The organism is Sanguibacter sp. 25GB23B1 (assembly GCF_040012415.1).
In the GTDB taxonomy this organism is placed as follows: Bacteria; Actinomycetota; Actinomycetes; order Actinomycetales; family Cellulomonadaceae; genus Sanguibacter.
This window is the reverse complement of record NZ_JBDYKL010000003.1, coordinates 113,348-166,475: the sequence shown is the minus strand read 5'-3', so window position 1 is coordinate 166,475 and position 53,128 is coordinate 113,348. Positions and strand designations below refer to the sequence as shown.

Sequence of the window (53,128 nt, the reverse complement as noted above, 5' to 3'; positions counted from 1 at the left end):
GCGCACGGCGGGGCCGTCGCTCGCACTCTCGATCCTCGTCGCCTGCGCCGCCGTGGCTCTCGTCCTTGCGCCGACAGTCCTTCTCGACGATGAGGTGCTCCGTGTCGACGCCGCCGTCACGGCTCTCGTCGGAGGGATGCTCTTCGTCATGGGCGACGTGGCCGACGCCGTCGCCCGGCGTGCCGCCGAGCCCCTGGCCTGGGGCCTCGCCCTGGCCGCCCCCGCGACCGCTGTGCTCGTGGCCGTCCTCGTCCTGCTCTGAGTCCGCCGACTACTGCGCCGGTCGTGCCCTCACGTGCGCCCGCTCGCCCTGGCGGCCGAAGAGGCTGAGGATCTCGACGGGTCGGGCGTCGGCGCTGCCGAACCAGTGGGGTACGCGCGTGTCGAACTCGGCGGCCTCGCCTGCCAGGAGGACGAGGTCCTGGTCGCCGAGGATGAGCCGGAGCTTGCCGTCGAGCACGTACATCCACTCGTAGCCCTCGTGCGTCTTCGGCGCGGGGACGGCCTTCGTCCCCGGGATGATGTGCTTGTAGGCCTGGACGCCGCCAGCCCGCCGGGTGAGCGGGATGATCGTCGCGCCCCACCCCGTCGCGATCGGCCGCATGTGCACTCGCGGGTCGCCGGTCGCCGGTGCGCCGACGAGCTCGTCGAGCGGCACCTCGTACGCCCGGGCGAGGGGCAGCAGCAGCTCGAGGTTCGGGCGCCGCTGACCGGACTCGAGGCGCGAGAGCGTGCTCACCGAGATCCCTGTCGTGGCCGACAGCTCGGACAGCGTGATCTCGCGCCGCGCGCGCAGCGCGCGGAGGCGCGGGCCGACGGCGGTGATGACGTCATCAAGGTCTTCCATGTCCCCATCCTGCTCCTGGATTGCCATAGTGGCAAACTTCTTTGCTGTTTTCGGTGCCCCGGGTGCATGGTCGTCATGGAGGTGGTCCCCCATGACCCAGAACGTCACATCACCCGCCCCGCGCACGGGCACGAGCACAGCACCTGCCACGATCCCCAGCACCGTCGACGTCCTCGTCGTCGGTGGAGGAGCCGCAGGCCTCAACGGCGCCCTCGTCCTCGCCCGCGCGCGTCGCTCCGTCCTCGTCGTCGACAGCGGCACACCGCGCAACGCCCCCGCGGCAGGCGTCCACGGCTTCCTCACCCGCGACGGCATGCCGCCCGGTGAGCTCGTCGCCGCCGGTCGCGCCGAGGTCGAGTCCTACGGTGGCACCGTCGTCGACGGCGAGGTCGTCGGAGCCCGCCGTCAGGGCGACCGCTTCGTCGTCACCCTCGCCGACGGTCGCCGGGTCGGAGCGCGCCGACTCCTCGTGACGACCGGCCTCGTCGACGAGCTCCCCGACATCCCCGGGGTAGCCGAGCGGTGGGGTCGCGACGTGCTGCACTGCCCCTACTGCCACGGGTGGGAGGTGCGCGACCAGCCCGTCGGCATCGTCGCGTCGAGCCCGATGGCGATGCACCAGGTGCTGCTCTTTCGCCAGATCACCCCGGACCTCACGCTGTTCCTCAACGACGCGTTCGAGCCCTCCGACGAGGACTGGGAGAAGCTCGCTGCGCGCGGCGTCGCGGTCATCGACGGCGCGGTCGCCGGGCTCGAGGTGGCCGACGACCACCTCGCAGGGGTGCGGCTCGCCTCCGGGACGGTCATCCCGCTCCGGGCGGCCGTGGTCGCCCCGCGTTTCCGCGCCCGGTCGACGATCCTCGTCCAGCTCGGTCTGACCCCCACGCCTCACCCGATGGGCATGGGCGAGTACATCGCGTCCGGTGCGATGGGCGTGACCGACGTCGCCGGCGTGTGGGTCGCCGGGAACGTCACCGACCTCTCCGCGCAGGTCATCGTCTCGGCCGCCGGCGGCCTGGCTGCTGGCGCGTCGATCAACGCCGACCTCGTCGCGGAGGACACTGAACGTGCCGTGGAGAACCGCCGAGAACCCTTCTCGGCCGCGGCAGAAGCACGCAACGCCGAGCTCGTGCTCGGGAACAGGAGGCACGGACTGTGAGCGACGTGTTCGACGCAGCATTCTGGGACGAGCGCTACAGCTCGTCCCCCGCGATCTGGAGCGGGAGGCCCAACCCCCACCTCGTGACCGAGGCCGTCGACCTCACGCCTGGCCGGGCGCTCGACGTCGGCAGCGGCGAGGGAGCCGACGCGATCTGGCTCGCTGAGCGCGGCTGGACGGTCACGGCGGTCGACCACTCCCAGGTCGCCCTGACCCGTAGTGCCGAGCGCGCCGTGCAGGAGGGTGCCGACGTCGCGGCGCGCATCAGCTGGGAGCGGGCCGACGTCATGGACTGGGAGCCGGGAGACGGGATCTACGACCTCGTGTCCGCGCAGTTCATGCACCTGCCCAGTGCTGACCGGATCCCGCTCTTCGCTCGGCTCGCGGCTGCTGTCGCGCCGGGCGGGAGCCTCTTGATCGTCGGCCACAACCTGTCCGATCGCGAGACCGCGCTGCGCAGCCACTTCGACGAGGACTTCTTCTGGGCGGGCGAGGCCGTCATCGAGTCGCTCGACCCGGACGCGTGGGAGATCGTCACCAACGCGTCGCCCAGCCGCACCCACGTCCACGAGGGGGAGGAGATCACGATCAACGACACGGTGGTCAGGGCGCGCCGCACAGCCTGACCCCGAAGAGAGGCACGCAGCCTGCGTTCGCCCTGCGCTCTCTCAGGCTGGAACGCTCGCACGGTTCTATTAGCCGAGGAGACATCGAGGGGGCCACTTTGGCCGGCAACTTCACAGGTTGCACGTACACCCGTAGGAGCGGATGTCACTCCAACACTGGGAACGGTGTCCATCGTTAAGACGTCCCTTGGCGACGCGCATCGCGCCGCTGAGCCATAGCAACGAGTTGGCTCAGTGGTCCCAGGCATCGGCTATCCTCTGTGGCATGGCTGAGGAGCGATACCAAGTGTTTGTGAGTTCCACCTACACCGACTTGGTGGAGGAGCGGCAGGCCGTAATCTCAGCGCTGCTGCAGCTTGGAGCGATGCCAGCCGGAATGGAGCTCTTCCCAGCGGCCGACGATGAAGCCTGGACCTTGATTCAACGGGTGATTGACGAGTCTGACTACTACCTTCTAATTGTTGGTGGCCGCTACGGCTCGGTCACAGAGGAGGGCGTCAGTTTCACGGAGAAGGAATACGACTACGCACAGGACACCGGAAAGCCAGTAATGGCTTTTCTGCATGGCGCGCCCGACACTATACCCGTGGGGAAAAGCGATCTCGACAGTACCGCTAGATCGAGACTCGAACTCTTCGCGGCTAAGGTAAAACGGGCAAAGCACGTGAAATACTGGACGAGCGCGGAAGACCTCGCAGGCAAAATTGCCCTATCGTTCGCCATCTTTACCAAGTCGTATCCTGCGATCGGATGGGTTCGCGGGGACGCGGGCGACTCCCCAGAGACGTTGCGGATGCTCTCGGCCGCGCAAGCGAAGGCAGCCGAGTTGGAAGCTCAATTGGCCCGCCAAGCGGTGGCGCCACCAGCGGGAGTCGCCGGACTCGCAGATCACGACGAAACCTTTGATCTCGCCTTCCGGGTGCAAGCGAGGATTTCCAACCTTACGGCACAAGCGAATGTAGCCTCTTATCAAACCTACGAAGTCGACGTCTCCATTACGTGGAACGATCTTCTAGCAGAGCTCGGCACGAGCATGCTCAATGAAGCACCGCAGGCCGCGCTCCTGAAGCGCTTCCGGGCAGCGGTAAACACGTTGTGCCACGATGAAATGGTGGAGCAAGTACGGAAGTGGCTCACTCGTCAGCTCAAGCCGGCAGAAATTGAAGGGAGTGTTGGTAAGAAGAAGGGCATCATCGGCGTTCAAATCGATTCCGCGACTCCAAGCGAGAGCGACTTCGAGGTCGTTCTTGTGCAACTGGACGCGCTCGGGCTGATCACACAGAGCGTGAAGAAGCGCGCGGTCGCCGACCGCAACACCTACTGGACGCTGACGCCTTGGGGTCGGACCCGACTTACGCGCTTGCGCGCAGTCCGCGCCGGTCGGACCCGCCCCTCATACGAGGAACCAGAGGACGGTCTCGAAGGTGCGCTGGCGGCCGCGAAGACGTCCTCAGAGCCCAGTGCTTGACTTGATATGGCAACGTAACGCGGGGAGCCTCGGCCGCACAGACCGTGATGACCGTGCCGCCATGTGGCAAGGGATGCGGCGCCCGCAGGCCGCGGAGCAGCCAGACGGCGGTGCGTTCGGCGTCGATCTCACGCTGGGGGCGAAAGCCCAGGCGGCGAAGGACCGGGAGGAGAGGGCACCAGCCCTGCAGACCGTGCTGCAGCAGGAACGCTGCGACGAGCGCCGGGGGGAGGAACCGGCAGCTCCGGGTCTTCACCCCGGCGACCACGGATGAAGCAGGATCAGGCTGGAGGCGTTGACCTCGAGCGCCCGTTTGACTTCCCACTCCCGGTCGAGCTTGTTCAGGTGGGCGGTCAGCTCGTCGCAGGGTGCCGCAGTCTGGTGCTGCACGCGGCGGCGTGCTTCGCGGTCGACCTGGTCCTGGACCGCTCCGGAGGCGGGCGCGCGGACACGGTCGTCGCTCACGAGGGTCTCATCCCCGTGAGCTACTCCTGCCCAGGATGCACCGGGGTACCTGCTGCAAGAGCGCAGGGCCCTCGGTGCGGGCGGTCTGACCATCGTCACCGATCGACCTTCGCCGCGCGCCCCTCTCGCCGCCCGAGCAGCACGTCGATGACGAGGAACGCGACGAGGCTCACGCCGACGAGCGGGAGGAAGAGCCCGACCCCCGCGGCGACCGCGAGCACGGCGAGCTGTCCCCACCACGGGGTGCGCAGGAACGTCCCGCGGGCGGGGGCCTTCCCGACCGGTCGGCCGGGCCGGCGCGTCGGGCGGCGCTGCCACCACATCCGGTAGCCCCACACGACCATGAGCGCGATCGCCCCGGCGACGGCGACGAGGACGAGCTGGTTGACGAGGCCGAAGAGCGTGCCCTGGTGCATGTCGATGCCCCAGCGGGCCAGCTTGGCGGCGAAGGGGTAGTCGTCGAAGTCGACGCGGTCCGTCACCGCGAGCGTCTCGCCGTCCACGGCCACGGCGTCCACCTCGGTGGGGTAGCTGCGCTGGATCTCGGTCACGGTCCACGCCTCGCCCGCGGCGGCCGGTGGCGTGATCTCCACGAGGCCGACGTTCACGTTCTCGCCCCGGGCGACCTCAAGGACGTCGTCGAAGAGCCCGGGCTCGGCGGTCGCGGCCGGCTCGATCGCCGTCGCGCCGGAGTGCTCGGCGTGCTCGGTACCCGAGTGCTCTGTGTGCTCGCCGGGAGCGCTGCCGCCGGCCAGGTCGGCGGTCACGGACGGTGTCGACCACGAGAGCGCCGAGCGCAGCTCGCCGACGTTCCCGCCGGCATGCTGCGACCACGTGATGCCGGTGGCCGAGAGGAAGAGCGCCCCACCGAGCACCCAGATGCCCGTCGTCGCGTGCAGGCTCCGAGTCCTTCGGTAGCCCGACGCACGTCCCGGCGCCCCGGCGGTCTCAGTCCCAGCGGCGGCGGCGCGCTCGGCCCTCTTCCCGGCCCGCTGCCGCCGCGACCGGGCGATCCACAGCCCGAGCCCGGCGAGCGACACGACACCGAGCCATGACGCCGCGAGCTCGGAGTACAGCCGGCCGGTCTCGCCGAGGTGGAGGTTGCGGTGCAGGTCGTCGATCCACGTCCGCAGCGGCAGGGCGCCACTCGTCCCGTAGGTCACGAGGTCACCCCGGATCTCCCCGTTGCCCGGGTCGACGAAGATCGTGCGGGCCTCGCTCGCACCGAGGCCCTCGGCCGCGTAGAGCACCCGGGTGGTGTCGCCGATCTCGGGAGCGGGGCGGACGGCGAGGATCGTCTCCTCGCCCCCGGTCGCCTCCTGCGCGGCCGCGACCTGCATCTCGAGGCTCAGCGGCGGGAGGCTCTGCGGTGCCTCGACCGACGGTGCAGAGAGCTCGTCCGCATAGACGACGCGCTCGAGCTGCGGGCTCAGGGCATAGAGCGCGCCGCTCGTCGCGGCGACGACGATGAACGGTCCCACGAGGATCCCGGCGTAGAAGTGCAGGCGCCGCAGGAGCGGACCCACCCAGCCGCGGGCCGGTACCGAGCGCGACGGCGGGACAGTGGACGCGGCCGGCTCGGTGGGCGGCGGTCCGGCCGGGGGCGAGGTGTGCTCGATCGTCGTCACGGGGATTCCGTCTCTGGGGTGGTGTGCCGGTCGCGGGGGAGCCGGGCACGACGAACGGACCCTGTCGCGGGCGCGCAGGGAGAAGTGAGGGGTGGAACGGGTCGACCGGACCGGTCAGGTGGCGCGGGTCGCAGGCGGCTCAGCCGGCGGCGAGCACGACTACGGGCTCGGTCGTCGGCTGCTCCGAGCCGCCGACGGGCTCGACCGTCAGCGCCAGCGCGGCGCCGTCGGGCACGGTCGAGACGCTGGCGGTCGCGGCGCCGTCGGACAGGTCGAGCACCCCGGCGGAGACCGGTGCGCCCTCGGCGACGACCCACAGCTGGTAGTCGCCGTCGTCGAGTTCTGGCAGGTCCGCCGCGGTGAAGACGGCGTCGTTCCCGGCCACGACGGCGACAGCTCGACCGCCGCCGGTCACGTCGGACTGGATGACCTGTGCGCCAGGCCGGGCGAGGATGTCGGCGACGGCCTCGGCCTGCTCCTGCACCCGGTCGGCACGCTGCGACTGCTGGACGGCGATCCCTGCCGGGATACCGACGGACACGAGGAACGCGGCAGCGACCGCGAGCCAGCGGCCCACCGGCCGACGACGCGAGCTCCGAGCCGTGCCTGCCCCGGACGTGCTGGTCAGGACCGGTCCGGACGGAACCGTCCCGACCTGTGCTGTCGTGCCGATCCGGTCGAGGACCGACCCGCGCACGTGCGCCGGCGCCGGTGCGGAGCCGGACGCGGCGAGCAGCGCCGTCGTCTCCCTCAGGGACCGCGCCTCGGCCGCGAGGGCCGGGTCGTCCCGCAGGGCACGTTCGACGGTGGCGCGCTCGACGTCGTCGACCGCGTCGAGGGCCCATGCTGCGAGGAGGTCACGGACCTCGTCGCGGCGGTCGTCGTTCTGGTCGTCGTTCACAGGTCCACCCCCAAGCAGTCGCGGAGCCGGTTGAGCCCGTCCCGGATGCGGGACTTCACGGTCGGCAGGGCCACGCCGGCGTCCTGGGCGACCTCACGGTAGGTGAGTCCTCCGTAGTACGCGCTCATGACTGCCTCCCGCTGGAGATCGGTGAGCGATCCCAGGCAGTCGGTCACCCGGTCCCGCTCCTCGTTGTGCTCGGCCGTCTCGGCGACGTCGTCGTACGGCCGGCTGTAGTCCCGGACCCCGACGAGGTCGTCACGGGTCCGTTGCGACTGGACCGACCGCACGCGGTCGACCGCCCGACGGTGCGCCATCGTCGCGATCCAGGCGACGACGCTGCCGAGCTCGGGGTCGAAGCGGGGCGCGGTGCGCCACACCTCGACCATGACGTCCTGGGTCAGCTCGGCAGCGAGGTCAGGGTCCCGCAGGACCCTCAGCGCCGTGCCGTGGACCAGGGGCGACGTCTCGTCGTACAAGGCTTCGAAGGCGTCGCGGTCGCCGGTCGCGACCCGGGCCACGAGACCGGCGAGCCGTCGGGACCGCTCGTCACGGTCCGACGGCGCGCTGGAGCCACGCGGGCCGGTCGAGGTCATCCGGCCATTGTGCCGTGCCGAGCGACCTGTCACGAGCCGAAGGGTGGCGGGACGGTCGTTCCACGTCCCGCCACCCGGTCACCAGGTGTCAGCCCTGGACGAGTGCTGTGTTGAGCGAGTCGATCGCTCCACCCAGCGTCTGGACGTGCATGGCGAGCCCGTCGGCGATGGCCTCGGACGGCAGCTCACCGTTCGAGATGCCCTCGAAGAAGTCGCCGGCCACGCCGCGGTACGCGTCGAGGTCCATGAGCGCCTGCTCGGTCGCCGCGGTGTCACCCGTGGCTACCGCGTTGGCGTACGCGACGAAGAAGCCGATGTGCTCGCGCCACAGCTCGAGGAACGCGGTGCCGTTCTCCGCACCCGCGAGGGAACCGATGCCCTCGGACAGGGCGACAGAGTTCGCGTCGAGCACGCCTGCCGCGGCGGAGAACGCCTCGGACTCCGTGCCACCCTCGGTCGTGTACGCCGTGAACACGGCGATCCCGGCGAGGTAGACGTGCTCCTGGAGGCCCGCCGTGAGCGTGGCTCGCAGCGAGGACGCCTCGTCGTTGGGGTCGCCCTCGAGGTCGGCGGCCGTGTCGAGGCCGGTCGAGATGACCGCCGCTGCCTCACCGACGTGGCTCGCTGCAGTCTGCAGCAGGGCGTACGCGTCCGGGGTGCCGGCGGCGAAGCCGTCGATCGCGGCCGAGAGGGTCGTGATGTGCATCTCGAGGCTCATCGCGATGTCGGCGGCCGGGAGAGCCCCGCCGCTGACGTCCTCGAAGAACGCACCGGCGCTCACCGTGTAGCCCTGGAGGCTGGCGAGCGCTGCGTCCTTGCCGGCCATGTCGCCACCCTTGACGGCGACGGCGTAGTCGACGAAGTAGCCGACGTGCTCACGCCACAGCGCGAGGAAGGCCTCTTCCTGCTCGGGGGTGGAGAGCTCGCCGACAGCCTCGGAGAGGGCGACGGAGTTCATGTCGAGGGTGTCCGCGGCCAGGCCGAACTCTGCCGAGTCGGCACCGGCCGTGTAGGCGGTGGCGACGGCCATGCCGGCGAGGTAGACGTGCTCCTGGAGGAGCGAGGTCAGACCGGAGCGCAGGTCTGCCGCGGGGGACATCGCGTCGCCCGGCAGGTCGAGCGCGGTGACGAAGCCGCCGGCGAGCGTGGCGGCCGTCTCGGGCATGTGCTGCGCGGCGGTCCGCGCGTCGGCGAACGGGTCGCCCGTGCTCACGGGAGCCATGGAGTCCATGTCCATGTCGGCCATGTCGTCCGTGCCCTCGGACTCTTCGGCGCTCTGCGTGGTCTCGCTGGAGGTCGAGGCGTCGTCCGTGTCGGCGCTGCAGGCCGCGAGCCCGATCGAGAGGGCGATCGCCGCTGCGAACGCCGCGGTCGGGCGGATGAGGGGAAGTGACGTCTTCATGAGGTGTCCTCCGTCGTGCCAGGTGGTGTGCGTCTGTCACGGGAGGTTCGGAGCGGGTCGGGGTCCGGATGGGTGCGAGATCTTCTTCACCCGGTGTGCTGCCGGACGGGGGCGGTCGCGCGACATCCGTCACAGTCGCCCGACTCTCCGTGCGAGGTGGTCTATCGTCCCCGCATGACAGTCGCACCCCGCCCCGCGACCGTGCTCCGTGTCGCGACGCCCGAGGACGTCCCCGCGATGGCCCGCATCTACGACCACCACGTCCGCACGACGACGGCGACGTTCGAGACCGAGCCGCCGGGCGAGACCCTGTGGGCGGCGAAGCTCGAGTCGATCACGGCTGCGGGCTGGCCCTTCCTCGTGGCCGAGATCGACGAGATCGGGGTCGCCGGCTTCGCGTACGTCGGCCCGTGGCGCGTACGCCCGGCCTACCGATACACGGTGGAGGACACCATCTACCTCGACCCCGCCGCGACGGGCCGCGGCGTGGGCACCCGGCTCCTCGCGGAGGTCCTCGACCTCGCGCGCGCGGCGGGCGCCCGCGAGGTTGTGTCCGTGGTGGCCGACGCGGAGAGCACCGCGTCCCTCGCCCTGCACACCCGGCTCGGCTTCCGTACGGTCGGGCGCCTCGAGAACGTCGGGCTCAAGTTCGACCGTTGGTTGGGGACGACGCTCCTGCAGCTCAGCCTCGTCGACGCTGCGGTCGACGAGGCTGAGCCGGACGTGCCGGGGACCGGTCAGCGCACCGACCTCCGCTCGTAGATCGTCATCGACCAGACGTACCCGGCGACGGTGATGACGACGCACCAGCCGATCGCGAGCGCCGGGTTCCAGCCGAGCGGTGTGCCGAGGAGCAGCCCGCGGATGGTCTCGATGATCGGTGTGAAGGGCTGGTACTCGGCGAACCACCGCATCCCGGCCGGCATCGAGTCCGTGGGGACGAACCCGCTGCCGAGGAACGGCAGGAGGGTGAGCAGGAGCGGGTAGTTGCTCGCGGTCTCGACCGACTTCGCCTGCATCCCCATCCCGACCGCGAGCCAGGTGATCGCGAACGCGACGAGCGTGAGGATGCCGAGCGTCGCGAGCCACTCGACCGGTCCGGCAGTCGGTCGGAAGCCGACGAGCAGCCCCACCCCGAGGACGAGCACGAGGGCGATGAGCCCCTGGATGGTGTTGCCGAGCACGTGCCCGGCGAGCACGGCGGCGCGCGAGATCGCCATCGTGCGGAACCGTGCGGTGATGCCTTCGGTCATGTCCATCGCGACGGTCGTCGCGGTGCCGCCTGCCGTGCCCGCGATCGTGATGGCGAGGATGCCGGGGACGACGTACGCGAGGTACTCGGCCCGGCCGGCGCCCGGGCCGACGCCGGGCAGCCCGGCCCCGAGCGTCCCGCCGAAGACGTAGACGAACAGGAGCAGGAAGACGACCGGTCCGCCGATGGTGAAGATCGACAGCCCGGGGTAGCGCACGACGTGCAGGAGGTTGCGGCGCAGCATCGTGACGGCGTCGGCGACGACGTACGTCTGGCTCGTGCGTGGGGCCGTCGGCCCTGTCGCCGAGGAGCCGTGGGCGGTGATGGTGGTCATGACTGCTCTCCCTTGGCGTCGACCCGGCCGGTGAGCGCGAAGAACACGTCGTCGAGGTCGGGGGTGTGGATGCTGAGGTCGTCGACCTCGATGTCGGCCGCGGCGAGGCGGTCGAGCACGGTGCGCAGGGTGCGGACGCCGCCGTCGCTCGGCACGGTGAGCGTGAGCGCGGCGTCGTCGCGGGAGGACTCGTCGAGCAGGCGGACGGCCGACTCGAGGGCCGGGGCGTCGGTGAACCGGAGGCGGATGTGGCCGCCCGGGACGAGGCGCTTGAGCTCGTCGGGCGTGCCGTCGGCGACGATGCGACCTCCGTCGAGCACGGCGATGCGGTCCGCGAGCTGGTCCGCCTCGTCGAGATGCTGCGTCGTGAGGAGCACGGTGGTGCCCTCGGCGACGAGGCTGCGCACGATGCCCCACATGGTGTGGCGGCTGCGCGGGTCGAGGCCCGTGGTGGGCTCGTCGAGGAAGAGGACGTCCGGTCTCGTGACGAGAGTCATCGCGAGGTCGAGGCGTCGTCGCATCCCGCCGGAGTAGGTGGCGAGGGGCTGGCGTGCGGCGTCGACGAGGTCGAACTGCTCGAGCAGCTCGGCCGCACGCGATCTCGACCGCTTGGTGCCGAGGTGGCGCAGCCGGGCCATGAGGAGGAGGTTCTCCTCGCCGGTGAGGAGTCCGTCGACGGCGGAGAACTGTCCGGTGAGGCCGATCGCGGCGCGGACCCCGTCGGGGTCGCGGACCACGTCGCAGCCCGCGACCGTCGCGGTCCCGCCGTCCGGGTGCACGAGCGTCGCCAGGATGTGCACGGTGGTGGTCTTCCCTGCGCCGTTCGGCCCGAGCAGTGCAGTGACGGTGCCCGCGCTCACGGTGAGGTCCACGTCGTCGAGAACCGTCTTGTCGCCGTAGGACTTGCGCAGCCCGCGGACGTCGATCGCTGTGCTGGTCATCTGTTCGTCCTTCCTCTCTGTCACCCGAGCCGGCAGGTGCCGGGCTGTCAGCGGGCGCGCTGGATGGTGATGTCGCCGTACTGGGTGCGTGCGCGGACCGCGACGGCCTCCTCCGAGGCGGTCGGGCCGGTGTCGGCCGCGAGCTGGTTGCGGACGTGGCCGCCCTTCGACGCGGCGTCGAGCCATGCGGGGACGCCTTCGCGGACGCCGATGGTGATGGCTCCGTAGCCGCTCTCGACCTGGATGGAGCCGGCGGAGATCTCGTGCAGCTGGATGCTCCCGTAGGCGGTCTTCGCCGTGACGGAGCCGAGCGCCGTCGTGATATCGAGGTCGCCGTAGGAGAGCTTCGCGTCGAGGTCGCCGCCCGACTCCCCGATGAGGACGGTGCCGTGCGAGGCCTTGAGGATCGCGTCGCCGGTGATGGTGCCGGCGCGGATCTGGCCGTGGTCGGCGATGATCTCGACCCCGCCGTCGGCGACGCCGACCGTCGCGTTGCCGTGCATGGCGCGCAACCACAGGTCTCCCGTCGACTCGATGTCGACCGGTCCCATCGCGCTCTTGATGCGCGTCGCACCGAGCCGACCGGTGGTCCGGACGCCGCCCGTCGCGGTCTCCGCGGTGAGCCGGGACCCTGCGGGGAGCTCGACGAGCACGTCGACCGACTCGCTGGGGCCGATCCAGCTGAAGCGCGGCTTGGGGCTGACGACGGTGAGGCGGGTGCCGTCGAACGTCACCGTGGTCTCTTCGGCAGCCCGGCGGTCGACCGCCTTGGTCGGGTTGGTCGGGCTCACGGTCACGACCGTGTCGGAGCGGTCGCCGGCGACGATCTCGATCGCGCCGACCTGCAGGTTGATGGCCAGGTCGATCGGTGTGGGCGTGTCGTAGGTGGGCATGGCGCTTCCTGGATGTGGGTGTGCTCGTCCCGCCCCGCGGGTCCGCGTGGCTGGTGGGTGGGGCTGTGGAGGTGGTGGTGTGGCAGGCTGGCTAGCGGGCCCAGCCTGCGAAGCTGTCGCCGGTGCGCAGGGTGCGCTGAGCGGACCGCCGCTGCTTGGGCTGGAGCGCGGACGCGACCGCGCGGACCAGCCAGGCGTTGACGGACAGACCGTCGGTCGCCGCTGCCTCGTCGACCCGCACCTTGAGGGCGTCGGGCAGACGGAGCGTGGTGCGGGACGTGCTGACGTCGTCGAGGTCGACGTGTGCGGGCCGCTCGTCGGCGTCGGTGTCCGGTTCGTTGCTCGTCTGGGTGACGACGAACTCGACCTCGCGTCCTCGGAGCCGGACGTCGACCGAGCCGGGGGCGAGGTCGCGGGTGATCTCGCCGGCGGCGGCCGAGAGGACGTCGAGCAGCACGAGGCGGGTCGCGGCGTCGAGTCCGGCGGCGAGCCGCTCGGCGGCGGCGCGGGTGTCGTCCCCGCCGTTCTCTGCGGCCTGGACCAGCTGCCGCTGGAGGTCGTTGACGTATTGTCCGAGTTCCATGTCACCACTGTGACACCATCGTGGTGTCATGTCTAGTGGTTGTGGTGTCAGGTGGTGGTCAGGGGCCCGGCGCCGCCCGACGCGCCCGACATCGTGACGGTCGCGATCCCTTTCGTCATCATGCGATTCGCCGGCGCGCGCATCCGGCGGTGGGACGAAGACGACGAGCCGCTGATCCTCGATCCCGCCTGGAGCGACGATCCGTCAGGACAGGTCTGTGCTTTCGACTGGGACGGAGCATCGCGGTTCGACCTCACGACCCTAAGGTGCCAGATCACCTTGAGCGCTGAGTCAGTGAACATCGAGGCTCTGGCCGCGTTCTGAGGTGCATGGCATCGTCTGCGACGTCGTCACCCTCAGGCGCGCAGCGCGTCTGCTACCGGTAGCCGGCACGCTTTGACGGCCGGGGCGATCGAGCCCGCTACCCCCGTCAGCAGTGCAGCGAGCACCCCGTTCACTACCGCGGCCCAGGGCATCGTGACCGGGTCGGCGATGATCGCGTCGGGCGACACACGGGGCAGAACGACGAACACCGCGGCGAGCACCACTCCGATCGAGACGAGCGCAACCGTGAGCGAGACAGCGAGGGCAGATCCCAGCACCTGAGCGAGCAGGTCGCGGCGTCGAGCGCCGAGCGCTCGTCGGATGACGAGCTCTCTCGCACGTTCGGTCACGGACGCCAGGCCGACGTTGAGGATACCTACCACCGCCACGGACAGGGCAACCAGGGCGCACACGAGGAAGGCTGCTCCCACGAGCGATACGGTCGCACGTGTCTGGGCCACGGTGTCGATCCGATGAAGCTCCGAGCTTGTCGTGATGTTCGCGTAGACGGCGGCATCCGTGAGCACCGTCTGCAAGAGCACCTCGGGCACCGAGGCCGTCGTGATGAGGAGGCGGACGTCGGTCGGCACCGAGCTCGCCACGCGAAAGCTGAGAGCGTCTTCGAGGTTTCCGTATGCCTGTGGCTCGCTCTTGCCGTCAGCGAGTATCCCTGTCACGACGATCGTCTGCATAGTTCCCGGCGACGCTGGCCACTGCAGCGTCGTCGGCACGCGATCGATGCCCAGCTGGCTCGCAGCGCGGTCGTTCAGCGCGACAGCCGGAGCCGTAGCAGACGGCGCCGAGATCCACGCGCCGATCCTGACGGGGCGCCGGTAGATGCTCTGGAGGTCGCCCTCGATCCAGCTCATCGCGACGGAACCGCTCCGACCGTCTGCGGTGTGGAGCATCACCAGCTCGTTCACCACGAGAGCCGACGCCGCACTGGTCTCGGACAACCGGTCCCGGACGCCGTCGAGCAGACGGTCTGCGCTCTCGAATGTCGACGAGGTGACCGGCACGACGACCTCGTAGGTTGCTTCCCGGCCGTCAGCCTGCTCGTGCTGTGCGATCACCGCGCTGACCACGAGCTGGTCCGCAGCGGAGATGCTGGCGATCGCGAGGACGCCGAGCAGCATGCTCACGGCCGTGAGGAGGTTGCGCAGCGGGAGCGCACCGACATCCTTCGAAGCTATCGTGACCGTGCGGATCACCGGTGGCTCGCCTGGAGAGAGTGCGCAGTGGTCAGGTCAAGGCGTCTGTCGAGCGTGCTTGCCAGCTCGGCGTCATGTGTCACTACGACAAGGCAGCTCCCAGCTTCTGTGGTCGCGTCGCGCAAGTGCTGCATGACGGTTGTGGCGGTGCTCGTGTCGAGCGCGCCAGTCGGTTCGTCGGCCAGCACGATGCGCGGGGAGCGGACGAGTGATCGTGCAATTGCCACGCGTTGCTGCTCGCCTCCGGACAGGCTTCGCGGGTGCCGAGCGCCGAAGGCCTCGAGGCCCACCGCCGCGAGCTGGTCGAGCACGCGTCGGCGCGTCTCCGCCCGTGTGGTGCGCTCTCCGTACTGCAGCGGCATCGCGACGTTGTCGAAGACGGACAGGTGCTCGACGAGCGAGTAGCTCTGGAAGACGAAGCCGAGCAGCCGGTTGCGAGCTCCGGCGGCGGCGGACTGGCTCAGTCGGCTGACGTCCTGACCTCCGACCCAGAGTCCGCCTCCCGAGGGCGGGCGCATGAGCCCGAGGACAGAGAGCAGGGTGGTCTTCCCGCTCCCCGATCGGCCGACGATCGCTAGGCTCGTGCCGGCTTCCACGTCGAGGTCGAGGCCGGAGACCAAGCGGAGCGGCGGCGCTCCGCGGCGCTCGACGCTGACGTCGAGGCGCTCTGCCCGCAGGGCTGAGCTTTCTCCTGTCACGGCATGCGGTCCATGAGTCCGGGTGCGGTGGCAGCGATGATGTCACCTTCCGCGAGGCCGGCCGTGATCTCCACCATCGCACCGTCGCTGATGCCCAATGAGACATCCACGATCTTGAGCTGCTCACCGATGACCCGCGTGACAGTGCCGGTCGAGGCCGAACCGAGGACCGCCTCGACAGGGACCACGAGGGCGGCCGGAGCCGCGCCGGTCTGCAGACCCACCTTGGCCGGGAGTCCAGCCATCGTCCTCGTATCGGCTGGGAGAAGACAGACGAAGATCGGTTGAAGATCCCCACCGTCGGTGCCGTCTACGCCAGCCGGGATCTGGTTGCTCGGTACCACAGGGCAGCTCAGTCCGGCGGGGCCCCCCTCGATGCTCACGGCCCCAGCCGTCGGAGAGCTGTAGATGCGGTAGGCGACGGTCGCTGGGACCTGGGCCTGCACCCCGAAACCGTCATAGCGGATCGAGACGATCGGGACGTCGATCATTGCTCTCGCCCCCTCGCTCGCAGACCACGAGATGACCTCCCCCGACGCCGGTGCGACGATCGACATGTCTCCGACGGTCCCGACAACTTGCCCCTCGACGAACCGCGCACCGTCGCTCAACTCGATGTGCACGGCGCCGTCAGCGGGTGCGCGTAGAGCCACCACAGGCTGCGACACTGTCTGACCCGATACGACGAGCACCGACGTCAGATCGCGTCGACCGACCGTGATCGTCGCCGACGGCTGCGCCGACGAAGGTCCGGGTGTGACGTCCGCCGGCATGACGGAGCAGCCGGTCAGGGGGAGAAACGCGAGGATGAACGATGCGCCGAGGGTCACGCTCCTCACAATGGGGCGCTCGGTCATCATCATCGTTGTCCTCATGTCGCCGGGCAGTTCGCTGCGACATCCTGCTGTACCCCGCTCGGGTCACCGAGCTGTGCCTTCTCGATGATCCCTCGGACCACCGGTTTTGCGCTCTGATCGTCGAAGGCTCGTTCGAACGCCGCCGTCTCGAGGATGCTCGCGTACATCTCCAGTGCGTGCGCAGCCTCCGGCTCAGACGTGCCGCGCACGGCCAACCACTCCTGCCCCCAGGCGCAGTTCCAGGCGATGACGGCATCAACTTCTCCGTACCCGACCTGATAGCTACCGGACGGGTCGCTGACCGAGGGGGTCGCTTCGATCGAGGCCCCCTCGGGCAGCTCCAGTCCTTCAAGCGTCGTCCGGTACTCCTCGATCATGTCCGCGTACCCGAAGAAGCTCTCCATCTCCGACGGTGAGCTTTGTGCCGGTTCCGCGGCGCGACCACAGCTGGCAGTCAGGAGAAGGGCAGCCAGGGAGAGTGTCGCCCGAAGGCCGTGACGCCGGAAGTGCATTGAGTTCCTTCTCGATCAGAGTGGTCGCGATCCAAGAGCAGGTCAGTAGTGGAGCGTTCCCGACCACGAGTTCGAGCATGTGCCCGATGACGGTGAAACCATCATGGCGTTCATCTTAAAGCGGGTGTTCGACACGTAGCCAACATTCTGTTGGATCGTTCCCCAGCGGTTTGCGCTCTGGAACCATGCCTCATGGAAGGCGCCGTTCGCGACGACGTTTATGCCGATCCGCATCTGATATCCACTGTGGACGCCGCCTGCCGCCTGGGATAGAAATGCCTGCGTGAGCGACGGTTGCTGCATGTAGCGCACCGTCTGGTAATAGGCTCGAGTGCCGGAACAGTTGACCGTTCCGGATACGGGCGTACTTGCGGCCTGGGCGGCAAGCGAGCCGCTCACCGCGAGGCTCGTCGAGAGAAGCAAGACTGCACCAGCACGGAAGATCCTCGTACGCATGAGACTCCTTATTGATGTTGATGAGCACTTCTTCGGGACAGCAGGCGCGACGGTCGTCGGAGTTCCTTTCCGCATGGCACATCAACGCTTGGACCAACCGCATCGTCGGCCCTGTGACCTGCAGAGATCCTTCCGATCGGCGCGCCGTCGCGGCTTGACTGGAAACTTAGTCCAGGATCCGCAACGAGTAAACACCGTACGGAACATTGACCGAAGGTATGTGAATGGGCGTGCGCTTGAGGGTTGATAGCAGGCGCGGACTCATGGTTCGACGCGGGTGGAGGAGGTTCGCGTCGAGGTCCCTCCGTCGCGCGATCGAAAGACCTCGACGCGCACCAGGCTCCACCTCTCCCCCTCATGCCGCTGATCTCGTCTGCTGGTACAACGATCTGCCGATAATGAAACCAACGTAGAAGACGGTGCTTGCGACTCGGCTGGGCCGAAGCTGCGTTTGGAATCATCCCGCGAACGGTCCCCCTGTCGGCAATGCACGGGGCGAGAGTCGAGGTGCGCCACCACGATCGCTCGGAGCCATCTGCTTCGAGCTTCGTCGGGCGCCATGCCGCTGCCCTCGTGCGGGCGGGTAGGGTGCGCGCGTGACCAACGACCTCGTCCTCCCCCAGCTCTGACGGAGCTGCTCACGCACGGAGAACGACCTCGACACGCGCGGCGTCCCGAGTCGCTACCGGTCCCGGAGGTTTCGGGTGCCCGGGATCATAGGGAATCGGGGCACTCTCTGTTATCGGACGACTCCGCACCCGTCTCCTCTCATGTGGCCGCCCGCCGGGCAGTCGAGTCTCACGAGCCGAAACCTACGGAGAGGTCCGCACTCATGGTGAACCACACTGATACCGCGACGGTGGTGGCCGCCGTCGACGGTGACCCGCAGGCCGTCGACCGCCTGGTCGCCGAGTACCTGCCGCTCGTCTATACGATCGTCGGCCGCGCCCTGGAGGGGCATGCCGACGTCGACGACGTCGTGCAGGACACGATGCTGCGAGTGGTCCGCAACCTGGGCGACCTGCGGCAGCCCGAGTCCTTCCGCTCCTGGTTGGTCGCGATCACCGTGCGCCAGGTGCGCGAGCGGTTCCGGACCCGCAGGGAGCTCCCGCACGCGATCGTGCCGGACGACGTCCGTCACCCGGGCGCGGACTTCACCGACGTGGCGATCACCCGGCTGGAGCTGACGGGCCAACGCAGAGAGACCGCTGAGGCCACCCGCTGGCTCGACGAGGACACCCGCGAGCTGCTCGCGCTGTGGTGGCTGGAGGCCTCGGGGCAGCTGACCCGTGACGAGATCGTCTCCGCGACCGCCGTCAGCCGCCAGCACACCGCCGTCCGGATCCAGCGGATGAAAGGGCAGCTGGAGACGGCGCGGATCGTCGTGCGCGCCCTCGCGAGCACCCCGCGCTGCCCCGGCCTCGCCCGGGCGACGACGCGCTGGGACGGGCGCCCCGGTCCGCTGTGGCGCAAGCGCATCGCTCGGCACGCACGCGAGTGCCAGCGCTGCGCCCCGGCCTCGGCCGGCCTCGTCCCCGCCGAGCGGTTGCTCGGCGGGATGGCGCTGGTGCCTCCGCCGCTTGCCGTGGGGGCGGCGCTCGCACACCCGGGCGGTGACCTCGTCGCAGCGCACGCTGCGCACGCGACGACCGGCACCGCGACGACCGGCACCGCGACGTCGACCAAGGTGCTGGCCGCAGCGGGGCTCTCGTCGGGCCGTCGGGTCCTCACCGCCCTGGTCGTCGCAGGCCTGGTCCTCGGTGGCGGTGCGGTCGCGGCGGGCTACCCGGGCGACGAGGCGCCGAGCGCTCCGGCCGCCGGCGCGGCGGAAGTGTCCACCACCGACAGCTCCGCGGAGTCGCGGCTCCCGCAGCCTGCAGCCCCATCGGCGCCACCGGCGGCACCGGTCGTCCCACCGCCCAGCCCTCCCGCCGAGCCGCTCGCACCGCCGGCGCCCGCCCCAGCTGCTCCGGCGCCGGTGCCTGTCGAGCCCGTCGTCCCGGCGACCCTGTCGGTGAAGAAGGGCGTCTCCACCTGGCAGTTCGACGGCATCGAGGGCGCGCTCGACGACGTCGGCGCCGGCTGGTACTACAACTGGTCGCCGACCGACGCGACCATGCCTGGTCCGGCCGACGTCGAGTTCGTCCCCATGATCTGGGGCCGGGACAACGTCGACGACGCGACGCTCGCCCAGGTGAAGAGCCAGGGAACGGTGCTGCTCGGCTTCAACGAGCCCGACCTGGGTGAGCAGTCGAGCATGAGCGTCGAGGAGGCGCTCGGGCTGTGGCCGCAGCTGGAGAGCACCGGCATGCGCCTCGGAAGCCCGGTCGTCGCCTACGGCGCCGACACGCCCGGTGGCTGGCTGGACCGGTTCATGACCGGTGCCGCGGAGCGCAACCTGCGCGTCGACTTCATCACCCTGCACTGGTACGGCTCGGACTTCAGCGACGCCTCGGTCGACCACTTCCTCGGCTACGTCGACGCGGTGCACCAGCGCTACGGGCTGCCCATCTGGGTCACCGAGTACGGCCTGATGAACTTCTCCGGCAGCCCTCGGTACCCGTCCGGCGCCCAGGCCGCAGCATTCATCCGCGGCACGACGGCGGGCATGGAGTCGCGCCCCTACGTCGAGCGCTACGCATGGTTCGGCCTGCCCGCCGTCGGGGACAGCGTCGAGTTCGGTCTCTACACGGACGGGTCGACGCCGACCGAGGCCGGTCAGGCGTACAAGGACGCCGGCTGATCTCAGGAGGCCGCCCGTGCGGCACCGCGATCAGCCGGCAGGCTCACGGGCCTGACCGTCTCAGCGATACGTGTGCTTCGCCAGGAACTCCAGGCTCCGGTCCAGCGCGACCTGACCGGCCTCGGTGGAGAGGTCGAACTGGTACTCGTGGCCCAGCCCGGGCTCCTCGCCCTCGGGCTGGAAGATCGCATCGACCTCGACGCCGACCTCCGTGAGCCGGGCCGCCATGGCCCTGCCCTGAGGTGTGAGCGGGTCGGCGTTCCCGCCCGTGAGGAACGCGGGCGGGAACTCCTCGGTCACGTGGTTGGCGACCGAGGCCGGGGCGAAGCGCGGGTCGGCGGCGAAGTCCTTGGTCCCCGAGTACGACCACAGGACCGTCTCGAGGAACCACGACGACGCGCCACCCTTCGAGGTGTCCACGAGCGACATGTCGTACGCGCCACAGTGCAGCAGCACGGCGACGAGCTCATCGGGGCTGATCGCGGGCTCGATGCCCAGCTCCTCGGCGTAGACCGGGCTGGTCACCGCGTTGGCGACCTGTGCGCTGATCTGGGACCCCGCGGAGTCGCCCGCGAGCACGATCCGCCCGGGGTCCACGCCCAGCTCGTCAGCGTGCTCGATGACGTAGGCGAGTGCGTCGTTGAGCTCGATGACCGGTGTCGGATAGGTGGCCCCAGGTGCGATCGAGTAGTCGATCGCGACCACCGTGTACCCGTGGCCGGCGACGATCTTCGCGTAGTTCGCGACCTGCTCCTTGCTCCCGGAGACCCATCCACCGCCGTGCGTCCACACGACGGTGGGCAGCGAGCCGCTGGCGCTCGCGGGTCTGTGGACGTCGAGCAGGGCAGCGGGGTTGTCGGTGCGGTAGGGGACGTCCGTCATGCTCGTGACGTCGGACGGCACGAGCGGCGCGAGCTTCTCGTTGGTCTCGACGCCTCCCTTGTCGAACGCATACCGGATGAGCAGCGCGGACGGCCACGGGCTGACCTGGAACACGACGAACGTCCCGAGCGCGAGGAGCCCGAGGGAGGCACCCACCCAGCCCAGGATGCGCGGCCAGCGGCGCCGAGTGGGCGGCCTGGTGAGCGAGGGCGCGCCCGGGGCCGCCATCCCCGGAGTCTCGAGCGTGGCGAACGACTGTCGACGGTCGGGGCGGCGGAACGGTCGCGAGACCTGAACGGAAGACAAAGGTCTCATGGCCCCTCGACTGGCTTCGTACAGGCAACGTCATGGAGCAACGCGTGGATCTCGGTAGCGCTGCGATCTCGCGGGGCATCAAGAGGATGCTCAGCGACTCCTCATCGAGTCCCTCCGTCCAGGACGACCGATCGGGCTGTCATCTTCATCTCCAACCTAGTCCCGGTGGTCCGGCCGCACGCAACCGCTGGGCATACCCTCGGACCATGTCTACCCGCACGAGCGGGTAGCAGCTCTCCGACGAGGCCGTCGAGAAGGCCACTGGTGCCCCGCGCGACCACTGGATCACGATCCTCGACACGCAGCCCGCGACCGGGTGAGCGAGAGCGTGCGGCAGACGGTCGCGCACCAGAGGAGGCTGAGAAGTGTCGGATGACGTCAAGACGACGATCGCCGCGGTCCTCGATGCAGCCGAGGCGTCTTTCGACGCGCGGGCTGTCGAACCGCCACTGTTGAAGCTGCGGAGCCTGCTCAAGTCCTCGAGCGAGCCGCGATGGGAGTTCCTGGACGCGATCCGCGCGCTGACAACACCCGGTCCGGGGGAGCTCCCGCTCGCGCGACCAGGAGTTGTGGAGATCCTCGAGTTCTGCATGCGCGAGCTTCGCTGGCCCGAGATCCGCGAGGCCATGGTTGCGATGGATTCACCAGCGCACGACTGGCGCGTCCAACGGGCCGCGCAGCGGGTTCTCGAGGTGTATGACGACGAGTGGCCGGGTGGCGACATCTACGACACCTACCGTGAACCGTAGGCTCGCAAGCCTTGCCGCGTAGCCCGTCCAACCTCCCCGGCAGTGGTCTGTACCTGCTCCCCGCCACCGGCCGGGGCGCAAGCGTCGTGCCGAATGCTGTCGCTGCTGGCGGGAAGATCCTTGGGTTCGAGGGTTTTGAGCTCGACGTCTCCGATGTGTGCCCGCAGCTCGATCTGGTCGTGGACTTCGAACGCCGAAGGTCAGGACCAGATCCGCTCGAGGCGATCTCAGGCTGGCCCGAGAATACCTGGGTTGATGTGGCGATGGCGTGAGAGGCGGATCTCGCTGACGTCGCGGGGACCTTCGGTAGAGGACGAACCCTCGCGGGGCGCTCCTGGGTCGATGCGCGTCAGCCGTCACCGACGACGCCGACCGCGAACGTGCGTCGCGAGCGTGGTGGCCACGTGCGCGGCATCGCGGCCCACGCCCCGCAGCGTGTTCGACGAGAACGAGCGTTGCAGCTCGAGGCCGACGTACCCGAGGCCCGCATGGGTGGTCGAGATCCCGCCACGGTGCACGGGGGAGCCCTGGCCGTCGAGGGCTCCCAACGTGTCCAGGTAGTCCAGCGCGGGTCGGAATCCGGTCGCGAAGATCACGGCGTCCACCTGCTCGCGGCTCCCGTTGCTCCAGACGACCTCGTTGCCGGTGAGCTCGGTGAACATGTCTCGACGGTCCAGAGCCCCAGACGCGATGGCCGTCCGGTAGGTGCCGGTGTCCAGGACCAGTGGCTTGGTCATGAGGCGCCGTATCCATGGTGTGGGGAGGACGTCGAAGCCGGTGACCTTGAACCAGTGGTGCAGGTCGCGCCCGGCACGGCGCTGGGCGGCGAAGGTGATCGGCGACCGTGACGCCAGCCGCACTCGAGCGACAGTGGTGAGCTCGTGCGCGATCTGCACCGCGGAGTTCCCGCCGCCGACCACGATGACCTGCTTGTCGACGAAGTCGAGGTGGCTACGGTAAGCGGCTGAGTGCAGCACCTGGCCGGTGAACGACTCGAGCCCGCGCACAGCCGGCAGGACGGGGGAGCCGAACGACCCGCTCGCCGCGATCAGCCCCGTCGCTGGCAGCTCTTGGCCGTCCGTCGTTCGCACCGTGAACTCGGGGCCGTCCTGCTCGACCGACTCGACCCGGGTTCCGGTGCGGATCTGCGCGCCCACGTGCTCGGCGTAGCGCTCGAGGTACTCCACGACCTCGTCGCGGGTGGGGTACCGGTCCGGGTCGCCACCGAACGGCAGTCCGGGCAGGGCGCTGTACCGAGCGGGGGAGAACAGCCGCAGGGTGTCGTAGTAGCCGGGCCATGACCCGGTCGGCGAGGCGCCGGCCTCCAGGACGAGCGGGTCCAGTCCGGCTGAGCGCACGGCAGCGGCCGCGGCGAGGCCGGACTGACCGGCGCCCACGATGATCACAGGAGAAGAGGAAGTCATGTCGCAAACATATCGTCACTTCGCGATATCTCAATATCGCGAAGTGGGCGAGTATGGTCGAGACATGACCCAGCCTCCGACGCTCCAGCCCGAGGGGGCTCGACCTACCGAGCTGAGCCAGGGGACGCAGGACTTCCTCACTGCGCTGGCCAGCCCTACGCGCCAGGCCATCTTGCTGCTCTTCGCCCGTGGTGCCGAGCTCTCCGTCGGGCAGGTCGCGGAACAGGCGAACATCGCACAGTCGACGGCCTCGGAGCAGCTCAAGACCCTGCGCCGCGCGAGCATCGTCACGGCGCGACGGGACGGCAAGGTGGTGCTCTACAGCGCCGACCGCGACGGCATGACCGCCGCGCTGACCGACCTGCAGGCCTACCTCCAGACCTGCTGCTGACGCCCCGGCCGTGGTCTTCGCGGGGGTCGGTGGTCCCTCGCCACTGGGAGTAGCACTCCCTGCTCTCCGCGCGTGAGCCGCGCATATGCTCGATCCATGAAAGCGATCGAGGACTGGGAGAGCGCGCTGCAGGGCCTCGAGCGACCGGACTGGGTCCGCTTCGTGAGCGATCACTCCGGCCTCCCGGGCCCTCGGGCGAACCTCGCACTGCTCGACGCCCTGGTCCGGGTCGCCGACTCGGCGATCGTCTCGGACCTCGTCGCCGACGGCGGCGAGTACCCGATGATGTGCGCCGCCGCGTTCTTCGGCAGCCGCGCGGGCGACGCCGGTTGTGAGACCTCGGCTCACGAGTGCGCGGGCGACGAGCGGTGGCGGGTGCGGGAGGGCGTGGTGATCGGTCTGCAGCACCTGGGCGACCGGTCCGTCGATGCGTTCGCGTCGATCACCCGGCGGTGGGTGGACGACCCCGACCCCCTGGTGCAGCGGGCAGCGGTCGCGGCGGTGTGCGAGCCGCGGCTGCTGCGCTCTCCCGACAGGGCGGCGGCCGCGATCGACATCTGTCGCAGGGCCACGATGCATCTCGTCGCCCTGCCGTCGGAGCGGCGTCGACAGCCCGACGCCCGGACGCTGCGTCAGGCGCTCGGCTACGGCTGGAGCGTGGCCGTCGCGGCAGAGCCGAGCGCGGGGCTTCCCGCCTTCCTCGCCCTCGACACCGCCGATCCGGACGTGGCATGGATCGTCTCGCAGAACCGGCGGAAGAAGCGGCTGGCAGTTCTGCTGGAGACGGAGCGGCATCGGTAGTCAGAGGTCGTCGCGCAAGCGGTGGATCATCCCCTGCAGTGTCCTGTACGCGCCGGCCTGCTCGTCCGCAGTCATGCCACCCAGCATCCTGACCTCGACGGACCGGACCGCAGCGGTCGCCTCGTCGAGGCTCTGTCGGCCGCGCTCCGTGAGCTGCGCAGGGAGGACCTTTCCCACCCGCGCCTCCGCAGGTCGGGTCACGTATCCGTCCCGTTCCAGGGTGTGCAGCAGGACGTTCATCGACTGTCGGGTGACGAACGCTCCGCGCGCGAGCTCGGAGCTGGACAGGCCGGGGCGCTGAGCGAGCAGCTCGAGGCAGGAGTAGTGCGTCACGGTCATCCCGAGCGGGCGCAGGACCGCCTCCATGGCGACGCGGAGGGCGCTCGAGGCTTCTTTCAGCAGGTAGCCCAGGGATGTCTCGAGGTCGATGCCGTCTTGACTCATGTCAGTATCTTGACATACGTTCGGCCATGTCAGACAACTGACACGAACGAAGGAAGCTCACATGCCTGTCACCGGCCCCGACTTCATCTCCCTCCGGGTCCGCGACCTCGCCATGTCGCAGGCGTTCTACGAGCAGCACCTCGGCCTCGTCCGCTCGCAGGCCGGCCCGCCCCACGCCGTCGTCTTCGAGACCGCCCCGATCGCGTTCGCTCTCCGAGACATCGCCCCGGGTGCCGATCTCACGTCCGTCACCCAGCCCGGCATCGGGGTCGCGATCTGGCTCCACGCCACCGACGTCCAGGCCATCCACGACAGCCTCCTCGCCGACGGTCGGACGATCGTCGCCGCACCGGTCGACGGCCCGTTCGGTCGCACCTTCACGTTCGCGGACCCCGACGGGTACCACGTCACCCTGCACGACCGGGCCTGACGGTCGATGCGGAACGCTGCATTCCGGTATGGTGGTCCAAGAGGCGGAATGCAATGTTCCGCTTAGTGCCCGAGGAGTGACAGTGAGAGTTCTGGTGTACGGCGCAGGGGTGCTCGGCAGCATCCTCGCCGTCCGGATGCACGAGGCCGGGCTCGACGTCACGCTCGTCGCCCGCGGCGCCCGGTTGGCGACGATCCGTGACCGCGGGGTGCTGATCGCCGAGGGCGACCACGGCGCCGTGCGGTCCGTGCCGGTCCCGGTGGTCGACAGCCCCGCCGGCGACTGGAACCTGATCCTGGTGCTCGTGCGCACCCATCAGGTGGACGAGGTCCTCCCGTCCCTCGCGGGGACGACCGGCGACGTCCTCTTCCTGCTGAACTGGGCGGCAGGCCCCGGACCGCTGGTGGAGATCCTCGGCAAGGACCGCGTGCTCCTCGGTTTCCCCGTGCTGGGCGGCGTGATGGATGGCGACGTGGTCCGCTACCGGGCCGCGTCGCGACTGACGCGCCTGCTCCCGATGCCGATCAGCGAACCGGACGGCCGGACGACACCTCGGCTCGAACGGATCATCGAGATGTTCGGTGCCGCCGGTCTCGATGCCAAGGCCGAGCCCCGGATCGACGCATGGCTGCGCACGCACGCCGCCTTCGAGGTGCCCCTCGGCCTCGCGGTCCACGCTGCGGGTGGGCCGGAAGCGCTGGCCGACGACCGAGCGGCCGTCCGTGCGATGGTCCGCGAGATCAGGCGGAGCCTGGGGGGCATGCCGAACCCCACCGTGCCAGGGCCGTTCCGGCTCCTCCGCATCCTGCCCGAGTCGCTGCTCGGAGCCGTCCTCCGCAGGTTCCTGCGCAGCGATGCGGCCGGACCGCTCCGGACGGACTCGCCCGCGGTCTCCCACGAGCTCGACCGGTTGGCCGAGCAGCTGCGCGAGTCCGCGTTCGACCGTCCTGAGGAGCCGGCCCGATGAGCGTCGACGAGGAACCGACCCCGCGCAGACGATCTGATGCCGTCCGCAACACCGAGCGTCTCGTCCGGGCGGCTCGCGAGGTGTTTGCGCAGCGGGGCCTCTCGGCGACGCTCCAGGACATCGCCGCGCACGCCGGGGTCGGGGTCGGCACGGTCTACCGGAACTTCGCCAGCAAGCAGCAGATCGTCGAGACGCTCTACGACGCGGCCGTCGAGTCGGCGCTGGAGGACGTGCGCGAGGCGCTCGCGACAGACGACCCCTGGCAGGCGCTCGTCTCCTTCTTCGAGGTGACTGCGGCGACCCAGGCGCGCGATCGGGGCCTGACCGAGACGCTCCTGAGCCACGAGGGACTGAGCCCCCACGATCGCACCGCCGGCAGGATCCTCGACGCGGTCTCCCCGCTCTTCGAGAGGGCGCACGCGGCCGGCGTCCTGCGTGAGGGAGTCAGCGTGACCGACATCCTGCCGATCTTCGCCATGCTCCAACCCCTCTATCGCCTGAGCGACGAGAGTCCCGACCTCTGGCGGCGCTACCTCGCCATCCTGCTCGACGGTCTCCGCGCAGCTGATCGGGCACCGTTGCCCGTCGCCGCCCTGGACGCGGTGGCGTTCCGTGCATCGCTCGGCGGGCCGCACTAGCCGCTCGCACCACGGCACCAGCTCCCGGGGCGCTGTCGCGGCAGAAGGTCATCCTCCGGGGGATGGGCCGTCGCGCCCGTCGTTCGTAGTCCTCTGCCTGTCGCCGTCTTGCGATACCCCCGGATCGGCGTCCTCGTGCAGGTCGCCAGTGCGCGAAGGGCTCGTCTGCCATGAAGCACCCGGGCCGGTACCGGCCTCGACGAGACGATCCGCATCCTCCGCGCCGTCTGGCCGGACGCACCTGCACCCGAGACGACGAGGCGCCGCCAGGTCGACTCGTAGGCATCGCGCCGGGCCTTTGGGGGACGGTGACGGACGGCTGGCGATCCTGACGCTAGGGCCCGGGGCTCCCTGGGCCGGCACGCTAGGCAACAACCCCACTGGACCTGCGCGTCGAGATCCTTCGTCCGGCCCATGTGTGGTCGCTACGCCGTCGCCGACAGAGTGAGCATTATTGCGGCTGATGCAACGACGGCGCACAGGTGCCCCTGCTCACGGCCAGATCGCCTGTCACGGTGACCGCCCAGGAGCGGACATGTCGGGCGCGTGATGGTCGGAGCTGACCCGTAGTCATCATGGAACTGAGGGTCGACTCGTGCTCCACGACTGCGCTGTGGTCGGTCCCGCTAGAGTCGGGACGTGGGGGCCTTGGGCGCCGAGCGCCCGTCCGGGGGAAGCTGAGGACAGCGGATGACCAGCACTGCAATGAAGCGATCGTCGGAGCGTCGAAGTCGGCGCCGTGGAGTCTCGCTGATCCTGACCGCTGCCTTGGTGCCAGCGATGGCCGGATGCGCGAACGGAGACGCGGGCTCACAGGCTGGCACCGAACCCAGCGGGTCCGTGACACAGGAGGAATCGCAGACTTCTGTTGCGTCGGCATCCGAGATGTGGGCTGAGTTCTACGGGGTCTCCGATCCGCCCGAGGTGGAGATGATCGCTGAGGTGATGCCCGAGGAGCGGCAACGCTATATCGATGACTGTCTCGGGGAGGCTGGGGTCATCGTTCTTGGCCCGGGCCTCATCCATGTTCCTGTCGCCCGGAGCGATGAAGTCGCTCTCGCCCAGTACACGTGCGCGATGCAGTACGGGTCGCCTGCGCGTTACACCCAGGAGTGGGGAGTCGACCAGAAGCACATCCAGTACACGTGGACCCTTGTTGACGTCATTCCGTGCCTGGAGGCCCAAGGGCATTCGACCGTCGGCATGCCGGGCCAGCTGGAGTTCGTCGGCTCGTACGACACGAAGCCCTTCTTCCCGTTCGCCCAGGTGAGACTGGATGTCTTGCCGAAGGAGGAGAACGCCGAGTGGGCGCGCCTGGAGGCTGAGTGCCCCCAGATGGCTCCGTCCGAGGTGCTGTGGGACGGGATGAGCATCGAGGAGTGGCGTGCAAAGCACTGAACCCACCGGCGAACCTCAGGAGCGTGAGGTCATCGCTGTCGAACCCGTGCCACGGCCCCGCGTGCAGCGGTGGCGTGCCTTGCACATCGTGTGGAAGTGGATGATCGTCGTCGCGACCGCGCCGAGCGCCGTGTGGGCGGTGGTCGTCGTCGTCGGCTCGTTCGCCTACGGACCGGAGGCGCTCCTCCAAGGGATCGATTCACTGATGTTCTTCGTCGTGATGATCGCGGTGCCCGGGGCATTGCTCGGGCTCGTCATCGGGCTGGTGGACCTGCGCCTCGGGCGGTACGTCGAGCGGAGACCGGGCAGCGTGGCGAGCATCGCCGCCGCGGCGGCCGGGATGTTCCTGCTCCTCACCGCGGCGGCGCGGGGTCTCTTTGCATTCACCTCGACGTCCGGTGTCGGGGTGCTGGCCATGACGTTGACCTGCATGGCTTGGGCTCTCGTGCCCGCGCTGATCACGCTCCGCAGATACCGCAGGATCTCGCTCGGCACGCGCTCAGCACGGGTGTGAGTTCCACGCGCCACGGGTGTTGAGACCAACGGCAACGACCACATCCACCTGGCCGTGAACCTCGTCCGCGAGGACGGCACCCGGGCTTCGGTCCACCACGACTTCCACCGCGCGCAGAAGGCCGCACAGGCCCTGGGGATCGAGCACGGCCTTGTCGCAGCTGGAGTCTGAGGGCAAGGAGAGGCCGACCGTCGGCTACCACCCTGCCGAGCGTGAGGCTCAGGCGCGAGCGCGCGCGAGCCCGCGCGCGCCCAGCAGGACCGCACCCAGCGGGTTCGATTCCTCGGCTGGGGGATCTGACCGGACCCGAACGCCACGCCCGCGTCGCGGCCGAGCTGCAGCGCGACCAGCCGTGCCACAACCTGGCACGCACCGTGCGCGGGTGCCCGACCGCGAGCGATCCATCTGTTACGGCGGCGCACACCTCGCCTGCGCCCTGACCTTCCCCCGCCTGCCCTCGTCGTGGCCCGAGACGCCCGTGGGCGCGACGAGCGCTGCCAACGAGTGGATTCCCCGTCGCGTGATGATCGTTGCACTCGGGCCGACTCGTTCGGACGTGGGTCGACCCCAAAGAGCCCGACCCCGCCGAAGCTGACGGCGGGGTCGGGCTGCGGGCTCCCCCGCGGGTGCCCGTTCAGACGCAGGCGTCAGCCGACGCGCACGACCATCTTCCCGGTGTTCTCGCCCCGCATGAGGCCGAGGAACGCGTCGACGGAGTTCTCGATCCCGTCGACGACGGTCTCGTCGAAGACGACGTCGCCGGAGGCGATCCACGGGCCCATGTCGCCCATGAACTCGGCCATGTGCTGGGTGTAGAACCCGACGATGAAGCCCTGGAGTTTGAGGCGGCGCGTGACGATGTTCGCCATGTTGCGCGGGCCGGGGGTCGCCTCGGTCGAGTTGTACTGCGAGATCGCTCCGCAGAGGGCGGCGCGGCCGTCGTCGTTGAACGCGGAGAGCGCGGCCTCGAGGTGGTCGCCGCCGACGTTGTCGAAGTAGACGTCGATCCCGTCCGGTGCGGCGGCGCGCAGCTGCTCGCGGACGGGTGCGGTCTTGTAGTTGAACGCGGCGTCGTAGCCGTACTTCTCGGTGAGGAGGGCGACCTTCTCGTCGGACCCTGCGCTGCCGATGACACGACCGGCGCCCTTGAGGCGGGCGATCTGGCCGACAGCGGTGCCGACGGCGCCTGCGGCCCCGGAGACGAAGACCGTCTCGCCAGGCTGCATCTTCGCCACCTTGAGCAGGCCCGCGTAGGCGGTGAGGCCGGTCATGCCGAGCGTGCCGAGGTACGCGGACGGCGAGACGCCGTCGAGCGGCTGGACGGCGCGGAACTGGGCCGCATCGGCCTGGGCGACGTCGCGCCAGCCGAGCTGGTGGAGGACGAGCTGGCCCACGGCGAGCGCGTCGGAGCGGCTCTCGACGACGCGACCCACGGCGGCGCCCGTCATCGTCTCTCCGAGGGGGAACGGCGGGGTGTAGGAGCGGCCCTCGTTCATGCGGCCACGCATGTACGGGTCGACGGACACGAACTCGTTGGCGACGCGGACCTCGCCGTCGGCGAGCTCGGGGAGGTCGACGTGGACGGTGCGGAAGTTCTCGTCCGTGGGCCATCCGGTCGGCCGGGAGACGAGCTGGACCTGGGTGCTGGTGGGCACGAGAGACTCCTTCGATCGGGGTTGTGAACTGAACGGTTCAGAACTACTGTGGACCACGAACCGGCGCGACGCAACCACGAGCGCTGCGCCGACGAGCGGAGAGGATCGCCCCATGGCCCGGCCGCAGGCCTTCGACACGGCGCACGCCGTCCGCGCCGCTCGTGACCTCTTCTGGGAGCGCGGCTACGACGCCACCTCCGTCTCCGACCTCGAGCGCGCCACCGGCATCAACCGGTCGAGCCTCTACAACGCGTTCGGCAGCAAGCGCGGGCTCTTCGACCATGCGGTGCGTGACTACCTCGACGTCGTCGTCGGCCCACGCATCGCCACGCTCCGCACGCCCGGCGCCGGCCCGGCGGACGTCATCGGGTACCTCGAACGCCTGGCCGCCCTCCTCGCGGACGACGAGGCACGGTGGTCGCGTCTCGGCTGTCTCCTCGTCAACGCCTCCACCGGCCTCGCGGCTCGCGACGACGATCTCGCGCTCGTCGTGGAGAGCTATCGCGCGGACCTCGTCGCTGCGTTCACGGCCGCCCTCGATCCCGCCTTCCCCGACGCTGCGCGCCGCGCCCGCATCGCTGCCGGTCTGACGATCTCCGCCCTCTCGATCGCCCGCACCAACCCTGCGGCCGCCGCTGAGCTGCTGCACGACGCCGTCGACGACCTGCGTTCCGCAGCATCGACCACCGCTGTCAGCCCGACCGCGGCTCACCCCATCCCCGAGGAGTCCCGATGATCGCCCTGAGTCTCGTGCTGGCAGGGGTGGCTGCCGCCGTCCACGTCTATATCTTCGTCCTGGAGTCGCTGCTCTGGACCGCCCCGCGCGGCCGCGCGACCTTCGGCACGACGCCCGAGGAAGCTGCTGCGACGAAGGACCTCGCCTTCAACCAGGGCTTCTACAACCTCTTCCTCGCGATCGTCACGGCGGTCGGCATCGGCTTCGTCGCAGCGGGCGAGACCGGCATCGGTGCCGCGCTCGTGGTCGCGGGCGCAGGCTCGATGGTGCTCGCGGGACTCGTGCTCCTCGTGTCCTCGCCGAGCAAGGCCCGCGCGGCTCTGGTCCAGCTGTCGGTGCCTGCCGTCGCTCTCGTCACGTTGGGCATCGGTCTGGCCGCGTAGCAGCTGGCGCGCCGTCGGTCAGTTTCCGGGCCAGTCGCCCGTCACCCGCTGGAAGGCGCGCGCGCCACCACGGTCGATGAGCGCCTTGACCGCTGCGTAGATCGCGCCCTGGACGAGGGAGGCGAGGAGGAGCTCCTTCATCCCGTACTCGGACTGCAGGGGGCCGGGCGCGTCCTTGTGGTCGCCGGGTGCCACGCGCTTGTAGACCTGCTTGAAGATCTGACCGGCGACGAGGCCGCCGACCATCGAGCTGACGATCCCGACCGGGCGGTACAGGATCTTCGCGGACGTCGAGCCCTGCTCCTGGGGGCGTGGTGAGTTCATGCTCCCGACGCTAGTTCAGGTCCGGGGGATCCGCCGGGCGAGGCGAGCGACGATGACCAGGAGCACCACGATGAACGGTGCCCACCCGTACCGTTCCCACGGGCTCGACGACGCGGCGTTCATGACCGCGCCCACGCCGAGGATCCCGAGGATGACCCGCGTCCCGCCGAGTGCCGCGCGGGGCGGCAGGGGGACGCCCATCCCGCCCCGCGCGAGGACGACGACGGCCGCCAGCAGCCACACGACCGCAGAGACCGAGCTGGCGACCCGGAGCTCGTCCGGCAGGACGCCGCTGTGTGCGCCGCTCCAGGCCGCATCGCCGAGAGGGGCGCCGGCCGCGACGGCGACCTGGAAGGCGACGACGATCCCGAAGCCGGCGGCTGCCGCCTGCGCGAGGCCGCGTGGAGCCGTAGCGATGGCCGCAGCGGTCGTGAGGTCAGGGGAGGCGGGCTGCACGGTCATGACGTCTCCTCGGAGAGGGCGACGAGCGTCGCCTCGGCTTCGGTGGCCCACGCGAGCGCTGCCCGGGCGGAGTGCTCGCCCGCGGAGATCGTCAGGAGCCAGTAGGGGCTGTTGCGGCGGTCGGGGTCGGCCTCGGCCTCGGTGCGTGCCGTGGCCATGGCGTCGAGCTGCTGCTCGGCGTCCTCGCGGGCGGCACGGACGATCTCGGCGCACGCCTCTGGTCCGAGGTGCTGACCGAAGAACAGTCGGAGGAGGTGGCCGTTGCGCGGGGCGGTCGCGCGGGGCGGCTCGGCGAGCGCTGCGCGCAGGCGGTCGAGGCCGGCAGGAGTGATGGTGAAGGTCGAGGAGCCGGCCCGCTGCGCGTCCGAGCGCTCGACGAGGCCGTCGCTCTCGAGCCGCGCGAGGGCGGGGTAGATCTGCCCGAAGCTCTCGCTCCAGAAGTGGCCGAGCGTCTCGCGGATCGCGGCGCGGACGGCGTACCCGGTCATGGGGGTGATGCTCAGCGCGCCGAGCACGGCCGTCTCGGTGTGGTTCTCCCGGGGCATCGCGAACCTCTCTGCTAGATATGTATCTGGCAGAGAGTGTGACACGCTGCGACGAGGGCTGTCACGCATCGGGACCCGACCGTGTCGCGGGACCTTCGCACCCGACCGTCTCGCATCCCGGTGCTAGGCTCGCGGCGCTTCGCCCGAGGGGGCAGGCTCAGACCTGAGCAGGTGAGCAACCGGGGAGACGACCATGGCGAGCGGCAAGAACATCTTCCGGCGCAAGAGCGCCGAGCAGACGCTGGCCACGACCGACGATCCGGAGCGCTCCCTCAAGCGGGACCTCACCGCGTGGGACCTCGCCGTGCTCGGCGTCGCGGTCGCCGTCGGTGCAGGCATCTTCTCCGTCGGTGCGACAGCCGCCGCCAACTACGCCGGACCAGGCGTCATCGTCTCGTTCATCATCGCCTCGGTCGTGTGCGGCATGGCCATCATGTGCTACGCCGAGTTCGCCTCGACCCTCCCGATCGCCGGGTCCGCGTACACGTTCTCCTACGTGACGATGGGCGAGTTCGTCGCCTGGATCATCGGCTGGGACCTCATCCTCGAGATGCTCCTCGCCGCGGCCGTCATCGCGAAGTTCTGGGGCATCTACCTCTCCGACGCGTTCGGGCTCTTCGGCATCGACATCCCGACGACGGTCGACCTCGGCCCCGTCGACCTCGACTGGGGACCCGTCGCCATCGTCGCCGTGTTCACGGTCCTCCTCGTCATCGGGACCAAGCTCAGCACCCGCGTCAACGGCGTCCTGACCATCCTCAAGGTGGGGATCACGCTCTTCGTCATCGTCGCCGGGTTCTTCTACGTCAAGGCCGAGAACTACACGCCCTTCATCCCACCGTCGCAGCCCGCCGAGAGCGCGTCCGGTCTCCACCAGCCGCTCTTCGCGTTCCTCTTCGGTCTCGAGCCCAGCACGTACGGCGTCGTCGGCCTGCTCTCCGGTGCGGCTCTCGTGTTCTTCGCGTTCATCGGCTTCGACGTCGTCGCCACCACCGCGGAGGAGACCAAGGACCCGCAGCGCGCACTCCCGCGCGGCATCCTCGGCGGGCTCGCCGTCGTCACCGTCCTCTACATCCTCGTCACCGTCGTCGTCACCGGGATGGTCTCCTACACCGAGCTCGCCGCGAGCGACAGCCCGTCGCTCACCACGGCGTTCGTCCTCGTCGGGGCCGACTGGGCCGGCAAGGTCATCTCCATCGGCATCCTCCTCGGCCTGACCTCGGTCATCATGGTGCTGCTGCTCGGCCTCACGCGCATCGTCTTCTCGATGAGCCGCGACGGCCTGCTGCCACGCAGCCTCTCCCGGACATCGGGCCGTTTCCACACGCCCGCACGTCTCCAGATCGGTGCCGGCGTCATCGTCGCGGCGATCGCCGGGTTCTCCGAGGTCGAGCTGCTCGAGGAGATGATCAACATCGGGACGCTCTCCGCGTTCGTCCTCGTGAGCTTCGGCATCCCGCTCCTGCGCCGCTCGCGCCCCGACCTCAAGCGCGGGTTCCGCGTCCCGTGGTCGCCGGCCCTGCCCATCATCTCGGGTGTCGCGTGCCTCTGGCTCATGTCGAACCTCACCACCCTCACGTGGTTGCGCTTCGGGGCGTGGCTGCTCGCCGGGACGGCCATCTACTTCGCGTTCTCCTACCGCAACAGCCAGCTCGGCCGGGAGGGTGACGTGAACGACGCGGTCGTCCCCAAGACGGCGGACGGGCCGCCCGCCTAGCCTCGGTTCGCCGCTGTCTGGTCCAGCAGAGATCTCACGCCAGCCGCCGCCGACGAGAGGTCTTCACCGGCATCCAGAGCGAGGTCGAGGAGCGCGGTCCACTCGCCGCCGCCGCCATAAGACGTCATGTGCTGCAGCTCGACCCGCAGCACGACGTGACTGCCGGTGTGGTGGGCGGTGATCGCGAGCTCTCCCGCCAACGAGGACCACGACCGGTGCCCGTCCCACCCACGCCACGACCGCTCGAGATCGTCGAAGAACTCGACGAGGTCGCCGTACCCGTGGTCGGCATAGTGCGCCTCGACAGAATGGAACGCCTTGATGTCATGCCCGACGAGGGTCGCGACCAGGCCTCCGTATCGATCGCCACTGAGGGCGAGGCCGAGATGTTCGTGACGTGAGCCGATGGTCACCATGTCGCGCACCCTACCCGTCGACGTCGACCGCCCCGCCTCAGGCCAGCTGCGCGAACGCTCGCACCGGGAACGTGCCGAAACCCTCGACCTTCGGCGGCACCGCAGTGAAGTGCGCGCCCTGCTCGGGCAGCTCGCCCAGCTGCGTGAGGTGCTCGACGACGTGGATGCCCGCGTCGAGGAGGATCGAGTGCGCCGGTCGCTCGCCGCCGCTCTGCGTGTCGTCGATGTTCAGCGAGTCGATCCCGACGAGCGCCACCCCGGCGTCGGCAAGATGTCGTGCGCCCGCCTCGGAGAGGAAGGGGGCATCGGTCGCGTACGCGGGCGCACCGAAGTGACGGTCCCAGCCGGTGTGCAGCAGGACGGCGGACCCGGCGAGATCGCGAGCGGCACCCTCCGTGTCCACGAGGTCGTCGACCGTGATGCCCCGCGAGGTCGCGTCTGCGAGGTGGAACACCTCGGCGCGCAGACCCACGAGCGTCGCAAGGTCGAGAGACGCGAGGTCGCCGCCGTCCGCGTACCGGTGGAAGGGGCTGTCGAGGTACGTCCCCGTGTTCCCGATCATCGTGATGACGTCCATCGCGAACTCGGTCCCCGGCGCGTAGATCGTGCGCGAGGTCTCCCGGGTGAGGTGCGGCGTGATCGTCGGCGCGGGGAGGCCGGGATAGGTGACGAGACCGGCCCGGATGGTGTGGCTGAGGTCGACGACCCGTCGTGCGGGCGGGGTCACGGGGGAGCTGCTGCTGACGGTCATGCCGCCAGTATGCCGACCCGGCGGGCCGCCGAGAAGCGCACCAGGTGCAGATCCTTCGCGCGGTGCTAGGTTTTTTCAGATGACGACCGAACCGCGTCCCCCTGCGTCCACGCCCCCGCACCCGACAGCGCCTCAGTCCACCGCGCGGACCCTCGGCCGGTGGGGCCTCGCGGCGGCTCTGCTCACCGCCGGCGTGGGCCACCTGCAGAACACGGACGAGTTCCTCGCCCAGGTGCCACCGTGGTTCCCGGCCCGCGACTCCGTCGTCTACGTCTCGGGCGCCGTCGAGCTGAGCTTCGGTGCCGCGCTCCTGCTCGCCCGCAAGCACCGGGTCCACGTCGGCTGGATGGTCGCCGCGTTCTTCGTCATCATCTTCCCGGGCAACATCTCGCAGCTCGTCACGCGCACCGACGCGTTCGGCCTCGACTCCGACCTCGCCCGCACGGTGCGCCTCTTCTTCCAGCCGCTGCTCGTGGTGTGGGCGCTCTGGTCGACGGGCGCGTGGCGCGCCTGGCGTGACCGTGACCAGACGTCGGCACGGTGAGGGGACAGCGATGAGGGCCTACGACCTGTGGTTCGAGAGCGGTACCGGTCTGGCGACCTTCCCGGGACGCACGGCCACGCGAGAGAAGCCGGCCACGCCGCCCGACGGCTGGATCGGCAGCGCCGGTCCCGGTATCGCTCCCGCGACCTGGCCGCGCGGGACGCAGACGGGCCTACCCATGTTCCACGCCCTCACGCTCCGGCTCCCCGCGGAGTACCGGCGCCGCGGTGCGCACCTGACCTCCGTCGCGTTCTTCCAGGGCGAGGGTCAGTTCGCCGAGGCGCGCACCCCGGCTCCGAGCCCCGATCCCTTCGAGTCCGACGTCCGTGCCGCGACGGACCACCCCCACCTGGCGCGGCGCACCGACATCATCGATGGACAGTTCGCCCTCCTCTGGCTGACCGACGACGAGGTCGGGGCGGGCCCCGTCGCGCCGCCGCCGGACTCCCGTCGTCCCGGAGAGCACATCGCCGAGGACGAAGGGCCGAACGCGTGGGACACCGACGCTCCGACGTGCGCGGTCTGGCTGCTCGAGCGGCCAGACCCGAACGCCGGCGCAGCGCCTGTCGACCCGATGGCCGCCGCGCGGACCCCCGAGTACGCGTCGCCGTACACGAGCGACTTCAACCTCCACCCCTGGGCGGCGCAGCTCGCGCCCTGTCACCTCGGCGGGACGAGCTTTCCCGTGCAGAGCCTGCCCCACGGCCTCACGCCGTTCTACCTCGAGCTCGACGAGCTCCCAGGGCTGAACTTCGGTGGCGGGAGCGCGCAGCTGGACCTCGAGTCGGACGTCTTCGACTGGGCGTGCGGCTAGCGCGGCCTGAGGTTCACAGGTGCCGCAGGTACTGCTCGGGAGCGGCGAGGAAGCGCTGCCAGCTCGACACGAGGTCGAGGTCCGCCCACTCGCGCCGGCGCAGCCCCCAGTCGCCGAGCTCGTAGATCGTCGCGCCCGGCATCGCGGCGAGGAGCGGCGAGTGCGTCGAGAGGACCACCTGGGAGTCGCCCTCCGCGACGAGCGCCTTGAGCACGCTGAGCAGCGACAGGCACCCGGCGAACGAGAGGGCTGACTCGGGCTCGTCGAGCACCCACAGGCCGGACTTCTTGAAGCGGTCGACGATGAGCTCGAGGAACGACTCCCCGTGGGACATCTCGTGGAAGGGAGCCTCGGGGTTGCCCCACGTCGGGTTCGACTCGAGGTACGTGAAGAAGCCGTGCATCGTCTCCGCGCGCAGGAAGTAGCCGCGCCGCGACGCCCCGGGGTGGCGGACCAGGCGCAGGTGCTCTCCGAGCCCCGACTCCGTCGCCCGTGTGGAGTATCGTGCTCCGGTCGAGCCTCCCTCGGGTGACATGCCGTAGGCGTGCGCGACCGCCTCGACGAGCGTCGACTTCCCCGAGCCGTTCTCGCCGACGAGCACGGTGACCGGACCGAGGTCGAGTCCGTGGTCGAGGAGCTGGGCGACCGGCGCGAGCGTGCCGGGCCAGGACCGCCGGTCGAGCGGAGCGACGGGGGACTCCTCCAGCCGGCGCACGGGGTACCGCTCGAATGCCATACCGCCATCGTCGCAGGAGGGACCGACGCTCCGCCCGGTCGAGGCCGCCCCGGCTCCAGCGTGGCTCAGCGTCCTTGACCGCGTCAGACGCCGAGGATCTTGCGGATGCGTTTCTCGCTGACGGGCCCGTCGGTGCCGAGCTGCTGCGCGAAGAGCGACACGCGGAACTCCTCGATCATCCAGCGCACCTCGGCGAGCTCGGCCGCGCGGGCGGGGTCGGGCGAGCCGGCCACGGAGGCGGCGCGCGCCTTGGCGTACGCCTCCTCGACGTCGTGCACCCGCCACGCGAGCTCGGCGTCGCGGTTCGGGTTGGTCATCGCCTTCTCCAGCCGGTACGACGCGGCGCGCACGTACCGGGTGAGGTGCGGCAGCCGGTGCCCGGGGGTCGCGGCGACGAAGCCGTCGTAGACGAGGCCTCCGACGTGGTCGCGGATGTCGGCGAGCGTGTTGAGGAGCGCGAGGCTGTTGCCGCTGCGGATCTCGGAGTCGAGCGTCCGGGCGGCGGTGAGGACCGCGACGACGTGCCCGACGACCGTGTGGACCTGGTCCTCGATCCGTCCCTTCACGCTCTTGACGGCTGCGGCGTACGCGGCAGCGTCTCGGACGAGGGCGGCCTCCGGGGTGAGGATCCGGACGGCCGCGAGCTGGAGGTCCGCCACGAGTGCAGCCGTGTTCTTGTAGGGGCTGGCGGCGAGGGTGAGCGACTGGCTGCTCGACCACCGGGACGTGATCCGCGCCTGCTGCAGCGCGGTCTCCCCGAGGACGAGGCGCCTGACGCCCCGCTCGTGCTCGCCGGCCTGCCGCGACGCGTCGGCGAGGACCCGCAGAGCAACGGTCCACGACGCGCCGGCACGCTCCTCGACGAGCGCCGGGTACCCCCGCACGACGAGCCCGCCCGGCCCGGGGGTCTCGACCTGCGCGGGCATGACCCCGTCGGGCAGTGTGCTGGGCCAGGTGCTCAACCCGACGACCTCGGCGACGGAGCCCCCTGAGCCCCCGCTGGGTTCGGCACTCTGAGGCGGCGTCGGCAGTCCGGACTGCCGGTCTCGACCCGAAGCGCCGAGCTCAGCGCCCGCAGCCTGACCAGCGGCAGACCCCGCAGCGGCAGACCGGGCGGCTGCTCCGGCCGCCGCCTGGGCCTCGCGGAGCGCGGTGCCGACCGCGCTCTTCACCGCGGAGCGGACCGCGTCCTGGGACTGCGCCGCGAGGCGACGCTGCAGCGCGACGAGATCCTTGCTCTCGTCGAGCACCACCTGGCTGCGCGTCGACCCGGAGCCGCGCTCCTCGAAGACACGGAACGTCATGCGCAGGTGGGCGGGCAGCCGCTCGCGGTCCCAGGCGTCGGCGGGGATGTCGACGTCGCGCAGAGCACGGACGGCGCGGGAGAAGGCGCTCTCGAAGGACTCGGCCATGTCGCCGGCCCGCGTGATGTCGCCCCACTGCGGGCAGTGCTCCTGGAGCCACGCGACGACGCTGCGGGCGACGTCGGGCGCCGGGACGAGCTGGACGCGCACCGGCTTGGGGAGCGACTTGATCGCCGCGACGGTGAGCTCGGCGAGGAGCCCGGGAACCATCCAGTCGAAGCCGTCGGGGACCACGCGGTTGAGCACCGAGATGGGGATGTGGACGGTGACGCCGTCGGCCTCGGTCCCCGGCTGGAACTGGTAGGTCAGGGGCAGCGTGAGGTCGCCCTGCACCCACTCGTGCGGGAAGTCCTCCGCGGAGACGGACGTGGACCCCTCGGGCACGAGCAGCTCGCGCGTGAACGTGAGCAGCTCGGGGTCGTCGCGTCGGGCGCCCTTCCACCACTGGTCGAAGTGCCGCGCGGAGACGACCGACTCCGGGACCCGCTCGTCGTAGAACGCGAAGAGGGCGTCGTCGTCGACCATGAGGCCGCGCTGGCGGGAGCGGGCCTCGAGCTCTGCGGCCTCGTCGAGCAGGCGCCGGTTCTCCGCGAAGAAGGCGTGATGCGTGGTCCACTCGCCCTGCACGAGCGCGTGCCGGACGAACAGCTCGCGGGCGATCTCGGGGTTGACCTTGGAGTAGAGGACCTTGCGGTCGGTGACGATCGGGACGCCGTAGAGCAGCACCTTCTCGATCGCCTGGGCGGCGCCCTGCTTCGTCGACCAGTGCGGCTCGGAGTACGTCCGCTTGACGAGGTGCGACGCGAGGTCCTCGGCCCACTCGGGCTGGATGCGCGCGACGTCCCGCGCCCACAGCCGTGAGGTCTCGACGAGCTCGCCCGCCATGATCCAGGCCGGCGGCTTCTTCGCGAGGCCCGAGCCGGGGAAGATCGCGAACCGCGCACCACGCGCCCCGAGGTACTCGTTGCGTGCGAACTTCTTCGCCCGACGGTCGCTCGCGCTCTCTTTGCCCTTGGCGGTCGACGCCTTGACCTCGGTGGCCTCCTGCATGCCGATCTGCGAGAGCAGCCCGGAGAGCAGGGACCGGTGGATGGTGTCCGTGTCCCACGTGAGGCGCAGGTCGTCGTCCGCGCTCTCGGAGTGGGTGCTGGGCGGGTTGACGACGATCCCGAGCGGCTTGGCCATCTCGCGCAGCTGCGCCACGACGTCCTGCCACTCCCGCACGCGCAGGAAGTTGATGTACTCCGCCTTGCACATGCGCCGGAATGCTGACGAACCCATGTCCCGTTGCTGGGCCCGGACGTACTCCCAGAGGTTGAGGTAGGAGAGGAAGTCGGAGGTGCGGTCGGTGAAGCGCGCGTGCGACTGGTCGGCCTGCGGCCGGAAGTCGGCAGGCCGCTCACGTGGGTCCTGGATGGACAGCGCGGCCGCGACGATCATCACCTCGCGGGCGGAACCACGACGGCCGCCCTCGACGATCATCCGCGCCAGCCGCGGGTCCATCGGCAGCTGGGCGAGCGCACGCCCGACGTCGGTGAGGCGCGTGCCGCCACCCTTGCCGAGCGAACCGTCGAGGCTCGCGGCGTCCGACGCCCGCGCCTCGGGGCCCCGCCGGTCGGGCGCGTGCGTCTCGAGCGCGCCGAGCTCGGTGAGGAGCTGGACCCCGTCGCGGATGGCACGGGTGTCGGGAGGCTCGACGAACGGGAACCGTGCCACGTCGTCGGGCGTGCGCACCACGCCCACCGAGATCATCTGGAGCAGCACCGATGCGAGGGACGTCCGGAGGATCTCGGGCTCGGTGAACTCGGGGCGGGACTCGAAGTCCTCCTCGGAGTACAGGCGGATCGCGATGCCGTCGGCCACGCGGCCGCAGCGCCCGGAGCGCTGGTTCGCGCTCGCCTGCGACACGGGCTCGATCGGCAGCCGCTGCACCTTGGTCGCCTTGGAGTACCGCGAGATGCGGGCGGTCCCGGGGTCGATGACGTAGCGGATGCCGGGCACGGTGAGGGACGTCTCGGCGACGTTCGTCGAGAGCACCACGCGCCGGCCGGGGTGGGACTGGAACACCCGGTGCTGCTCGGCCGCGGACAGCCGGGAGTACAGCGGCATGACCTCGATGTGGTCCGGCCGGCGCGGGTCGCTCACCCGCGCGCCGAAGTGGCCGGCGAGGGCGTCGGCCGCGTCGTGGATCTCGCGCTCACCGGAGAAGAACACGAGGAGGTCCCCCGGACCCGCGGCGCTCAGCTCGTCGACCGCCTCGCAGACCGCGGTCATGAGGTCGCGCTCCTCGCCCTTCTTCGCGTCCTCCGGTGTGAGCGGCCGGTAGCGGACCTCCACCGGGAACGTGCGGCCGGTGACCTCGATGACCGGGGCGAGCGGGACGGCGGGCAGCTCCTCACCCTCCCCGGGAGCGGGAACCGGCCCGCCCGGGGCGAAGTGCCGCGCGAACCGCTCCGAGTCGATCGTCGCCGACGTGATGATCACCTTGAGGTCGGGGCGCTGCGGCAGCAGCCGCGTGAGGTACCCGAGGATGAAGTCGATGTTCAGGGAGCGCTCGTGCGCCTCGTCGATGATGAGCGTGTCGTAGGCGAGGAGCTGCGGGTCGCGCTGGATCTGCGCGAGGAGGATGCCGTCGGTCATGACCTTGACGAGCGTGTCCTCCGACGAGGTGTCCGTGAACCGGACCTGGTACCCGACGATCTCGCCGAGAGTCGTCCCCACCTCCTCGGCGATGCGCTCCGCGACGGTGCGTGCCGCGATGCGGCGCGGCTGGGTGTGGCCGATCTGACCGGCCCGCCCGCGGCCGAGCTCGAGCGCGATCTTGGGGATCTGGGTCGTCTTCCCGGAACCGGTCTCGCCCGCGACGATGACCACCTGGTGGTCGCGGATCGCGGCCGCGATGTCCTCCCGACGCGCCGAGACGGGCAGCTGCTCGGGATACGTGATCGGCGGCACGACGACGGCCGCGCGGGCCTCGGCCGCCCGAGCGAGCCGGGCAGGGTTCACGCGGGGGACGCGGACGCCACCGCCGGACGTCCGAGGCGCCCTCGCGCCGCCGGCCGGAGCCGCGGTGGGTTGGGGAGCCTGCGTGCGCTGCGCGCCGCCACGTGAGCCGCTACGAGAGCCGCCGCGACGGTTCCGGCGAGGCTGCCGACGCTCGGTGCCTGAGCGCTCGGTGCCTGAGGGTTCCGTGCCGGGCTGCTCGGCGCGGGCGCGCTCGGGATCCGTGCCCTGACGGTTCACGTCGTCCTGTTGGTTCTCGTCAGCCGTGCTCACAACGAACTATTCTCCCAGCCGACGCAACGCATTTCTCCGGTGGGAAGGCTCCCCACGGCTCCCGGGCTGTGACCCGTGCGCGTCAGTCCTTGACCATCTGGATGGGGATGAGGAACGCGAGGGTCGAGAGGAGCATGCCGCCGACGAAGACGTACGCCTCCGCACCCGTGTACTGGTTGGCCACGCCCATGACGTACAGGCCGAGGACGAACACGGCGATCATGGCAAAGGCAAAGAGGTGACGCATGGGGGATCCTCCGGAGTCGATTTCTGCCCTCAAGGTATCAGCGCGGGTCCGGCGTCGCCGTCTCGAGGGGTGCGCCCTGGGCGTCGAGAGCGACGGTCGCGGCCTCGGTCCACCCGAGGTCGAGCTCGTAGGGGGCGTCACCACCGGTGAGGATCCCGGCTGCCCCGTCCTGCCACGAGCCGAGCGCGAACGTCGCGTCCTGCGCGATCTGGTCCGACCACTCGTAGGCGACGTCGAGGGTCACCGAGAAGGTTCCGTCGTCCAGCCGGCTGACCGTGGTCGAGCCGTGGTGGCGGAGCATGCCCGACGTCCCGTCGCCGGCACCCACCGGGTCGGCGCCCGCAGGTGGCAGCACCCCCAGCCGGTCGGAGAGCGACGCAGAGGACGTCACGGTCGGTGCCGAGACGTCGCCGGCGTCGAGGAGCGCGGGCTCGCCCGAGACGACGTCGAACGTCCCGTCGGTGGCTCCCGTCTCGAGGAACCGACGGACGGCCTCGGCCGCGACCTCGGCGTTGCGTGCCGCGAGGTCAGCCTGGAGCCCGGCGTCCGCGCGCACGAGGGCCGACCAGCCGGCGTCGTCCCGGATGGTCCACGGTGCCGCACCCAGCGCGTCACGCACGGCCACCTGCTCGGCCGCCCAGGCGGGGTCGGGGACGGGCGAGGTCACGTCCGGTGCATCCGGCGCGACAGCGGGGGAATCGATCGGTGCGACGTCGGGGACTGCGTGGCCGGAGGGCCCGTCGACCGTGGCCCCCTCGACGGAACCGTCCACCGTGGCCTCGCCGGAGGCCCCTGGTGCGAGGTCGCCGATCTCCGGGACGTCACCGACCTCGAGCGGGGGGATCGAGGGAACGCTCGGCGCTCCCGGCCTACCACCGCCACCGCCGCCACCACCGGTTCCGCCGTCTCGGGCACCGTCGACCGGCTGGGGCGCGGACGGCACGGGGACGCTCGGCGACGTGACCGTCGGGTCGGGCATGACCGGCGGCTCCGCCGGCGTGGGTGGCCCGTCGACGAGGGCCCACGTCGGGTCGACGACGTCGCACGCGGCCTGCGCGCTGATGAGCGCCGCGTAGAAGTCGCGTCGTCCTCCTGCGGCAGACCTCTTGATCGCCTCGATCTCGGCCCTCAGCCACGTGACGTCCTCGACGTCCTGCTGGAGCGTGCCGTCCGGATCACCCGTGACGAAGGGCTTGTCGCGGATGTTCTTCTCCTCGGCGCCGCTCATCCACTGCGCCCCGGAGTACTGCGGGAGGTGGTTCGTCGAGGCCGAGTGCCAGTAGTCCTCGACGCGTCCCTGATAGATCTCCAGCTTGTCCGCGAGCGTGGTGTGCGCGGTGGCGACGTCGCGGAGCGGCTGGACGAGCGCGTGGATGCGCGCGCTCGTGTCGCGGACCGCCGCCCGCGCGACCGGTGCCGTGTCGCCGTCCCACACGTCACGGGAGCGGTTGGCTGCGGCTCGGACGTCGCTCGCGAGCGTCTCGAGGGCGGCGGCCGTGTCGGAGTAGCGCAGCGCGGCCGCCCGCAGCGCGGGCGGGTTGCCCTCCACGACGTCGCTCACGTGGGTGGGGTACGTCGAGGTGTCGGGTGCGTGGCCGACGAAGTACGGCTCGGTGCTGTCCGTGGTCGTCACGCGAAGCACTGCTCCGGGGGCGTGCCCGGCACCGTGGGGGCCGGGGGCGTGAACGTCACGGTCGCGGAGGTGTCGGACGAGTTGTACGCCGTGACGCACTCGCTGACGAACGTCGCGTGGGAGGCGAGCTCCGTGACGAGGGTGCTCACGAGAGCGCTCACGTGGTCCTGGAACGGCGTCGTCATGGCCGTGGAGCTGGCCAGCGCGGTGTGGGGCCCGGCCCACCTGCCGGTGCTGGGCTTCGGCCACGTGAAGGTCTCGGACTGGCCGGACAACGTGTCCGAGAAGGTGGCGAGCTCCTTCCCGAACGTGTCGAGCCCGGTGATGTCTACGACGAACTCGCCCATGGACCTGTTCTCCTCGTGCCGGACGGGGATCGTGGCGTGACCTGCTCGGATGCCCCCGGGGACACGTGGTGTCACCGCTCCAGAGGGTGCCGGGTCGGGTGACGTTCTTCAATGGGGAGCACTGCCCATCGCCGCCGCGTGCGCCGGCGCGACGGCGCCGTGCGATGCTCGGCACATGAGTGAGGAACGCGCCCTCGGCGCTCTCGAGGCGTCCGGGCTGACCTACACGATCGCGCGCCACGGCCCGGTGGGCTCCCTGGCGGAGGCTGCGGCAGCACGTGGCGTGAGCCCGTCGGGCATCGTCAAGACGCTCGTGGTGCGCAGGGCCGACGACGACTACCTCTTCGTCCTCGTCCCGGGCGACCGGAGCATCTCGTGGCCCAAGCTCCGCACGCTGCTGGGCGTCCAGCGGCTGTCGATGCCCGACGCGACCGTCGCACGCGACGTCACCGGGTACGAGCGGGGCACCATCACACCGTTCGGGTCGCTGAGCCCCTGGCCCGTCGTCGCCGACGAGCGGGTGCTGGGCGGGCCGGTCTCGATCGGGGCCGGCGCCCACGGGGTGAGCGCGAGCGTCGACGGCGACGCGCTCGTCGCGTTCCTCGACGCCCGGGTGGCAGACGTCACCGACCCTGCGTGAGGACATCGACCTGAGATCGACCTGAGATCGACCTGCGACGGTGCTGCGCGCAGCGCTCGCCCAGGGATGCGGCGCTCGCCCAGGGATGCAGCGCTCGCCTAGGGGTACAGCGCGTTGCTCGGTCCGCTCTCGGCCTCGGCGAGCTCGGCGGCGAGGCGTTGCGCGATGCGGTCGAGCAGCACGAGGTTGACGTTCGGCTCGGTGAGGACGCCGAGCAGGTGGCGGGCGTCGATGGGGTAGACGACGACGCACCCGTCGGGCCCGCGCACGGTCGCGACCTGCAGAGGACCGAGGGTGAACGCACCGGACGCCTGGTTCCCGACGGCGAGGACCGTCGCCGTCGCGACCGCTGCCGGCCCTTCGTCCGCCTCAGGGGCGTCGTCGTGGAACGACAGACCGTCCGTGCGCGCCACGAGCACGCGACGGATCCCCGGGATGTCCCTCCGGAGGGTCTTCGCGACGTTCATGGCGTGGTGCTTGACGAGCATGGGACCTCTCCGACCTGGGCGTCGTGCGCTGACGCGGGTGCAGGCACCCGTGCGGGTGCCGGCGGCGGTGCTCCTCGGTCGTGTCAGATCTCGAGCTCGCGCTCGAGGTTGAGGAGCTGGCGACGAGCCATCGCGAGGTTCGCGCGACCCTTGTCGAGGACGAGGTAGAGGAAGAGGCCCTTGCCCGACGGGCTCTGGATGAGGCGGATGAGGTGGATCTGCGTCGAGAGCGTGATGAGGATGTCCTCGATCGCCTCCTGCAGGTTGAGGCGCTGCATCGTGCGGAGCTTGGCGCGCACCACGTCGGTGTTGCCCGCGGCGGCGACGTCGAGGTCGATGCCGGAGCCGGCCTGGCCGAGGGACATGCCGCTGTCGTAGTCGACGAGCGCGACGGCCAGGGCACCGTCGATGAGGAGGGCAGCGGCGAGGGTGTTGTCGACTGTCGTCACGTTCGAGTCCTAGGGGTCTGCGGAGCCGCGGCGGTTCCGAGGCGCGTCCAGACCTCCTATCGGACGGACGGACGCACTCCTGAGGGAGGCGCCCGTCACTCACCCGGGGCGGTGCTCAGGACGCGTCGACGAGCTTCTGCTTGAGGGCGTCGACATCGGCCTGCAGGGCGTCGATCGAGGCGATGACGTCGGGTGGGGTCGCTGCGTCGAGCGTCTCCTCGAGCGAGGCGAGCTGGGCGCCTGCGTCGTCGAGCGCGGCCCGCGCGTCGGCTGCCGCCTGGTCGGCGTTCTCACCGGTCACGCCGGCGTCCTCGAGGGCGGCCTGGGCCTTCGCCGAGCCGTCCTTCGCCGCAGCGGCGGCGTCCTCGGCCCGCGTCCGGACCTCTGCCGGAAGGGTGCCGAGCTGGTCCGTGAGCGACTGGGCGTCGGCGGCGATCGCGTCGACCTGGGCCCGGGCGTCGTCCGCCAGCTGCTGGAGGTCCGCGGTGATGGCGTCCTCGGTGGCGTCCGAGCACGCCGTCAGAGCGAGGAGGGCGGCGATCCCGACGGCCGCGACCCGCGCGCGCGTCCTGCGCGACGACGGTCCCTGAGGTGACGGTGCGTGAGGTGACGGTGCGTGGAGGGGCATGGCTCCATTCTGGCCGACGGCACCGTGTCTCTCACCCGCTCGGGGCGTCCGGGGCGTGTGGATCCGGAAAACGTTGTGCGTGGGGCCGGGCCCGTGGTCCACACTGGACGCATGTGGATCTGATCGCGCCCCGGACCTGTCCGTTCGACTCGAGGTGAGGGCCCATCGCCTGCGGCCCCCTCGACGGTTGGAGCACCATGACCCACGCACGCCCTGTCCTTCCCCTGCTCGTCCCTGTGGCCGACGACCTCCTCGTCGGACCTGACCCGCTCGCTGCGGAGTCCCTCACCCGCTACTTCGACGGACGCGCCGTGCTCGACGCCGTGTCCCTCACCGTCGCGCCCGGCCACCGGGTCGGTGTCGTCGGCGAGAACGGGGCCGGCAAGTCGACCCTGCTCCGGATCCTCGCTGGGCTCGACGACCAGGACTCCGGTACCGTCCGGCGTCCCGACGACCTCGGGTTCCTCCACCAGGAGACGCCGTACGGTCCGTCGGCGACCGTCGAGCAGGTCGTCGCTGACGCCCTGGCCGAGGTCCGCGCGCTCGAGGCGCAGGTCCTCGCTGCGAGCGAGGCGCTCGCAGCGCTCGACGCCGACGCCGACGCCGACGCCGACGCCGACGCCGGGTCGGACGTCGCGGACGACCGGCGCGCGACGGCGACCGCGACGTACACCCGCGCCCTCGCGCGCGCCGAGGCCGCCGAGGTCTGGGACGCCGACCGGCGTGCCGAGGTGACGCTCGCCGGCCTGGGGATCGAGCACGTCCGGGGGCGCACCGTCGGCCAGATGTCCGGTGGTGAGCGCACCCGCCTCGGCCTGGCTGCGCTCCTCGTCCGCCAGCCGGCCGCGCTCCTGCTCGACGAGCCCACCAACCACCTCGACGACGAGGCCGCCGGCTTCCTCGCCGCGGCGGTGCGGGCCATGCCGGGCGTCGTGGTCCTCGCGAGCCACGACCGTGACTTCCTCGACGACGTCTGCACCGAGATCTTCGACCTCGACCCCTCGCCGACCGGGGAGTCCGGCACGCTCCACCACGGCGCGTACCGCGACTACCGGGTCGCGAAGAAGAAGGAGCGCGCCGAGTGGCAGCGCCGCTACGACGAGGAGCAGATCGAGCTCGCGGACCTGCGCCGCGCCGTGGCGACGACCGCACGCGCCGTCGGCCACGACCGGCCGATGCGCGACCGCAACAAGATGAGCTTCGACGCTCACGGGGGCCGCGTCGAGTCGAGCGTCTCGCGCCGGGTGCGCAACGCCCAGCAGCGCTACGAGGTCCTCGAGCGCGCGCAGGTCCGCCGTCCGCCCCTCCCGCTGACCTTCGCCCCGAGCCCGCAGGGCCTCGCCGTCGCAGCCGCCAAGGGCAAGGTCCTCTCGGTGCGCGACGTGACCGTCCCAGGGCGCCTGACCCTCGACCGGCTCGACGTCGCCGCCGGCACCAAGCTCCTCGTCACGGGCGCCAACGGGTCAGGCAAGTCGACGCTCCTGCACGTCCTCGCCGGCGACATCGTCCCTGCCCGCGGCTCGGTGCGGACCGCACCGGGCGTCCGCGTGGCCCTGCTCGAGCAGGACGTCTATCTCCAGGACGACGTCCGCTCCCCGCGCCAGCTCTTCGACCTGCTCGGCGCAGCGAAGGCCCTCGAGGGCTTCGGGCTCGTCGAGGGCAAGGACATGGACCGACCGTTGCGCGAGCTGAGCACCGGGCAGCGACGGCGTGTGGTGCTCGGCATGCTCGTCGCCCAGGCGCCCGAGGTGCTGCTGCTCGACGAGCCGACCAACCACATCTCGCTCGCGCTCGCGGAGGAGCTCGGTGAGGCGATCGGCTCCGCTCCCGGGACGGTGGTCGCGGCCTCGCACGACAGGTGGTTGCGCCGGACGTGGCGCGGCAAGGTCCTCGCGCTGCGCTGATCGGGTGCTCTGGCCGCGCAGGCCGGTCACGCAGGTGCGTCGGACGAGCCGGTGCCGCGCAGGAGGTCGATGTCGTTCTGGAGCGCGGTCAGCGCAGCGGTCGTGGCCGTGTCGATCCCGTCGACGAGCGCGGTGACGGAGCGGAGCTCGGCGGAGGCGGCGTCGAGCGCCGTGCGTGCGTCCTGGAGGGCGACCTCGGCGTTCCAGCGGGTGTGGCTGTCCGGGCTGCTCGCCTGGGAGAGCGCGGTGCGGGCGTCGGCGGTCGCGGCCTCGGCGGAGGCGACGGCGTCTCGGACCACGGCGGCGAGGTCGTCGGGCAATGACGTGGTGCTCGTGGTGGCGACGAGGATGTCCTGGTCGACGACCTCCGTCTGGCTGAGGACGGGAGACAAGGTGGACTGCCGATCCATCGAGGTGGCGGTCGCAGGCCCGGCCTGGGCCCAGGGCATGGCCAGGGCGAGGAGGCCGGCTGCTGCGATCTGAGTCGTCTTTGACGTCATGTAACAATTCTGCAACGGAAATCTGGGAAACCCCTGGAAGTCCAGCAGATCTCACCCTGGAGGTCACCCTCGGAGCGTGGCGACGAGGTCTCCCACCCGCTGCCGGACGGCCCTCCGGCTGGAAGTCTCCGCGGCGGACGGTTATCGTCGGGCGACAATCCTTCGCGGCCCGACGGCCGCTGCGCGCCCTCCCGGCGCGCCCGGACCGCCTGCACGACGCAGTGCAGCGCCAGCACACGCCAGCACATGGCAGCACAGGAAGAAGACGATGAGCTCCCTCCCCACCGACCGCGGCGACGCGAACGGGATCGACTGCTCTGCCCGCGCGGGCGAGACGGTGATCGCCCTCCGCGGCGACATCGACGCTGCGCTGCGGGAGCAGGCGAGCGCAGCGATGGTCTTCCTCGTGAGCCAGGACCAGCCCGTCGTCCTCGACACAGGGGCCGTGACCTTCATCGACTCCTCGGGCCTCGCGTTCCTCGTCCAGGTCTACAAGGTGTGCGAGGAGAGCTCCCTCGGGCTCGTCCTCCTCGACCCCCCGGAGAACCTCCTCGACCTGCTCGAGATGCTCGGCATGGGCGACCGCTTCACCATCGAACGGTCCGGCTCGCAGGAGTCGGTCACCACCGGCGCGTGACCGGCGTGTGACCGGCAGACATGTCGGTGGCGGCGGATACCGTCGCAGCATGCGGATCCTGCACACCTCCGACTGGCACCTCGGGCGAACGCTCCACGGTGTCGACCTCGTCGAGCACCAGGCCGCCTACCTCGACCACCTCGTCGAGCTGACCCGCTCCGAGGGGGTCGGCGCCGTCGTCGTCTCCGGTGACGTGTACGACCGCGCGATCCCACCCGTCGAGGCCGTCACGCTCCTGTCCCAGACGGTGGCACGGCTCGCCGAGCACGCCCAGGTCGTCATCACCCCGGGCAACCACGACTCCGCCGTCCGCCTCGGCTTCGGCGCCGACGTCATGCAGCCCGGCATCCACCTGCGCGCGAAGGTCGCCGACGTGGGACGGCCCATCGAGCTCCCCGACCCGCAGGGCGGCTCGCCCGTCCTCGTCTACGCCCTGCCCTATCTCGACCCCGACGTGGCGCGCACAGCGCTCCGGGACGACGCCCCCGAGCCGCTCGGCCGCTCGCACGAGGCCGTCATGGGGGCCGCGATGCGCCGTGTGCGCGCTGACCTGGCACGGCGCGAGAGCGCGGCAGGTGGTCCGCTCCGGTCGGTCGTCATGGCGCACGCCTTCGTCGTGGGCGGCGAAGCCTCCGAGTCCGAGCGCGACATCCGGGTGGGTGGCGTCGACAACGTGCCCGCCGGCGTCTTCGCCGGTGTCGACTACGTCGCCCTCGGGCACCTCCACGGACCGCAGAGCGTCCCCTTCCCAGCCGGGACGGTCGGCCGGTACTCGGGCTCGCCTCTCGCGTACTCGTTCTCCGAGATGCGCCACACGAAGTCGACCGTCCTCGTCGAGGTCGGCAGCGGTCAGGGCGACGGATCGTCGGGAGTCGTCGGCGAGCCGGAGCTCCACCTCGCCCCGGTCCCACGGCGGCTCAGCGAGGTGGTCGGCACCCTCGAGGAGCTTCTCGGCCCTGCAGGCGAGGCGTCCCGGGACGACTGGGTGCGCGTCGTCGTCACCGACACCGCGCGCCCGCGCGAGATGAACTCCCGGCTCAAGGAGCGCTTCCCGCACGCCCTCGTCATGCAGCACCGCCCGGAGTCGCGCGAGCCCCGACAGACCCTCAGCCTCGCGGTCACCGCCGCGAGCGACCCGGTCGACGTCGCGAGCGGCTTCGTCGAGCACATCACCGGGGACGAGCCCGACCCGGCAGAGATCACCGTGCTCCGGACCGCGTTCGAGCGCGCCGCCGCCGCCGAGCGGAGCGCCTGATGTACCTCCACCAGCTGCGCCTCCAGGCGATCGGACCGTTCGCCGGCGAGCACGTCGTCGACTTCGCGTCCCTGGCCGCGTCGGGGATCTTCCTCCTCGAGGGCCCCACCGGCGCGGGCAAGTCGACGCTCATCGACGCGGTCGTCTTCGCGCTCTACGGCAAGGTCGCCTCCGCGTCGTCGAGCGACGACCGGCTGCGGTCGGCGTACGCACCGGACGAGGTCGACTCCTTCGTCGACCTGACCTTCGAGACCGGCGCCGGCGTCTTCCGCGTGGTGCGCACCCCCGAGCGGATGCGCCGCAAGAAGCGCGGTGACGGCACGACGAAGCAGCAGGCCGGGATCCGGTTGTGGCGCCTGCCCGCCGACGCGATCGAGCCCGGCGCGCAGCTCGGTGAGCCCGGTGACGTCGGCGAGCTCGTCAGCTCCCGGCTCGACGAGGCCGGTCTCGAGCTGCAACGGATCATCGGGCTCGACCGCACCCAGTTCGTCCAGACGATCGTGCTCCCGCAGGGCGAGTTCGCCAACTTCCTCAAGGCCAACCCCGAAGACCGTCGAGGGCTGCTCCAGAAGGTCTTCGGCACCGAGATCTACGAGCGCGCCCAGGCCCAGCTCGCCACCATGCGGGTCGACGCCCAGCGAGACATCGACGCCGCCCGCGCCCGCGCGGCCGGCACCGTGGAGCGTTTCCTCGACGTCGCCGGGCTCGACGCAGCCGACGGCGAGGCGCTGCGGGAAGCCCGCCCGGAGCACGCGTACAAGCTGGCGGCCGAGCACGTCGCGGGTCTCGAGGCGACCGTCGGTGCGCTCCGGCTCGCCGACGATGCCGCGGGTGGCGCGCTGGCCACCGCACGGACGTCGCTGGACGACGCACGGTCGCTCGCCGACGCGCTGGCGCGCCGCGCCCGGCTCCGTGCCGAGGAGGCGGCCCTCAGCGAGCAGGAGCCCGTCGTCGCGCAGCAGACACGTGCCCTCGACGCCGCGCGCCGTGCGTCCGTGGTGCAGCCGCTCGTCGTCGGCGAGCAGCACGCGGAGGCCGAGGCCGCCGAGGCGCTCGGTGCGCTCCGCACCGCTCTCCTCGAGGCGGCTCCCGTGCTCGGACTGCCGGAGACGGCCACGGCCGACGGTGCGCCCTCGGACGAGGACCTAGGACGGCGTCGCGACGAGTCAGCACGGCGCTCGGCGTCCCTCGCCCGCCTCGTCGGCATCGAGGCCGGGCTGCCGGCCCGTCGAGAAGCCCTCGTGGCCGCGACCGACGCTCTCGCTCGCCTGCGCGAGGACGCGGCGCGACGGGCCGACGCCCTCGCGCTCCGACCGGCCGAGAGGCACCGGCTCGAATCCCGCCGGGACGCCCTGCGGACCGAGGCAGCCGAGCTGAGCGCGCGCACCGGTGCAGTGGGTCGTGCTGAGGTCGTGGTCCGGACTCTCGACCAGGTCACCGCGCTCCAGGCGACCCTCGGCGAGGCGCGCACCTCCCTCGCGCACGCAGGATCGGTCGCCCGCGACGCCTGCGAGGACGAGGCAGCGCTGCGGTTGCGGCGGATCGCCGGCATGGCAGGCGAGATCGCTGCGACGCTCGGCGACGACGACCCGTGCCCCGTCTGCGGCGGCCGCGAGCATCCCGAGCCTGCACCGCTGCGCGCGGACCACGTGACCCAGGACCAGGTCGATGCGGCCGAGGCCGTGCGGCGCGACGCCGAGAAGCGTCTCGCGGACGCGGACCTCCGCGTCGCCCAGATCACCGAACGCCTCGCGGGCGCCGTCGAGGCAGCAGGCGACGCCGACCCCGAGACCGCCGCGGCAGACCTCGACCGCGCTCGGCTCGCCGT

The 53,128-nt window shown here is 70.7% G+C and carries 57 protein-coding genes and 1 pseudogene (2 of these 58 cut by a window edge); 25 read left to right on the top strand and 33 right to left on the bottom strand.

From position 1 onward, the window contains the following. Nucleotides 1–262 carry the final stretch of a hypothetical protein gene (locus ABKW26_RS03325; protein WP_348591011.1) on the top strand. It extends 359 nt beyond the left edge of the window, so only the last 262 of its 621 coding nucleotides appear in the window; the start codon falls outside the window, past its left edge; the stop codon is at nt 260–262. Nucleotides 263–271: 9 nt separating this feature from the next. On the opposite strand, the gene ABKW26_RS03320 is transcribed toward ABKW26_RS03325, so the two are convergent. Continuing rightward, nucleotides 272–847 carry an XRE family transcriptional regulator gene (locus ABKW26_RS03320; protein WP_348591010.1) on the bottom strand — a complete coding sequence of 192 codons (576 nt, stop codon included), beginning with the start codon at nt 845–847 and terminating at the stop codon, nt 272–274. 91 nt (nt 848–938) lie between these two features. Here ABKW26_RS03320 and ABKW26_RS03315 point away from each other — a divergent pair, with 91 nt between their 5' ends. The 3 genes from ABKW26_RS03315 to ABKW26_RS03305 all read left to right on the top strand — a co-directional run bounded on the left by ABKW26_RS03315 (nt 939) and on the right by ABKW26_RS03305 (nt 4,100). Then, on the top strand, nt 939–2,006 hold the full coding sequence (locus ABKW26_RS03315; RefSeq protein WP_348591009.1) for an NAD(P)/FAD-dependent oxidoreductase: 1,068 nt from the start codon (nt 939–941) through the stop codon (nt 2,004–2,006). Between the two features lie 5 nt (nt 2,007–2,011). Next, complete coding sequence (locus tag ABKW26_RS03310; RefSeq protein ID WP_348591008.1) at nt 2,012–2,632, top strand: class I SAM-dependent methyltransferase; 621 nt, start codon at nt 2,012–2,014, stop codon at nt 2,630–2,632. Nucleotides 2,633–2,897: 265 nt separating this feature from the next. Next, nucleotides 2,898–4,100, top strand: a complete 1,203-nt coding sequence (locus tag ABKW26_RS03305; protein ID WP_348591007.1) for a DUF4062 domain-containing protein — start codon at nt 2,898–2,900, stop codon at nt 4,098–4,100. A 252-nt stretch (nt 4,101–4,352) separates the two neighbouring features. On the opposite strand, the gene ABKW26_RS03300 is transcribed toward ABKW26_RS03305, so the two are convergent. The 5 genes from ABKW26_RS03300 to ABKW26_RS03280 form a co-directional block, all read right to left on the bottom strand. Next, the gene (locus ABKW26_RS03300) at nt 4,353–4,565 is read right to left on the bottom strand and encodes a hypothetical protein (protein WP_348591006.1); all 213 of its coding nucleotides are present in this window, start codon (nt 4,563–4,565) and stop codon (nt 4,353–4,355) included. 95 nt (nt 4,566–4,660) lie between these two features. After that, the gene (locus ABKW26_RS03295) at nt 4,661–6,193 is read right to left on the bottom strand and encodes a PepSY-associated TM helix domain-containing protein (RefSeq protein ID WP_348591005.1); all 1,533 of its coding nucleotides are present in this window, start codon (nt 6,191–6,193) and stop codon (nt 4,661–4,663) included. A gap of 139 nt (nt 6,194–6,332) precedes the next feature. After that, nucleotides 6,333–7,094 carry an anti-sigma factor gene (locus tag ABKW26_RS03290; protein ID WP_348591004.1) on the bottom strand — a complete coding sequence of 254 codons (762 nt, stop codon included), beginning with the start codon at nt 7,092–7,094 and terminating at the stop codon, nt 6,333–6,335. Continuing rightward, entirely contained in the window at nt 7,091–7,690 is a 600-nt protein-coding gene (gene sigK, locus ABKW26_RS03285; RefSeq protein ID WP_348591003.1) for an ECF RNA polymerase sigma factor SigK, read from the bottom strand. Before sigK ends, ABKW26_RS03290 begins: the two co-directional genes overlap by 4 nt. Before the next feature lie 88 nt (nt 7,691–7,778). Continuing rightward, nucleotides 7,779–9,092, bottom strand: a complete 1,314-nt coding sequence (locus ABKW26_RS03280; RefSeq protein ID WP_348591002.1) for a hypothetical protein — start codon at nt 9,090–9,092, stop codon at nt 7,779–7,781. A 174-nt stretch (nt 9,093–9,266) separates the two neighbouring features. Here ABKW26_RS03280 and ABKW26_RS03275 point away from each other — a divergent pair, with 174 nt between their 5' ends. Beyond that, entirely contained in the window at nt 9,267–9,854 is a 588-nt protein-coding gene (locus tag ABKW26_RS03275) for an N-acetyltransferase family protein (protein ID WP_348591001.1), read from the top strand. Here the strand turns inward: ABKW26_RS03275 and ABKW26_RS03270 are convergent. The 4 genes from ABKW26_RS03270 to ABKW26_RS03255 form a co-directional block, all read right to left on the bottom strand. Further along, the gene (locus ABKW26_RS03270; protein WP_348591000.1) at nt 9,830–10,678 is read right to left on the bottom strand and encodes an ABC transporter permease; all 849 of its coding nucleotides are present in this window, start codon (nt 10,676–10,678) and stop codon (nt 9,830–9,832) included. The two genes, ABKW26_RS03275 and ABKW26_RS03270, sit on opposite strands and share 25 nt — an antisense overlap. Next, on the bottom strand, nt 10,675–11,619 hold the full coding sequence (locus tag ABKW26_RS03265) for an ATP-binding cassette domain-containing protein (RefSeq protein WP_348590999.1): 945 nt from the start codon (nt 11,617–11,619) through the stop codon (nt 10,675–10,677). The genes ABKW26_RS03270 and ABKW26_RS03265 overlap by 4 nt, the downstream gene beginning before the upstream one ends. Before the next feature lie 47 nt (nt 11,620–11,666). Continuing rightward, on the bottom strand, nt 11,667–12,512 hold the full coding sequence (locus ABKW26_RS03260; RefSeq protein ID WP_348590998.1) for a DUF4097 family beta strand repeat-containing protein: 846 nt from the start codon (nt 12,510–12,512) through the stop codon (nt 11,667–11,669). Between the two features lie 91 nt (nt 12,513–12,603). Further along, nucleotides 12,604–13,095, bottom strand: a complete 492-nt coding sequence (locus ABKW26_RS03255; RefSeq protein ID WP_348590997.1) for a histidine kinase — start codon at nt 13,093–13,095, stop codon at nt 12,604–12,606. Between the two features lie 51 nt (nt 13,096–13,146). Between ABKW26_RS03255 and ABKW26_RS03250 the strand changes: the two genes are divergently transcribed. Continuing rightward, nucleotides 13,147–13,419 carry a hypothetical protein gene (locus ABKW26_RS03250; protein ID WP_348590996.1) on the top strand — a complete coding sequence of 91 codons (273 nt, stop codon included), beginning with the start codon at nt 13,147–13,149 and terminating at the stop codon, nt 13,417–13,419. Between the two features lie 32 nt (nt 13,420–13,451). Here the strand turns inward: ABKW26_RS03250 and ABKW26_RS03245 are convergent, their stop codons facing one another. The 5 genes from ABKW26_RS03245 to ABKW26_RS03225 all read right to left on the bottom strand — a co-directional run bounded on the left by ABKW26_RS03245 (nt 13,452) and on the right by ABKW26_RS03225 (nt 17,153). Then, on the bottom strand, nt 13,452–14,630 hold the full coding sequence (locus tag ABKW26_RS03245; protein WP_348590995.1) for an ABC transporter permease: 1,179 nt from the start codon (nt 14,628–14,630) through the stop codon (nt 13,452–13,454). Then, entirely contained in the window at nt 14,627–15,328 is a 702-nt protein-coding gene (locus tag ABKW26_RS03240) for an ABC transporter ATP-binding protein (protein WP_348590994.1), read from the bottom strand. Before ABKW26_RS03240 ends, ABKW26_RS03245 begins: the two co-directional genes overlap by 4 nt. Next, a complete protein-coding gene (locus ABKW26_RS03235) occupies nt 15,325–15,573 on the bottom strand; it encodes a hypothetical protein (protein WP_348590993.1) in 249 nt (82 codons plus the stop codon). Before ABKW26_RS03235 ends, ABKW26_RS03240 begins: the two co-directional genes overlap by 4 nt. Nucleotides 15,574–16,199: 626 nt before the next feature. Beyond that, complete coding sequence (locus ABKW26_RS03230; RefSeq protein ID WP_348590992.1) at nt 16,200–16,562, bottom strand: hypothetical protein; 363 nt, start codon at nt 16,560–16,562, stop codon at nt 16,200–16,202. Nucleotides 16,563–16,739: 177 nt separating this feature from the next. After that, nucleotides 16,740–17,153 (bottom strand): hypothetical protein, encoded by a 414-nt coding sequence (locus ABKW26_RS03225; RefSeq protein WP_348590991.1) that lies wholly within the window; start codon nt 17,151–17,153, stop codon nt 16,740–16,742. A gap of 832 nt (nt 17,154–17,985) precedes the next feature. Here ABKW26_RS03225 and ABKW26_RS03220 point away from each other — a divergent pair. Then, nucleotides 17,986–19,896 (top strand): sigma-70 family RNA polymerase sigma factor, encoded by a 1,911-nt coding sequence (locus ABKW26_RS03220; protein ID WP_348590990.1) that lies wholly within the window; start codon nt 17,986–17,988, stop codon nt 19,894–19,896. Between the two features lie 60 nt (nt 19,897–19,956). Here the strand turns inward: ABKW26_RS03220 and ABKW26_RS03215 are convergent, their stop codons facing one another. After that, nucleotides 19,957–20,934 carry an alpha/beta hydrolase gene (locus ABKW26_RS03215; RefSeq protein ID WP_348590989.1) on the bottom strand — a complete coding sequence of 326 codons (978 nt, stop codon included), beginning with the start codon at nt 20,932–20,934 and terminating at the stop codon, nt 19,957–19,959. 524 nt (nt 20,935–21,458) lie between these two features. Here ABKW26_RS03215 and ABKW26_RS03210 point away from each other — a divergent pair. Continuing rightward, nucleotides 21,459–21,842 carry a hypothetical protein gene (locus ABKW26_RS03210; RefSeq protein WP_348590988.1) on the top strand — a complete coding sequence of 128 codons (384 nt, stop codon included), beginning with the start codon at nt 21,459–21,461 and terminating at the stop codon, nt 21,840–21,842. 356 nt (nt 21,843–22,198) lie between these two features. Here the strand turns inward: ABKW26_RS03210 and ABKW26_RS03205 are convergent, their stop codons facing one another. Beyond that, nucleotides 22,199–23,266, bottom strand: coding sequence for an NAD(P)/FAD-dependent oxidoreductase (locus ABKW26_RS03205; protein WP_348590987.1), 1,068 nt, complete (start codon nt 23,264–23,266; stop codon nt 22,199–22,201). Between the two features lie 64 nt (nt 23,267–23,330). Between ABKW26_RS03205 and ABKW26_RS03200 the strand changes: the two genes are divergently transcribed. Beyond that, the gene (locus ABKW26_RS03200) at nt 23,331–23,657 is read left to right on the top strand and encodes a metalloregulator ArsR/SmtB family transcription factor (protein ID WP_348590986.1); all 327 of its coding nucleotides are present in this window, start codon (nt 23,331–23,333) and stop codon (nt 23,655–23,657) included. Between the two features lie 96 nt (nt 23,658–23,753). Further along, nucleotides 23,754–24,458 carry a HEAT repeat domain-containing protein gene (locus ABKW26_RS03195; protein WP_348590985.1) on the top strand — a complete coding sequence of 235 codons (705 nt, stop codon included), beginning with the start codon at nt 23,754–23,756 and terminating at the stop codon, nt 24,456–24,458. Here the strand turns inward: ABKW26_RS03195 and ABKW26_RS03190 are convergent, their stop codons facing one another. Then, nucleotides 24,459–24,902 (bottom strand): MarR family transcriptional regulator, encoded by a 444-nt coding sequence (locus ABKW26_RS03190; protein ID WP_348590984.1) that lies wholly within the window; start codon nt 24,900–24,902, stop codon nt 24,459–24,461. 61 nt (nt 24,903–24,963) lie between these two features. Here ABKW26_RS03190 and ABKW26_RS03185 point away from each other — a divergent pair, with 61 nt between their 5' ends. From ABKW26_RS03185 to ABKW26_RS03165, 5 genes are all read left to right on the top strand, one after another. Continuing rightward, the gene (locus ABKW26_RS03185; protein WP_348590983.1) at nt 24,964–25,332 is read left to right on the top strand and encodes a VOC family protein; all 369 of its coding nucleotides are present in this window, start codon (nt 24,964–24,966) and stop codon (nt 25,330–25,332) included. Between the two features lie 82 nt (nt 25,333–25,414). Beyond that, entirely contained in the window at nt 25,415–26,299 is an 885-nt protein-coding gene (locus ABKW26_RS03180) for a 2-dehydropantoate 2-reductase N-terminal domain-containing protein (protein WP_348590982.1), read from the top strand. Beyond that, on the top strand, nt 26,296–26,937 hold the full coding sequence (locus tag ABKW26_RS03175) for a TetR/AcrR family transcriptional regulator (protein ID WP_348590981.1): 642 nt from the start codon (nt 26,296–26,298) through the stop codon (nt 26,935–26,937). Before ABKW26_RS03180 ends, ABKW26_RS03175 begins: the two co-directional genes overlap by 4 nt. Before the next feature lie 690 nt (nt 26,938–27,627). Continuing rightward, the gene (locus ABKW26_RS03170; RefSeq protein WP_348590980.1) at nt 27,628–28,335 is read left to right on the top strand and encodes a hypothetical protein; all 708 of its coding nucleotides are present in this window, start codon (nt 27,628–27,630) and stop codon (nt 28,333–28,335) included. Then, nucleotides 28,322–28,849, top strand: coding sequence for a hypothetical protein (locus tag ABKW26_RS03165; protein ID WP_348590978.1), 528 nt, complete (start codon nt 28,322–28,324; stop codon nt 28,847–28,849). The genes ABKW26_RS03170 and ABKW26_RS03165 overlap by 14 nt, the downstream gene beginning before the upstream one ends. A gap of 647 nt (nt 28,850–29,496) precedes the next feature. Here the strand turns inward: ABKW26_RS03165 and ABKW26_RS03160 are convergent. Next, on the bottom strand, nt 29,497–30,504 hold the full coding sequence (locus tag ABKW26_RS03160; protein ID WP_348590977.1) for an NADP-dependent oxidoreductase: 1,008 nt from the start codon (nt 30,502–30,504) through the stop codon (nt 29,497–29,499). Nucleotides 30,505–30,616: 112 nt separating this feature from the next. On the opposite strand from ABKW26_RS03160, the gene ABKW26_RS03155 reads away from it, so the two are divergent. After that, nucleotides 30,617–31,240: a helix-turn-helix domain-containing protein gene (locus ABKW26_RS03155; protein WP_348590976.1), complete on the top strand. Its 624-nt coding sequence runs from the start codon at nt 30,617–30,619 to the stop codon at nt 31,238–31,240. Beyond that, the gene (locus ABKW26_RS03150; RefSeq protein WP_348590975.1) at nt 31,237–31,623 is read left to right on the top strand and encodes a DUF1304 domain-containing protein; all 387 of its coding nucleotides are present in this window, start codon (nt 31,237–31,239) and stop codon (nt 31,621–31,623) included. The genes ABKW26_RS03155 and ABKW26_RS03150 overlap by 4 nt, the downstream gene beginning before the upstream one ends. Nucleotides 31,624–31,641: 18 nt before the next feature. Here the strand turns inward: ABKW26_RS03150 and ABKW26_RS03145 are convergent, their stop codons facing one another. From ABKW26_RS03145 to ABKW26_RS03135, 3 genes are read right to left on the bottom strand one after another with little or no spacing between them, the layout of a single operon-like run. Further along, the gene (locus ABKW26_RS03145; protein WP_348590974.1) at nt 31,642–31,947 is read right to left on the bottom strand and encodes a DUF4235 domain-containing protein; all 306 of its coding nucleotides are present in this window, start codon (nt 31,945–31,947) and stop codon (nt 31,642–31,644) included. Nucleotides 31,948–31,962: 15 nt separating this feature from the next. Continuing rightward, entirely contained in the window at nt 31,963–32,409 is a 447-nt protein-coding gene (locus ABKW26_RS03140) for a hypothetical protein (RefSeq protein WP_348590972.1), read from the bottom strand. Beyond that, nucleotides 32,406–32,954: a PadR family transcriptional regulator gene (locus ABKW26_RS03135; protein ID WP_348590971.1), complete on the bottom strand. Its 549-nt coding sequence runs from the start codon at nt 32,952–32,954 to the stop codon at nt 32,406–32,408. The genes ABKW26_RS03140 and ABKW26_RS03135 overlap by 4 nt, the downstream gene beginning before the upstream one ends. Before the next feature lie 193 nt (nt 32,955–33,147). Between ABKW26_RS03135 and ABKW26_RS03130 the strand changes: the two genes are divergently transcribed. Continuing rightward, the gene (locus tag ABKW26_RS03130) at nt 33,148–34,671 is read left to right on the top strand and encodes an amino acid permease (RefSeq protein WP_348590970.1); all 1,524 of its coding nucleotides are present in this window, start codon (nt 33,148–33,150) and stop codon (nt 34,669–34,671) included. Here ABKW26_RS03130 and ABKW26_RS03125 read toward each other — a convergent pair. Both ABKW26_RS03125 and ABKW26_RS03120 read right to left on the bottom strand, forming a co-directional pair. After that, a complete protein-coding gene (locus ABKW26_RS03125; RefSeq protein ID WP_348590969.1) occupies nt 34,668–35,087 on the bottom strand; it encodes a DUF6228 family protein in 420 nt (139 codons plus the stop codon). The two genes, ABKW26_RS03130 and ABKW26_RS03125, sit on opposite strands and share 4 nt — an antisense overlap. Before the next feature lie 37 nt (nt 35,088–35,124). Beyond that, nucleotides 35,125–35,838: a cyclase family protein gene (locus ABKW26_RS03120; protein WP_348590968.1), complete on the bottom strand. Its 714-nt coding sequence runs from the start codon at nt 35,836–35,838 to the stop codon at nt 35,125–35,127. A 79-nt stretch (nt 35,839–35,917) separates the two neighbouring features. Between ABKW26_RS03120 and ABKW26_RS03115 the strand changes: the two genes are divergently transcribed. Beyond that, on the top strand, nt 35,918–36,382 hold the full coding sequence (locus tag ABKW26_RS03115) for a hypothetical protein (RefSeq protein ID WP_348590967.1): 465 nt from the start codon (nt 35,918–35,920) through the stop codon (nt 36,380–36,382). 10 nt (nt 36,383–36,392) lie between these two features. Further along, nucleotides 36,393–37,196, top strand: coding sequence for a hypothetical protein (locus ABKW26_RS03110; protein ID WP_348590966.1), 804 nt, complete (start codon nt 36,393–36,395; stop codon nt 37,194–37,196). A 13-nt stretch (nt 37,197–37,209) separates the two neighbouring features. Here ABKW26_RS03110 and ABKW26_RS03105 read toward each other — a convergent pair whose 3' ends face one another. The 5 genes from ABKW26_RS03105 to ABKW26_RS03085 all read right to left on the bottom strand — a co-directional run bounded on the left by ABKW26_RS03105 (nt 37,210) and on the right by ABKW26_RS03085 (nt 44,799). Further along, nucleotides 37,210–37,932 (bottom strand): ATP-binding cassette domain-containing protein, encoded by a 723-nt coding sequence (locus ABKW26_RS03105; RefSeq protein WP_348590965.1) that lies wholly within the window; start codon nt 37,930–37,932, stop codon nt 37,210–37,212. A gap of 83 nt (nt 37,933–38,015) precedes the next feature. Beyond that, on the bottom strand, nt 38,016–42,302 hold the full coding sequence (gene hrpA, locus ABKW26_RS03100) for an ATP-dependent RNA helicase HrpA (protein WP_348591088.1): 4,287 nt from the start codon (nt 42,300–42,302) through the stop codon (nt 38,016–38,018). A gap of 352 nt (nt 42,303–42,654) precedes the next feature. After that, nucleotides 42,655–42,819, bottom strand: a complete 165-nt coding sequence (locus ABKW26_RS03095) for a hypothetical protein (RefSeq protein WP_348590964.1) — start codon at nt 42,817–42,819, stop codon at nt 42,655–42,657. Nucleotides 42,820–42,856: 37 nt separating this feature from the next. Next, entirely contained in the window at nt 42,857–44,452 is a 1,596-nt protein-coding gene (locus tag ABKW26_RS03090; protein ID WP_348590962.1) for a hypothetical protein, read from the bottom strand. Further along, nucleotides 44,449–44,799 (bottom strand): hypothetical protein, encoded by a 351-nt coding sequence (locus ABKW26_RS03085; RefSeq protein ID WP_348590960.1) that lies wholly within the window; start codon nt 44,797–44,799, stop codon nt 44,449–44,451. Before ABKW26_RS03085 ends, ABKW26_RS03090 begins: the two co-directional genes overlap by 4 nt. A gap of 175 nt (nt 44,800–44,974) precedes the next feature. Between ABKW26_RS03085 and ABKW26_RS03080 the strand changes: the two genes are divergently transcribed. Then, a complete protein-coding gene (locus ABKW26_RS03080) occupies nt 44,975–45,439 on the top strand; it encodes a YbaK/EbsC family protein (protein ID WP_348590959.1) in 465 nt (154 codons plus the stop codon). A gap of 98 nt (nt 45,440–45,537) precedes the next feature. On the opposite strand, the gene ABKW26_RS03075 is transcribed toward ABKW26_RS03080, so the two are convergent. From ABKW26_RS03075 to ABKW26_RS03065, 3 genes are all read right to left on the bottom strand, one after another. Beyond that, nucleotides 45,538–45,927 carry a roadblock/LC7 domain-containing protein gene (locus ABKW26_RS03075; protein WP_348590958.1) on the bottom strand — a complete coding sequence of 130 codons (390 nt, stop codon included), beginning with the start codon at nt 45,925–45,927 and terminating at the stop codon, nt 45,538–45,540. Nucleotides 45,928–46,010: 83 nt separating this feature from the next. Next, on the bottom strand, nt 46,011–46,376 hold the full coding sequence (locus tag ABKW26_RS03070) for a hypothetical protein (protein WP_348590957.1): 366 nt from the start codon (nt 46,374–46,376) through the stop codon (nt 46,011–46,013). Between the two features lie 115 nt (nt 46,377–46,491). Beyond that, a complete protein-coding gene (locus tag ABKW26_RS03065; RefSeq protein WP_348590956.1) occupies nt 46,492–47,004 on the bottom strand; it encodes a hypothetical protein in 513 nt (170 codons plus the stop codon). 197 nt (nt 47,005–47,201) lie between these two features. Between ABKW26_RS03065 and ABKW26_RS03060 the strand changes: the two genes are divergently transcribed. Further along, nucleotides 47,202–48,908 (top strand): ABC-F family ATP-binding cassette domain-containing protein, encoded by a 1,707-nt coding sequence (locus ABKW26_RS03060; protein WP_348590955.1) that lies wholly within the window; start codon nt 47,202–47,204, stop codon nt 48,906–48,908. 26 nt (nt 48,909–48,934) lie between these two features. Here ABKW26_RS03060 and ABKW26_RS03055 read toward each other — a convergent pair whose 3' ends face one another. Beyond that, nucleotides 48,935–49,408, bottom strand: a complete 474-nt coding sequence (locus ABKW26_RS03055) for a hypothetical protein (RefSeq protein ID WP_348590954.1) — start codon at nt 49,406–49,408, stop codon at nt 48,935–48,937. 268 nt (nt 49,409–49,676) lie between these two features. Here ABKW26_RS03055 and ABKW26_RS03050 point away from each other — a divergent pair, with 268 nt between their 5' ends. The 3 genes and pseudogenes from ABKW26_RS03050 to ABKW26_RS03040 form a co-directional block, all read left to right on the top strand. Next, a complete protein-coding gene (locus ABKW26_RS03050) occupies nt 49,677–50,045 on the top strand; it encodes an STAS domain-containing protein (RefSeq protein WP_348590953.1) in 369 nt (122 codons plus the stop codon). Nucleotides 50,046–50,094: 49 nt separating this feature from the next. Continuing rightward, complete coding sequence (locus ABKW26_RS03045) at nt 50,095–51,300, top strand: exonuclease SbcCD subunit D (protein ID WP_348590952.1); 1,206 nt, start codon at nt 50,095–50,097, stop codon at nt 51,298–51,300. After that, nucleotides 51,300–53,128, top strand: a pseudogene (locus ABKW26_RS03040) (AAA family ATPase); its annotated part runs 1,081 nt beyond the window's last position; the annotation flags it as partial. The gene ABKW26_RS03045 and the pseudogene ABKW26_RS03040, both read left to right, overlap by 1 nt.

Excerpts from the sequence above, each read along its gene's own strand:
- ABKW26_RS03120 (WP_348590968.1), bottom strand. The coding sequence starts at position 35,838 with ATGACCGTCAGCAGCAGCTCCCCCGTGACCCCGCCCGCACGACGGGTC.
- ABKW26_RS03220 (WP_348590990.1), top strand. The coding sequence starts at position 17,986 with ATGGTGAACCACACTGATACCGCGACGGTGGTGGCCGCCGTCGACGGT.
- ABKW26_RS03050 (WP_348590953.1), top strand. The coding sequence starts at position 49,677 with ATGAGCTCCCTCCCCACCGACCGCGGCGACGCGAACGGGATCGACTGC.
- ABKW26_RS03235 (WP_348590993.1), bottom strand. The coding sequence starts at position 15,573 with ATGGCTGGACTCCCGGCCAAGGTGGGTCTGCAGACCGGCGCGGCTCCG.
- ABKW26_RS03115 (WP_348590967.1), top strand. The coding sequence starts at position 35,918 with ATGACGACCGAACCGCGTCCCCCTGCGTCCACGCCCCCGCACCCGACA.
- ABKW26_RS03195 (WP_348590985.1), top strand. The coding sequence starts at position 23,754 with ATGAAAGCGATCGAGGACTGGGAGAGCGCGCTGCAGGGCCTCGAGCGA.
- ABKW26_RS03185 (WP_348590983.1), top strand. The coding sequence starts at position 24,964 with ATGCCTGTCACCGGCCCCGACTTCATCTCCCTCCGGGTCCGCGACCTC.
- ABKW26_RS03190 (WP_348590984.1), bottom strand. The coding sequence starts at position 24,902 with ATGAGTCAAGACGGCATCGACCTCGAGACATCCCTGGGCTACCTGCTG.
- ABKW26_RS03060 (WP_348590955.1), top strand. The coding sequence starts at position 47,202 with ATGACCCACGCACGCCCTGTCCTTCCCCTGCTCGTCCCTGTGGCCGAC.
- ABKW26_RS03130 (WP_348590970.1), top strand. The coding sequence starts at position 33,148 with ATGGCGAGCGGCAAGAACATCTTCCGGCGCAAGAGCGCCGAGCAGACG.
- ABKW26_RS03140 (WP_348590972.1), bottom strand. The coding sequence starts at position 32,409 with ATGACCGTGCAGCCCGCCTCCCCTGACCTCACGACCGCTGCGGCCATC.
- ABKW26_RS03315 (WP_348591009.1), top strand. The coding sequence starts at position 939 with ATGACCCAGAACGTCACATCACCCGCCCCGCGCACGGGCACGAGCACA.
- ABKW26_RS03320 (WP_348591010.1), bottom strand. The coding sequence starts at position 847 with ATGGAAGACCTTGATGACGTCATCACCGCCGTCGGCCCGCGCCTCCGC.
- ABKW26_RS03175 (WP_348590981.1), top strand. The coding sequence starts at position 26,296 with ATGAGCGTCGACGAGGAACCGACCCCGCGCAGACGATCTGATGCCGTC.
- ABKW26_RS03150 (WP_348590975.1), top strand. The coding sequence starts at position 31,237 with ATGATCGCCCTGAGTCTCGTGCTGGCAGGGGTGGCTGCCGCCGTCCAC.
- ABKW26_RS03265 (WP_348590999.1), bottom strand. The coding sequence starts at position 11,619 with ATGACCAGCACAGCGATCGACGTCCGCGGGCTGCGCAAGTCCTACGGC.
- ABKW26_RS03095 (WP_348590964.1), bottom strand. The coding sequence starts at position 42,819 with ATGCGTCACCTCTTTGCCTTTGCCATGATCGCCGTGTTCGTCCTCGGC.
- ABKW26_RS03145 (WP_348590974.1), bottom strand. The coding sequence starts at position 31,947 with ATGAACTCACCACGCCCCCAGGAGCAGGGCTCGACGTCCGCGAAGATC.
- ABKW26_RS03225 (WP_348590991.1), bottom strand. The coding sequence starts at position 17,153 with ATGCGTACGAGGATCTTCCGTGCTGGTGCAGTCTTGCTTCTCTCGACG.
- ABKW26_RS03055 (WP_348590954.1), bottom strand. The coding sequence starts at position 49,408 with ATGACGTCAAAGACGACTCAGATCGCAGCAGCCGGCCTCCTCGCCCTG.
- ABKW26_RS03065 (WP_348590956.1), bottom strand. The coding sequence starts at position 47,004 with ATGCCCCTCCACGCACCGTCACCTCACGCACCGTCACCTCAGGGACCG.
- ABKW26_RS03270 (WP_348591000.1), bottom strand. The coding sequence starts at position 10,678 with ATGACCACCATCACCGCCCACGGCTCCTCGGCGACAGGGCCGACGGCC.
- ABKW26_RS03045 (WP_348590952.1), top strand. The coding sequence starts at position 50,095 with ATGCGGATCCTGCACACCTCCGACTGGCACCTCGGGCGAACGCTCCAC.
- ABKW26_RS03255 (WP_348590997.1), bottom strand. The coding sequence starts at position 13,095 with ATGGAACTCGGACAATACGTCAACGACCTCCAGCGGCAGCTGGTCCAG.
- ABKW26_RS03275 (WP_348591001.1), top strand. The coding sequence starts at position 9,267 with ATGACAGTCGCACCCCGCCCCGCGACCGTGCTCCGTGTCGCGACGCCC.
- ABKW26_RS03260 (WP_348590998.1), bottom strand. The coding sequence starts at position 12,512 with ATGCCCACCTACGACACGCCCACACCGATCGACCTGGCCATCAACCTG.
- ABKW26_RS03075 (WP_348590958.1), bottom strand. The coding sequence starts at position 45,927 with ATGCTCGTCAAGCACCACGCCATGAACGTCGCGAAGACCCTCCGGAGG.
- ABKW26_RS03205 (WP_348590987.1), bottom strand. The coding sequence starts at position 23,266 with ATGACTTCCTCTTCTCCTGTGATCATCGTGGGCGCCGGTCAGTCCGGC.
- ABKW26_RS03125 (WP_348590969.1), bottom strand. The coding sequence starts at position 35,087 with ATGGTGACCATCGGCTCACGTCACGAACATCTCGGCCTCGCCCTCAGT.
- ABKW26_RS03280 (WP_348591002.1), bottom strand. The coding sequence starts at position 9,092 with ATGAAGACGTCACTTCCCCTCATCCGCCCGACCGCGGCGTTCGCAGCG.
- ABKW26_RS03305 (WP_348591007.1), top strand. The coding sequence starts at position 2,898 with ATGGCTGAGGAGCGATACCAAGTGTTTGTGAGTTCCACCTACACCGAC.
- ABKW26_RS03230 (WP_348590992.1), bottom strand. The coding sequence starts at position 16,562 with ATGATCGAGGAGTACCGGACGACGCTTGAAGGACTGGAGCTGCCCGAG.
- ABKW26_RS03080 (WP_348590959.1), top strand. The coding sequence starts at position 44,975 with ATGAGTGAGGAACGCGCCCTCGGCGCTCTCGAGGCGTCCGGGCTGACC.
- ABKW26_RS03155 (WP_348590976.1), top strand. The coding sequence starts at position 30,617 with ATGGCCCGGCCGCAGGCCTTCGACACGGCGCACGCCGTCCGCGCCGCT.
- ABKW26_RS03200 (WP_348590986.1), top strand. The coding sequence starts at position 23,331 with ATGACCCAGCCTCCGACGCTCCAGCCCGAGGGGGCTCGACCTACCGAG.
- ABKW26_RS03085 (WP_348590960.1), bottom strand. The coding sequence starts at position 44,799 with ATGGGCGAGTTCGTCGTAGACATCACCGGGCTCGACACGTTCGGGAAG.
- sigK (WP_348591003.1), bottom strand. The coding sequence starts at position 7,690 with ATGACCTCGACCGGCCCGCGTGGCTCCAGCGCGCCGTCGGACCGTGAC.
- ABKW26_RS03170 (WP_348590980.1), top strand. The coding sequence starts at position 27,628 with ATGACCAGCACTGCAATGAAGCGATCGTCGGAGCGTCGAAGTCGGCGC.
- ABKW26_RS03135 (WP_348590971.1), bottom strand. The coding sequence starts at position 32,954 with ATGCCCCGGGAGAACCACACCGAGACGGCCGTGCTCGGCGCGCTGAGC.
- ABKW26_RS03110 (WP_348590966.1), top strand. The coding sequence starts at position 36,393 with ATGAGGGCCTACGACCTGTGGTTCGAGAGCGGTACCGGTCTGGCGACC.
- ABKW26_RS03105 (WP_348590965.1), bottom strand. The coding sequence starts at position 37,932 with ATGGCATTCGAGCGGTACCCCGTGCGCCGGCTGGAGGAGTCCCCCGTC.